Annotated in this window: 58 protein-coding genes (2 of these 58 cut by a window edge); 22 read left to right on the top strand and 36 right to left on the bottom strand. The window is 60.0% G+C overall.

The window, feature by feature from the left end; all coding sequences use genetic code 11:
• From AC6EI9_RS14595 to csoS1 (AC6EI9_RS14545), 11 genes are all read right to left on the bottom strand, one after another.
• On the bottom strand, nt 1-598 hold the 5' portion of the coding sequence (locus AC6EI9_RS14595) for a CO2 hydration protein (protein ID WP_498468425.1). Its footprint begins 542 nt before the window's first position; 598 of the gene's 1,140 nt are visible here — the first part of the coding sequence; the start codon lies at nt 596-598; its stop codon lies off the left edge, out of view.
• Entirely contained in the window at nt 595-2,115 is a 1,521-nt protein-coding gene (locus tag AC6EI9_RS14590; RefSeq protein WP_498468424.1) for an NADH-quinone oxidoreductase subunit M, read from the bottom strand. Before AC6EI9_RS14590 ends, AC6EI9_RS14595 begins: the two co-directional genes overlap by 4 nt.
• A 7-nt stretch (nt 2,116-2,122) precedes the next feature.
• Complete coding sequence (locus AC6EI9_RS14585) at nt 2,123-3,967, bottom strand: NAD(P)H-quinone oxidoreductase subunit F (protein WP_498468423.1); 1,845 nt, start codon at nt 3,965-3,967, stop codon at nt 2,123-2,125.
• An 81-nt stretch (nt 3,968-4,048) separates the two neighbouring features.
• The gene (gene csoS1 / locus AC6EI9_RS14580; protein ID WP_498468422.1) at nt 4,049-4,693 is read right to left on the bottom strand and encodes an alpha-carboxysome major shell protein CsoS1; all 645 of its coding nucleotides are present in this window, start codon (nt 4,691-4,693) and stop codon (nt 4,049-4,051) included.
• Between the two features lie 46 nt (nt 4,694-4,739).
• Nucleotides 4,740-4,991 (bottom strand): carboxysome peptide B, encoded by a 252-nt coding sequence (locus AC6EI9_RS14575; RefSeq protein WP_498468421.1) that lies wholly within the window; start codon nt 4,989-4,991, stop codon nt 4,740-4,742.
• The gene (gene csoS4, locus AC6EI9_RS14570) at nt 4,991-5,317 is read right to left on the bottom strand and encodes an alpha-carboxysome shell vertex protein CsoS4 (RefSeq protein WP_498468420.1); all 327 of its coding nucleotides are present in this window, start codon (nt 5,315-5,317) and stop codon (nt 4,991-4,993) included. Before csoS4 ends, AC6EI9_RS14575 begins: the two co-directional genes overlap by 1 nt.
• A 2-nt stretch (nt 5,318-5,319) precedes the next feature.
• Nucleotides 5,320-7,083: a carboxysome shell carbonic anhydrase gene (locus AC6EI9_RS14565; RefSeq protein ID WP_498468419.1), complete on the bottom strand. Its 1,764-nt coding sequence runs from the start codon at nt 7,081-7,083 to the stop codon at nt 5,320-5,322.
• Between the two features lie 7 nt (nt 7,084-7,090).
• Nucleotides 7,091-9,412: an alpha-carboxysome scaffolding protein CsoS2 gene (gene csoS2 / locus AC6EI9_RS14560; protein ID WP_498468418.1), complete on the bottom strand. Its 2,322-nt coding sequence runs from the start codon at nt 9,410-9,412 to the stop codon at nt 7,091-7,093.
• A 100-nt stretch (nt 9,413-9,512) separates the two neighbouring features.
• Complete coding sequence (locus AC6EI9_RS14555; protein ID WP_066905746.1) at nt 9,513-9,854, bottom strand: ribulose bisphosphate carboxylase small subunit; 342 nt, start codon at nt 9,852-9,854, stop codon at nt 9,513-9,515.
• Between the two features lie 59 nt (nt 9,855-9,913).
• Nucleotides 9,914-11,329, bottom strand: coding sequence for a form I ribulose bisphosphate carboxylase large subunit (locus AC6EI9_RS14550; RefSeq protein ID WP_114991749.1), 1,416 nt, complete (start codon nt 11,327-11,329; stop codon nt 9,914-9,916).
• A 72-nt stretch (nt 11,330-11,401) separates the two neighbouring features.
• Entirely contained in the window at nt 11,402-11,713 is a 312-nt protein-coding gene (gene csoS1, locus AC6EI9_RS14545; RefSeq protein ID WP_006169870.1) for an alpha-carboxysome major shell protein CsoS1, read from the bottom strand.
• 320 nt (nt 11,714-12,033) lie between these two features.
• On the opposite strand from csoS1 (AC6EI9_RS14545), the gene AC6EI9_RS14540 reads away from it, so the two are divergent.
• Entirely contained in the window at nt 12,034-12,639 is a 606-nt protein-coding gene (locus AC6EI9_RS14540) for a non-canonical purine NTP pyrophosphatase (RefSeq protein ID WP_498468417.1), read from the top strand.
• 4 nt (nt 12,640-12,643) lie between these two features.
• Here the strand turns inward: AC6EI9_RS14540 and AC6EI9_RS14535 are convergent, their stop codons facing one another.
• Nucleotides 12,644-13,429: a BMC domain-containing protein gene (locus AC6EI9_RS14535; RefSeq protein ID WP_498468415.1), complete on the bottom strand. Its 786-nt coding sequence runs from the start codon at nt 13,427-13,429 to the stop codon at nt 12,644-12,646.
• A gap of 96 nt (nt 13,430-13,525) precedes the next feature.
• Between AC6EI9_RS14535 and AC6EI9_RS14530 the strand changes: the two genes are divergently transcribed.
• Entirely contained in the window at nt 13,526-13,933 is a 408-nt protein-coding gene (locus AC6EI9_RS14530) for a DUF8679 domain-containing protein (RefSeq protein WP_498468414.1), read from the top strand.
• Between the two features lie 35 nt (nt 13,934-13,968).
• Here the strand turns inward: AC6EI9_RS14530 and AC6EI9_RS14525 are convergent, their stop codons facing one another.
• Nucleotides 13,969-14,460: a hypothetical protein gene (locus AC6EI9_RS14525; RefSeq protein WP_498468413.1), complete on the bottom strand. Its 492-nt coding sequence runs from the start codon at nt 14,458-14,460 to the stop codon at nt 13,969-13,971.
• Between the two features lie 137 nt (nt 14,461-14,597).
• Here AC6EI9_RS14525 and AC6EI9_RS14520 point away from each other — a divergent pair, with 137 nt between their 5' ends.
• The 3 genes from AC6EI9_RS14520 to bchL all read left to right on the top strand — a co-directional run bounded on the left by AC6EI9_RS14520 (nt 14,598) and on the right by bchL (nt 18,498).
• The gene (locus AC6EI9_RS14520; protein WP_498468412.1) at nt 14,598-15,872 is read left to right on the top strand and encodes a ferredoxin:protochlorophyllide reductase (ATP-dependent) subunit N; all 1,275 of its coding nucleotides are present in this window, start codon (nt 14,598-14,600) and stop codon (nt 15,870-15,872) included.
• Nucleotides 15,873-15,877: 5 nt separating this feature from the next.
• Nucleotides 15,878-17,458, top strand: a complete 1,581-nt coding sequence (locus AC6EI9_RS14515) for a ferredoxin:protochlorophyllide reductase (ATP-dependent) subunit B (RefSeq protein ID WP_498468411.1) — start codon at nt 15,878-15,880, stop codon at nt 17,456-17,458.
• Between the two features lie 149 nt (nt 17,459-17,607).
• Nucleotides 17,608-18,498, top strand: a complete 891-nt coding sequence (bchL, locus tag AC6EI9_RS14510) for a ferredoxin:protochlorophyllide reductase (ATP-dependent) iron-sulfur ATP-binding protein (RefSeq protein WP_067092925.1) — start codon at nt 17,608-17,610, stop codon at nt 18,496-18,498.
• 3 nt (nt 18,499-18,501) lie between these two features.
• On the opposite strand, the gene AC6EI9_RS14505 is transcribed toward bchL, so the two are convergent.
• The 3 genes from AC6EI9_RS14505 to psaM all read right to left on the bottom strand — a co-directional run bounded on the left by AC6EI9_RS14505 (nt 18,502) and on the right by psaM (nt 20,104).
• The gene (locus AC6EI9_RS14505) at nt 18,502-19,464 is read right to left on the bottom strand and encodes a protochlorophyllide reductase (RefSeq protein WP_498468410.1); all 963 of its coding nucleotides are present in this window, start codon (nt 19,462-19,464) and stop codon (nt 18,502-18,504) included.
• Nucleotides 19,465-19,609: 145 nt separating this feature from the next.
• Nucleotides 19,610-19,951 carry a hypothetical protein gene (locus tag AC6EI9_RS14500; RefSeq protein WP_498468408.1) on the bottom strand — a complete coding sequence of 114 codons (342 nt, stop codon included), beginning with the start codon at nt 19,949-19,951 and terminating at the stop codon, nt 19,610-19,612.
• 48 nt (nt 19,952-19,999) lie between these two features.
• Nucleotides 20,000-20,104, bottom strand: coding sequence for a photosystem I reaction center subunit XII (psaM, locus tag AC6EI9_RS14495; protein WP_067092922.1), 105 nt, complete (start codon nt 20,102-20,104; stop codon nt 20,000-20,002).
• A 79-nt stretch (nt 20,105-20,183) separates the two neighbouring features.
• On the opposite strand from psaM, the gene AC6EI9_RS14490 reads away from it, so the two are divergent.
• The gene (locus tag AC6EI9_RS14490; RefSeq protein WP_498468407.1) at nt 20,184-20,684 is read left to right on the top strand and encodes a CRR6 family NdhI maturation factor; all 501 of its coding nucleotides are present in this window, start codon (nt 20,184-20,186) and stop codon (nt 20,682-20,684) included.
• Entirely contained in the window at nt 20,681-21,268 is a 588-nt protein-coding gene (locus AC6EI9_RS14485; RefSeq protein WP_498468406.1) for a hypothetical protein, read from the top strand. The genes AC6EI9_RS14490 and AC6EI9_RS14485 overlap by 4 nt, the downstream gene beginning before the upstream one ends.
• Nucleotides 21,269-21,278: 10 nt before the next feature.
• Here the strand turns inward: AC6EI9_RS14485 and AC6EI9_RS14480 are convergent, their stop codons facing one another.
• Nucleotides 21,279-22,049, bottom strand: a complete 771-nt coding sequence (locus tag AC6EI9_RS14480; protein ID WP_498470101.1) for a TSUP family transporter — start codon at nt 22,047-22,049, stop codon at nt 21,279-21,281.
• 7 nt (nt 22,050-22,056) lie between these two features.
• On the opposite strand from AC6EI9_RS14480, the gene AC6EI9_RS14475 reads away from it, so the two are divergent.
• Nucleotides 22,057-22,830 (top strand): lipoate--protein ligase family protein, encoded by a 774-nt coding sequence (locus AC6EI9_RS14475; protein ID WP_498468405.1) that lies wholly within the window; start codon nt 22,057-22,059, stop codon nt 22,828-22,830.
• Here the strand turns inward: AC6EI9_RS14475 and AC6EI9_RS14470 are convergent.
• On the bottom strand, nt 22,803-24,071 hold the full coding sequence (locus tag AC6EI9_RS14470) for a site-2 protease family protein (protein ID WP_498468404.1): 1,269 nt from the start codon (nt 24,069-24,071) through the stop codon (nt 22,803-22,805). The two genes, AC6EI9_RS14475 and AC6EI9_RS14470, sit on opposite strands and share 28 nt — an antisense overlap.
• 69 nt (nt 24,072-24,140) lie before the next feature.
• Here AC6EI9_RS14470 and AC6EI9_RS14465 point away from each other — a divergent pair, with 69 nt between their 5' ends.
• The gene (locus tag AC6EI9_RS14465) at nt 24,141-24,824 is read left to right on the top strand and encodes a phosphoribosylanthranilate isomerase (RefSeq protein WP_498468403.1); all 684 of its coding nucleotides are present in this window, start codon (nt 24,141-24,143) and stop codon (nt 24,822-24,824) included.
• 25 nt (nt 24,825-24,849) lie between these two features.
• Nucleotides 24,850-25,341, top strand: a complete 492-nt coding sequence (locus AC6EI9_RS14460) for a hypothetical protein (protein WP_498468402.1) — start codon at nt 24,850-24,852, stop codon at nt 25,339-25,341.
• Nucleotides 25,342-25,394: 53 nt separating this feature from the next.
• Here the strand turns inward: AC6EI9_RS14460 and folE are convergent, their stop codons facing one another.
• The 6 genes from folE to AC6EI9_RS14430 form a co-directional block, all read right to left on the bottom strand.
• Entirely contained in the window at nt 25,395-26,174 is a 780-nt protein-coding gene (gene folE, locus AC6EI9_RS14455; protein ID WP_498468401.1) for a GTP cyclohydrolase I, read from the bottom strand.
• Between the two features lie 44 nt (nt 26,175-26,218).
• Complete coding sequence (locus tag AC6EI9_RS14450) at nt 26,219-26,926, bottom strand: SDR family oxidoreductase (protein WP_498468400.1); 708 nt, start codon at nt 26,924-26,926, stop codon at nt 26,219-26,221.
• Between the two features lie 24 nt (nt 26,927-26,950).
• The gene (locus tag AC6EI9_RS14445; protein ID WP_498468399.1) at nt 26,951-27,940 is read right to left on the bottom strand and encodes an acetyl-CoA carboxylase carboxyltransferase subunit alpha; all 990 of its coding nucleotides are present in this window, start codon (nt 27,938-27,940) and stop codon (nt 26,951-26,953) included.
• 20 nt (nt 27,941-27,960) lie between these two features.
• On the bottom strand, nt 27,961-29,001 hold the full coding sequence (locus AC6EI9_RS14440; protein ID WP_498470100.1) for a long-chain acyl-[acyl-carrier-protein] reductase: 1,041 nt from the start codon (nt 28,999-29,001) through the stop codon (nt 27,961-27,963).
• Between the two features lie 163 nt (nt 29,002-29,164).
• Nucleotides 29,165-29,890 (bottom strand): aldehyde oxygenase (deformylating), encoded by a 726-nt coding sequence (locus AC6EI9_RS14435; RefSeq protein ID WP_498468398.1) that lies wholly within the window; start codon nt 29,888-29,890, stop codon nt 29,165-29,167.
• A gap of 73 nt (nt 29,891-29,963) precedes the next feature.
• On the bottom strand, nt 29,964-30,797 hold the full coding sequence (locus AC6EI9_RS14430) for a creatininase family protein (RefSeq protein ID WP_498468397.1): 834 nt from the start codon (nt 30,795-30,797) through the stop codon (nt 29,964-29,966).
• Between the two features lie 52 nt (nt 30,798-30,849).
• Between AC6EI9_RS14430 and AC6EI9_RS14425 the strand changes: the two genes are divergently transcribed.
• From AC6EI9_RS14425 to pgeF, 3 genes are read left to right on the top strand one after another with little or no spacing between them, the layout of a single operon-like run.
• A complete protein-coding gene (locus AC6EI9_RS14425; RefSeq protein WP_498468396.1) occupies nt 30,850-32,145 on the top strand; it encodes a S1 RNA-binding domain-containing protein in 1,296 nt (431 codons plus the stop codon).
• Complete coding sequence (locus AC6EI9_RS14420; protein ID WP_498468395.1) at nt 32,142-33,056, top strand: Tab2 family RNA-binding protein; 915 nt, start codon at nt 32,142-32,144, stop codon at nt 33,054-33,056. Before AC6EI9_RS14425 ends, AC6EI9_RS14420 begins: the two co-directional genes overlap by 4 nt.
• On the top strand, nt 33,053-33,886 hold the full coding sequence (pgeF, locus tag AC6EI9_RS14415) for a peptidoglycan editing factor PgeF (RefSeq protein ID WP_498468393.1): 834 nt from the start codon (nt 33,053-33,055) through the stop codon (nt 33,884-33,886). The genes AC6EI9_RS14420 and pgeF overlap by 4 nt, the downstream gene beginning before the upstream one ends.
• 12 nt (nt 33,887-33,898) lie before the next feature.
• Here the strand turns inward: pgeF and AC6EI9_RS14410 are convergent, their stop codons facing one another.
• The 5 genes from AC6EI9_RS14410 to hemH all read right to left on the bottom strand — a co-directional run bounded on the left by AC6EI9_RS14410 (nt 33,899) and on the right by hemH (nt 39,265).
• Nucleotides 33,899-35,566, bottom strand: a complete 1,668-nt coding sequence (locus AC6EI9_RS14410) for an NAD(P)/FAD-dependent oxidoreductase (protein WP_498468392.1) — start codon at nt 35,564-35,566, stop codon at nt 33,899-33,901.
• Between the two features lie 69 nt (nt 35,567-35,635).
• On the bottom strand, nt 35,636-35,860 hold the full coding sequence (locus AC6EI9_RS14405) for a GIVxVP protein (protein ID WP_498468391.1): 225 nt from the start codon (nt 35,858-35,860) through the stop codon (nt 35,636-35,638).
• 1 nt (nt 35,861) lies between these two features.
• On the bottom strand, nt 35,862-36,182 hold the full coding sequence (locus AC6EI9_RS14400) for a nuclease (RefSeq protein WP_498468390.1): 321 nt from the start codon (nt 36,180-36,182) through the stop codon (nt 35,862-35,864).
• Between the two features lie 35 nt (nt 36,183-36,217).
• Complete coding sequence (gene ilvB, locus AC6EI9_RS14395; protein ID WP_498468389.1) at nt 36,218-38,029, bottom strand: biosynthetic-type acetolactate synthase large subunit; 1,812 nt, start codon at nt 38,027-38,029, stop codon at nt 36,218-36,220.
• 60 nt (nt 38,030-38,089) lie between these two features.
• Nucleotides 38,090-39,265 (bottom strand): ferrochelatase, encoded by a 1,176-nt coding sequence (hemH, locus tag AC6EI9_RS14390; RefSeq protein ID WP_498468388.1) that lies wholly within the window; start codon nt 39,263-39,265, stop codon nt 38,090-38,092.
• Nucleotides 39,266-39,336: 71 nt separating this feature from the next.
• Between hemH and AC6EI9_RS14385 the strand changes: the two genes are divergently transcribed.
• From AC6EI9_RS14385 to cobO, 4 genes are read left to right on the top strand one after another with little or no spacing between them, the layout of a single operon-like run.
• On the top strand, nt 39,337-40,527 hold the full coding sequence (locus tag AC6EI9_RS14385; protein ID WP_498468387.1) for a site-specific integrase: 1,191 nt from the start codon (nt 39,337-39,339) through the stop codon (nt 40,525-40,527).
• 20 nt (nt 40,528-40,547) lie between these two features.
• On the top strand, nt 40,548-41,759 hold the full coding sequence (locus AC6EI9_RS14380) for a serine hydrolase domain-containing protein (RefSeq protein WP_498468386.1): 1,212 nt from the start codon (nt 40,548-40,550) through the stop codon (nt 41,757-41,759).
• A 40-nt stretch (nt 41,760-41,799) separates the two neighbouring features.
• A complete protein-coding gene (locus tag AC6EI9_RS14375; protein WP_498468385.1) occupies nt 41,800-42,450 on the top strand; it encodes a class I SAM-dependent methyltransferase in 651 nt (216 codons plus the stop codon).
• A complete protein-coding gene (cobO, locus tag AC6EI9_RS14370) occupies nt 42,447-43,112 on the top strand; it encodes a cob(I)yrinic acid a,c-diamide adenosyltransferase (RefSeq protein WP_498468384.1) in 666 nt (221 codons plus the stop codon). The genes AC6EI9_RS14375 and cobO overlap by 4 nt, the downstream gene beginning before the upstream one ends.
• A gap of 3 nt (nt 43,113-43,115) precedes the next feature.
• Here the strand turns inward: cobO and AC6EI9_RS14365 are convergent, their stop codons facing one another.
• A complete protein-coding gene (locus tag AC6EI9_RS14365) occupies nt 43,116-43,301 on the bottom strand; it encodes a hypothetical protein (RefSeq protein WP_498468383.1) in 186 nt (61 codons plus the stop codon).
• 102 nt (nt 43,302-43,403) lie between these two features.
• Here AC6EI9_RS14365 and pyrH point away from each other — a divergent pair, with 102 nt between their 5' ends.
• From pyrH to AC6EI9_RS14350, 3 genes are read left to right on the top strand one after another with little or no spacing between them, the layout of a single operon-like run.
• Complete coding sequence (pyrH, locus tag AC6EI9_RS14360; RefSeq protein ID WP_067092901.1) at nt 43,404-44,111, top strand: UMP kinase; 708 nt, start codon at nt 43,404-43,406, stop codon at nt 44,109-44,111.
• A gap of 8 nt (nt 44,112-44,119) precedes the next feature.
• Nucleotides 44,120-44,668 carry a ribosome recycling factor gene (frr, locus tag AC6EI9_RS14355; RefSeq protein ID WP_498468382.1) on the top strand — a complete coding sequence of 183 codons (549 nt, stop codon included), beginning with the start codon at nt 44,120-44,122 and terminating at the stop codon, nt 44,666-44,668.
• Nucleotides 44,665-45,795: an NAD(P)/FAD-dependent oxidoreductase gene (locus tag AC6EI9_RS14350; protein ID WP_498468381.1), complete on the top strand. Its 1,131-nt coding sequence runs from the start codon at nt 44,665-44,667 to the stop codon at nt 45,793-45,795. The genes frr and AC6EI9_RS14350 overlap by 4 nt, the downstream gene beginning before the upstream one ends.
• Here AC6EI9_RS14350 and AC6EI9_RS14345 read toward each other — a convergent pair.
• The 6 genes from AC6EI9_RS14345 to AC6EI9_RS14320 all read right to left on the bottom strand — a co-directional run bounded on the left by AC6EI9_RS14345 (nt 45,792) and on the right by AC6EI9_RS14320 (nt 52,712).
• The gene (locus AC6EI9_RS14345; RefSeq protein WP_498468380.1) at nt 45,792-47,258 is read right to left on the bottom strand and encodes an FAD-binding domain-containing protein; all 1,467 of its coding nucleotides are present in this window, start codon (nt 47,256-47,258) and stop codon (nt 45,792-45,794) included. The two genes, AC6EI9_RS14350 and AC6EI9_RS14345, sit on opposite strands and share 4 nt — an antisense overlap.
• Before the next feature lie 50 nt (nt 47,259-47,308).
• A complete protein-coding gene (locus AC6EI9_RS14340; protein ID WP_498468379.1) occupies nt 47,309-47,695 on the bottom strand; it encodes a Crp/Fnr family transcriptional regulator in 387 nt (128 codons plus the stop codon).
• A 28-nt stretch (nt 47,696-47,723) separates the two neighbouring features.
• Nucleotides 47,724-48,896, bottom strand: coding sequence for a transaldolase (locus tag AC6EI9_RS14335; RefSeq protein ID WP_498468377.1), 1,173 nt, complete (start codon nt 48,894-48,896; stop codon nt 47,724-47,726).
• A gap of 91 nt (nt 48,897-48,987) precedes the next feature.
• Nucleotides 48,988-50,793 carry a peptidoglycan D,D-transpeptidase FtsI family protein gene (locus AC6EI9_RS14330; RefSeq protein ID WP_498468375.1) on the bottom strand — a complete coding sequence of 602 codons (1,806 nt, stop codon included), beginning with the start codon at nt 50,791-50,793 and terminating at the stop codon, nt 48,988-48,990.
• A 3-nt stretch (nt 50,794-50,796) separates the two neighbouring features.
• Nucleotides 50,797-51,252 (bottom strand): hypothetical protein, encoded by a 456-nt coding sequence (locus AC6EI9_RS14325; protein WP_498468374.1) that lies wholly within the window; start codon nt 51,250-51,252, stop codon nt 50,797-50,799.
• Between the two features lie 83 nt (nt 51,253-51,335).
• Entirely contained in the window at nt 51,336-52,712 is a 1,377-nt protein-coding gene (locus AC6EI9_RS14320) for a CPBP family intramembrane glutamic endopeptidase (RefSeq protein ID WP_498468373.1), read from the bottom strand.
• Between the two features lie 109 nt (nt 52,713-52,821).
• Between AC6EI9_RS14320 and AC6EI9_RS14315 the strand changes: the two genes are divergently transcribed.
• Complete coding sequence (locus tag AC6EI9_RS14315) at nt 52,822-54,150, top strand: histidine phosphatase family protein (RefSeq protein ID WP_498470099.1); 1,329 nt, start codon at nt 52,822-52,824, stop codon at nt 54,148-54,150.
• Nucleotides 54,151-54,161: 11 nt separating this feature from the next.
• Nucleotides 54,162-55,260, top strand: partial view of an amidohydrolase family protein gene (locus AC6EI9_RS14310; protein ID WP_498468372.1) — the 5' portion only. It continues 182 nt past the right edge of the window; 1,099 of the gene's 1,281 nt are visible here — the first part of the coding sequence; the start codon lies at nt 54,162-54,164; its stop codon lies beyond the right edge, outside the window.

Below are 55,260 nucleotides of genomic sequence, written 5' to 3'. Positions count from 1 at the left end.
GGATGTGGTGCACCACATCCAGCACACAGGCCACTTCGCCGATGCGATACCGGCGTGCCAGATCGATGAAGATGTCACTCATCACGCGCCAGAACAGACCGAGCGCATAGATCGTCGTCATCGACCGGATCGCCTCCGGCGCGAAGCCCGGATAGAGGGTGTTCACCAAACGCAGAAGCGGATCCCGCTTGGAGCGCAGGGCAATCACGCGTCGGCAGACATCCTGAAAAGGCTCTGAGTCGAAATAGGCATCCATGCCACCGGTGCCATGCCAGAACATCGCTTTCTGGCAGTACTCGGCGTACTCAAAATTGATGCGGTCACCCATCAGGTGCTCCCAGAGGCGCTTGGCGGTAAACCCTTCGTGAAAGAAACGGAACACCGGGAATGGGTTGAGAAGCTGTGTCTTCCCCTGATGAACAAGGTTGCAGCTGTAGGCATCCAGCACGAGGCCATAGCTCTCCAGCACGTTGACCACCTGCAGCAGATGATCAGGAGTGTCAGCAAGCAGCGGTGTATCCGAGAGCAAGCGCCTGATCAGCTCCTCCTGATCGGGGAGCGTGGGTTCGGTGGCTTGAGGTCGGGCAGTGGTGGTCATGAAAGCCCTCCAGGCTGGACCAGTGTGGCGAGTTCACTGAGCTGGGCGGTGGCTGGCTGGCTCAGGCCCACGAGCAGATTGGGAACGACACCAAGCAGAAGGATCAGCAAAGACATCGAAAGAGCAGGAATCTGCTGAGCGAAAGGAACCTGAATCAGAATCTTGGGATTCTGATTGGCGCCGGGAGCCACTGCAAGACGACCGAAGAAGGCACGGTTCACCAGCAGCAGGAAATACACAGCTGTGAGACCTGAACCAACCATGGACAGAAGGGTGGCCACAGGGAACATCTCGAAACTGCCCTTGAACACCAGGAACTCGGAAATGAAGCCCGCCATGCCGGGGATGCCTGCACTGGCCATCACGCCGATGATCATCAGAGTGCCGGTGAGTGGTAAACCACGCTGAGGATTCAGCAGCCCCCTCAACACATTCAGATCACGGGTACCGGTGCGCTCGTAGACGACACCCACCGCAAGAAAGAGAACCGCTGAGATCAGACCGTGACTGACCATCTGGAACAGAGCACCAATCAGCGCGAGGGGGGTTGCCGCAGCGGCGGCGAGCAGCACATAGCCCATATGGCCCACGGAGCTGTAGGCCACCATCCGCTTCATGTCAGTCTGGGCAATGGCTGCCAGCGATCCATACAGCACCGAAACGGCAGCCCAGCCCGCAAGCCATGGAGCAGCCACGGACCAGGCCTCAGGGAAAAGGCCGAGGCAGAAACGCAGAAGGCCATAGGTGCCCAGCTTGAGCAGGACCCCGGCCAACAGCACTGAAACAGGCGTGGACGCCTCGGTGTGCGCATCTGGAAGCCAGGTGTGAAAAGGGAAAAGGGGAATCTTGATGCCGAAGCCGATCAGCAGACAGGTCATCAGGACCAGCTGGCTGGTCAATCCCATCTGAGTCGTCTGGATCGGCCGAATGCCGAAATCAACGCTCCCCGTGACCAGGGCAATCCCCAGGAAGGCCGCCAAGATCAGCACGCCGGATACGGCCGTGACGATCAGGAACTTGGTGGAGGCATAGGCCCTCTTGGCACCACCCCAGATGGCGATGAGCAACCAGAGCGGAATCAGCTCCAGTTCATAGAACAGGAAGAAGAGAAGAAGGTTCTGAGCAAGAAAAGCACCATTCACGGCGCCGCTGATCACCAGCAGAAGAGCGAAGTAAACGCGGGGTCGATTCTCAACCGAGCGCGAAGCAGCTGCCGCCACGAGGCAGAGCACCCCGTTCATCAGCACAAGCGGAAGCGACAGACCATCAACCCCGAGGCTGAATTCAAGGCCCATCTGAGGCAGCCAGGGAAGGATCTCCACCAGCTGCTGGCCGGGTTCGACAGCCGAAAAGGGGATCAGCAGCGCAAAGCTGAGCAGGCACTGGACCGCGAGAATGACCAGGGTGAAGGTCCTGCTGCGACTTGCACTGTCAGAGCTGACTGAACTGTCTGCACCCGGCAGAACGCTGATCAACAGTGCGCCGAGGAAGGGGATCAGAAGAAGAATCGTCAGCATGGTGACCTCACTGCAGAACCCAGCTCAGAGACATGAGCAGCAGCACGATCGCACCGATCACGGTGAGCACATACGACTGGGTCTGACCGCTGATGCTCAGCTTCAGGCCTTCGGCACTCGACAGGGAGAAGCGTGCCAGACCATGCAGAACGCCATCAACGACGTTACGGTCAAACCAGCCTGCGAGCTGAGAGAAGGTGGCCACCACATTGACAATGGTGACTCGGTAAAAACGCTCGGTGTAGAAGTCGTAAGCGAGCAGATCCTGAAACCAGCGAAGAATCGGATTGAGTGATCGTGACCAGGCTTTGTTCAGGGGAACGAGAGCCCCGGCAATCAACCCGGCAGCACCACTGGACACCACCAGAGCCGCGGCCCAGAACGGGAAGGCCAGCAGACCATCGAGGGATTCAAGACGAATCAGCAGGAACGGCGTCAGCACCACGATCACGGTGAGAGCGACCATCGGCAGCGCCATCTGCCAGTTGATTTCAGCGGCTCGACGGGTCTTGGCGAGTGACGGACCCAGGAACACCTGGCGAAACACCCTGGTGAGATTCAGCGCTGTGAGGGCATTGGTGATCAGGAACACCGGCACGAACACCACCGCTCTGGCACCGACCAGCTCGACAGCCTGGGCCAGGCAGAGGAATCCTCCCAGTGGAAGCAATCCAACCAACCCGGCTCCACCGACCAGGAAAGAACCTGTGGTGGCGGGCATGCGACTGCCCAGACCACCGAGCTCAGTGATGTCCTGACAGTTGGTCGAGGCGATCACCCCGCCGACACTCATCGACAGGAGAGCCTTCGACACAGCGTGGGCATAGAGCAGCAGCAGTGCCAGCACGGGCACCTGCAGAGAAATGGCAATGAACACCAGGCCGAGATAGGCCGTCGTGGAGTACGACAGCGTGCGCTTGATATCAACCTGGGCAATCGAAACCAGGGAACCGCCAATGGCGCTGATCGTGCCAATCACCTGAAGCACCACCAGGGTGACCGGAGCGTGCTGCAGCAGGGGCATGACCTTCAGCAGCACGATCGCACCACAGGTCACCACCACGGAATTGCGCAGAATCGAGGCAGGATTCGGCCCCTCCATGGCCTCATCAAGCCAGAGGTGCATAGGGAACTGGGCACACTTACCGGTTGGTCCTGCCACCAGTCCAAGACCGAGGAGTGTTGCAGCCAGTGGCGTCAGGGTGTCCTGGGCCGACCAGCTGTAGAGATCATCGAAGCTCGTCACGCCTGACCAGGCCGTGAGGGCCACCACACTCATCAACAGCATCACGTCACCGACGCGCTTGGTCAGAAACGCGTCGCGGGCAGCCGTGACCACCAACGGCTGGGCGTACCAGAAGCCCACCAGCAGATAGGTGGACAGGGTGAGCATCTCCAGCAGGAAATAGCTCTGAAACAACGAGTCGCTCAGCACAACTCCCGACATGGCGCCCTCGAAGAAACCGAGCAGGGCGAAGAAGCGAGCCAGCGCCCATTCCTTGTCGAGGTACCCCAGCGAATAGATCTGGGAGAGAAGGCTCAGACCAGTGATCAGCTCAAGAGCGGAAACATTGGTGAGCGAAAGGCTGAAGCTGATCTCAAGATTGAGATCACCCACAGTCAGCCAGGGCATGCCGATCAAGGCAGGACCATTGGCCATGACCTCCCTGAGCACAAGACTGCCGTGAACCACGGCCAGCAGGGTCAGCAGGATGTTGAGATATGCCGGAGGTCGATGAGCATCTCTACGGAACCATCCGAAGGCCCAGGGAAGGGACACCAGCATTCCGGCGAATCCATAGAGAGGAATCAACCAGGCGGTCTGAAGAGGCAGCGAAAGAGCTGGAGTCAAAAGCAACGAGACCTGAAGGGCCGTTGTGATGCGGGTTGGCCGGGGAATCTAGTCCGAAATGATGCAGAGAGACGTTATTGATCAACTACGCCTTCGCACGTTGGTCGGCACAAGCGCAGGCTCCACTTCCTGATGGGGACGGGCAATGATGTGGGCCGCTACGAGGCCGTCGCCAACACGCTCACAGGCGTCAGCACCAGCACGCACCGCGGCGTTCACGGCACCGGTCTCACCGCGCACCATCACCGTGACGTAGCCGCCACCGACATATTCACGGCTGATCAGCTGCACTTCGGCAGCTTTCGTCATGGCGTCGGCTGCCTCGATGGCTGGCACCATGCCGCGGGTTTCAATCATGCCGAGAGCGACTCCCTGCAAAGACGGCTCTGGAGCTGCTGCGACGGACTTGGAGGAGCGACCTGAGCCTGATGATCCTGAAGACGATGAGGCGCGACGGCTGCTGCCACTGCGTGCCGCCACGGCACGGCTGGAGCCCGACCTTGCAGTGGTGCTGCGACGGGTGGTTGTGGATCGGCTGCTCGCGACCGGAGTCACATCCACAGTGGCTTTCGAAGCTGCAGGATCAGCCGTCGAGGACCCCGCTTTGGATGGAGAACTGGTTGCGGCCCCAGCGGAGGCCTGGCCTGAGGCCTTGGCCGTCGTTGATGAGGTCGAAGCTGCAGCGGCGGCTGCGGAGGAGCGACGACGGGGAGCTGGGGATGCCATGAAGAAGAGTTCAGATGGATGGGAGGGAGGGACGGGACGCGATCAGTTATCCATCCGGCATCCAGTGGTCGATGATTCCACCGATCGTCAGATCCGTAAGCACGGCGCTGTTGGGGCATGCAAAACGGGCTGCAGAACCACTGGAGGTGAAAACCCAGTTGCCCTCACGAGCTCCGACCGGGTCAACAGCAACCAGCTGCTTGCCCTTGTTGTTCCTGAGAACCCGCAGGTGCATGTGATCCAACCCCGCCAGGCGGTAAGAGCACACGAGTGTTCCCATCACCTGCATGATTTCCATCAGGTCTTCTCTCCTGGCTTGGTGGAGGAAGGTGACTTGGAGGCCGCAGGAGCTGAAGGGGCTGCCGACGACGGCTTGGGTGGATCAGGTTCCCAGTGGTCAATGATGCCCACGATGGTGAGATCACTGGGGTAGGACTTGCTGCCGGCAGCCTCGCGGGCGGCGGAACTGCTGACGCAGATCACCCAGTCGCCGGGCTTGGCCCCGACTGCATCGACGGCCACTTTCTTCGTGCTGCCGTCCAGAACCACCTGGAGATGCTTGTGCTCGAAATCCGGAATCCGGTTGGTTGAAACGAGCGGCTTCAGGACCTTGACAATCAGCATGGTCAGTGAGCCTCCTGCTGGGCGGGATCGAGTGTGGAACCTACCGCCACCGCCGGGAGCGGCTGGTCACGGTCGCGGATGGTGAGCAGCGTGTGGAGAAGTCCTTCGCTGACGAGCGCTGAATAACGCTCATCGATGGCCTTCTGAATTCGATTGCAATCGGCGACGGCACGCTCCCGTGCACCGGGCACCTTGCCCGAATAATCGAAACGCACCACGACCGGAATCGGCAGGTCGCGGGCGACATTGAGTCCCTTGAAGATTTTCACACCGACATCCAGATCAGGAGCGCCTTGTTCAACGGTGTCGAGGTGAGCGAAATAGGTGAGGTTGCGCAGATGCACCTCCTTGAAACCGATTCCGACACCGATGAAGCGCTCTGCATGGCCGGCGTCGGGATAAGCGCCGTGATGAAGCGAGCGAACGTAGTCCTGCTGGGAGATATTGCTGACAAGCATCCGCGTGATGAACCGCACCATGCCTTCATCGGGAGCAGATGACACGTGGGTCTGAACAGCGGCCCGGACAGCATCCCTGGCCTGCTGCACCGTCAGTGGAGCGGTGCTTTCGTAAAGCGATCTGGCGCAGAGCCACTGATCCAGTCGGATCTCACCGTCCTGATCAGGAACATGCACGCGAATGGCATCGGTGTCGGTGTCCAGACCGATCAGAAGCAGATCAACAGAAGCACCGCAGCAGAAACTGTTTTCAACAGCTTCACGGAAGTCATGCAGACGCTGAAGTCCTGAAGATGCGGCCAGAGCGTCGTCGCTGCCATGGGCTGCACAACCCTGATGCGTCGGATCGAGGGAGCTGAAGTGATAGGCCACCACCTTCAGATACCGGGTTGGCGCATGCGCCTCGTTCGGAACCTGCTCACGGAAACGGCGATGTTCGGTCTTGATCCAGCGATTGACCGTGTTCTCAACATCGAACATGGCACCGGCATGGGAGCGGCGGCGCACCGCACTGAAAGGGATCCTCAGCGCATAGGCGATCGTGTGAGCCAGGCGACCATCGGCGCAGGGTGTGACGTCCAGCAGATGAAAACCGCAGTCGAGAAGGAACGCATTGAATTCCTCCGAAGCTCGACTGCCTGAAGCGGCTTCGAGCGGGTCGTCCTGAAAAAACCGTTCACTGAACAGCTGGTGGCATTGGAAGACGCACCATGCGAACAACGCGCGCATGTCGAGAGGTCTCACCCACGACTTCTCAAGAATGTGATCCGGCAGATCAAAACCCAGTTCGGCGCGGGCCAGCCGCTGAGCCTGCACCAGAAAGTCTGGTTCGAGCTGCAGAGCAGAGACCTGCTTCAACAGAGGCACAATCCGATCAAAGCGACCCTTCACCTCCAGCTCGTACTCCTTGAGGCGTTCGTTGGCCGACTGGTCGGTCAGGGGATGGGACTCCACCGACCAGGGAAGGGTTGTTCTGCTGAGATTGACGGCAACCGAAGTTCGAGATTCTCCAGGCCTCACCAAGCGGGGCTTCTGGGGAGCTGGACGACGGCGGTCAGCCTGGGAACGGATGCGTCCGCCTGAAACGGAACCTCCATTCGGCAAAGCAGCCTTGCCGGATGTCGTCAGCGCCTGGCGGCGCAGAAGAGCCGACTGTCGTGCCGTGCTGCCGGAGGGCGAGCTGACCTCTCCTGGTGAAAAGGATTCAGCCTTGGCGGTGTCTTGAGCCAGTGAGGCCTGGAGCTGGCGCCGGGTTGGAGCTGTGGGCGCAAGAGGTCGCCCGCCACGGGAAGGCATGGAGCGAACCATTTGCGAATCAGCCCCTTGCGCCGCCAGAGACGGTGATCAGAGAGCCTTTGTCGGTGTTGCCATGGGATCCGGTCACACGGCAGACAGGCCATTCGGCTTGCTCATTGCGCTTGCGCTCGAAGGGAGCCATGGCACCCATGGGACCAGGACGACTGGGGTTGCGTCGACGAGCTGAAGCACCTTCGGTGCCGGTGACATGCTCGCCACGATCCCAGTCATCTCCGGTGACCTTGGTGGAGGAGCCCTCACCCGTCACCCGGGAGGTTGGCTCATCAGCAGGTTCACTGACAACGGCCACGGTGGGTTGGAAGTGCCGGCGCTGAAAGTCGCGATTATCGAAGCGGAACTGCTCGGTACCGGTGACCTTGCCACCGGCCATGTCAAAAGGGCCGGTGATGCGATTGCCTTGCTCGTAGGACGTTCCGGTGACGGAACCCTGAGCATCACGCTGCTGTTGAGCGGCGCGAGCCGGTGACGTCACGCTGAAACGGGTCCAGGCAGCACCTTCAGGCGATTGACCATGCGTGTCGGTGCCGGCCGGAGCCTCTGCACCACAGGCTGCAGCCAGTTGGTCTGCACCCACGTAGGGAGTACCGGTCACCGCTTCACAGGCACCACGCTGATCACCGGTCATCACTCCACCGACTCCGGGCTGGATGCCGGTCATGGCGGCTGAAGGTGTTCCGGGACGGACAGGTGTGCGTTCTCTGATCGCCTGAACTGCAGGAGTTCCGCAGTGCTGGCCTGCTTGCTCAAGACCGGCGTAAGGCGTTCCGGTCACGGCCTGACAGCTGCCGGGCTCATCACCGGTCACACGCTCGGAACGGCCCGTACGGGTCCCGCTCACAACTTGATTGCGGTTGGTGATGCTGAAACCGACCTTGGCGGCCTCGGGGTCAGGTTTTGATCCGCAGAAACTGTTCACCTGCTCAGAGCTGATGTACTGATCACCGGTCACGCGGTGACAGGATCCGAACTCATCTCCAGTCACCTGGGAGGAACGGCCAACCAAGGTGCCGGTCACTCCCGTTCCTGAGAGAGTGGCGGACAGACCGACCTTGGCGGCTGGGCGACCATCGGGAAGGGGATCTGACCCGAGGTACTGATCTCCGGTGAGGCTGCGATTGGCTCCGGCCTCATCGCCGGTGACGCTGGCGGAACGGCCCACCATCACACCACTCACAGGACGACCCTCCAGGGTGAGGCTGTGACCGACCTTTCGAGGGGATGGGTTGGAGCCACCGCAATAGGCAGCGGACTGATTGGCGGAAATGTATTCCGTGCCTGTCACGCTTTTGCAAGTGCCTGGCTCGTCGCCGGTGACCTTGCCCGATCGACCGACTTCGTTGCCGGTCACACGATTGCCGTGGCTGGTGGCCGTGACTCTCACCTTGGCAGGTGTTGTGGGCTCGGGAGCCTGCTGACAGAAGGTCTGGAAAACTTCGGCGCCCAAATACTCAGTGCCGGTGATGGAGCGGCAGGTGCTGGCCTCATTGCCGGTGGTCTTCACCGAGCGGTTGGCCTGGGTCCCGGTCACGGTCTGTCCGGATGGCGTCGTGCTTTCTCCCACTTTCCAGTGAGCATCAGCTGCGGCAGCCTGCTTGGAACCGTGGCGATTGGGACCGGTGGGACGGGTAACGCCAGCGTTCTGCTTGCTGATCGCACCGGCTTTGGCCCGCAGCTCGCGTACCTGTTGAGCGATCTCCCGGCTGGAGAGATCAGGATTGGCCTGACGAGCCACAGCTGCTGCGCTGGTGGGCTGCTTGCCAGCGGTTTTGCCATGCTTTGACATGGCGTCACGACGCGCCAGAACCAGGGCACGGCTGGGATTTTCGATGGAACGCCTCTTGGGGGTGACTGAGCGGCGCTCAAGACCGGAACGGCGATCACCGGAGCGCGGGGTCAACTCAACGGTGACGGCTGGACGATCAACTTTTTCAGCAGCAACAACCGGTGCAGCGGCCGCAGCTTCACGGGCCACATCTGCGCGGTTGCGGTCGCGGCTGGATGCTGCGGTCTTGCCGCGGCGAGACAGGGCTTCACGACGGGACAGCACCAGATCGCGGCTGGGACTGCGCAGCGCCTTGGCGTTGGAACTGTGGGAGCGCGCGGGCGTCCGAGTGAGAGAGGCCGCACGTTGTGGAGCTGCCGCCACAGGAGCAGTCACCACTGGTTCGTTCACTGCCGTGACTTCCGTACGGGTGGGACGTGCATCGCTCACAGTGCGCACACGGTTGTTGCCACCGGCGGCGGCAGACGCCTTCTTACCGGAGGTCGTCAGCGCTTTGCGGCGCTCAAGTGCGAGTTCTCGACTGGAAAGTCTTGCCATGTCCGCCCGGTGAAGTCGTCGAAGAGCTAGGAGCTGATGCTCCCAAAAAAATCTGGAGCCCTGAACTCAGATCAGGGCTCGGAGCCGAAGGTTCGAAGGATCAGCGTCCTTCGAAAACCACGAAGCAGGCACCCTGGCTCTGGGTGTAGGCGTCGTAACCGACGATGCGCACATGGTGGTCGGGGTAGGCGCGATGGCAGGCCTCGAGCTCACTCACAACAACATTGAGATCCTTCTCACCAAAGAAGGGCAGCTTCCAATAAGACCAATAGGTGGCCATGGAGTTGCTGGGATGGACGTGCTCGATGAGCGGGCTCCAACCCTGGGCAATGATGTAGGCGATCTGGTCGTAGATCTCGTCCTGGGTCATCGGCGGAAGAAAGCCGAAGGTCTCCAGGGTGGCGACTGTTTTGTAGTCACCCACGGTGCTCTGGAAAGGCATGGGGATCCTGGGTGTAAGTAAAAGAGGTGGCCGGTTCAATCAACCGGCCGTGGTTGCGATCAGTTCTGAACGTCGAGCTTGTCGACGGTGTCGAACTCAAACTTGATCTCCTTCCAGGTCTCGAGGGCGATCGCCAGCTCAGGGCTGTGCTTGCCGGCTTCCATAAGGATGTCGCGGCTTTCTTTCTCGATCTCGCGACCGGCATTGCGGGCCTTGACGCAGGCCTCGAGGGCCACACGGTTGGCAGCGGCGCCTGCAGCGGAGCCCCAGGGGTGACCGTGGGTACCACCACCGAACTGCAGAACGGAGTCGTCACCGAAGATCGCCACCAGCGCAGGCATGTGCCACACGTGGATACCGCCGGAAGCAACTGCAAAGACGCCAGGCATGGAACCCCAGTCCTGATCGAAGAAGTTGCCGCGGCTGCGGTCTTCAGGCACGAATGATTCGCGCAGCTGGTCGATGTAGCCGAGGGTGGTCTGACGATCACCTTCGAGCTTGCCGACCACGGTGCCGGTGTGAAGCTGGTCACCACCGGACAGACGCAGACACTTGGCGAGAACGCGGAAGTGGATGCCGTGCTTGGGATGACGGTCGATCACCGCGTGCATTGCACGGTGAATGTGCAGCAACATGCCGTTTTTGCGGCACCACTTCGACAGTCCGGTGTTGGCGGTGAAGCCACCGGTGATGAAGTCGTGCATGATGATCGGCATGCCGAGTTCCTTGGCGAACTCAGCGCGCTCGTACATCTCCTCGGGAGTGTTGGCGGTCACGTTGAGGTAGTGACCCTTGCGCTCGCCGGTCTCCTGCTCAGACAGCTTGATGGCATCGGCGACGAACTCGAAACGGTTCTGCCAACGCTGGAAGGGCTGAGAGTTGATGTTCTCGTCGTCTTTGGTGAAGTCCAGACCGCCACGCAGGCACTCATAGACCACACGGCCGTAGTTCTTACCGCTCAGGCCGAGTTTCGGCTTGATGGTGCAACCCAGAAGAGGACGGCCGTACTTGTTCATCCGGTCGCGCTCGACGCAGATGCCGTTCGGGGGGCCGTAGCAGGTCTTGATGAACGCAATCGGGAAGCGCAGATCTTCAAGACGCAGGTGCCGCAGAGCCTTGAAACCGAAAACGTTGCCGACCAGTGAGGTCAGAACGTTGGTGATGGAACCCTCTTCGAACAGATCGAGGGGGTAGGCGATGAAGGCATAGAAGGATTCCTTGTCTCCAGGAACATCCTCGATGCGGTAGCAGCGGCCCTTGTAGAAATCGAGATCGGTGAGGAGCTCGGACCACACAGTGGACCAGGTGCCGGTGGAGGATTCCGCAGCCACAGCAGCGGCAACCTCTTCCTTGGGCACACCTTCCTGGCCTGTGCACTTGAAGCAGGCCAGCAGGTCGGTGTCTAGGGGAACGTAATCAGGAGTCCAGTAAGTGTCTCTGTACTCCTTTACCCCGGCGTCGTACTTCTTGCTCATAAGAAAAGTCCGTTAAGTCGTTGAAGGCGGGTGAGTCGTTGAAACCTCAACATTTCAGAGGCTCAGACGATCTCAGTCCTTCTGACCGAGGAAGTTGCCGTTGCCCAGCGCAGGCTCCACTTCGCGATGAGGGCGAGCGATGATGTGCGCAGCCACAAGGCCGTCGCCAACGCGCTCACAGGCATCGGCGCCAGCACGCACAGCAGCGTTCACAGCACCGGTTTCGCCGCGCACCAGAACGGTGACATAGCCGCCACCGACGAACTCACGACCGATCAGGCGCACTTCGGCTGCCTTGGTCATGGCGTCAGCCGCTTCAATCGCAGGAACGAGGCCGCGTGTCTCGATCATGCCGAGAGCGATGCCCATGGTTTCGTTTGCCATTACCTACCGGGAATAGGGGGGGGGATGTTCGCCGGTGAGACTGCTCTGCCAATGGGCGCCCCGTCAAGAGCTAATGCGCTTTCTCGGGATCACTGTCCGTAGTGAACCTGATAAGCCCTGCTGATCACCCTGTCAGGGACTGATCTAAAGAACTGTGCCCTCCGAAGTCAGCACGCCAACACATGCGGCGGCGAGACCGAAAAAGGTCCATAACCTTTCACTGGAAATCTGAAAATCCGGGCTTTCCGGGTGGGATGTTCAACCTCTTCAGCTTTCCTGCGACGACTGAGGCTCATAAGATTTACACCTGATCACACACAATGGTGCTCCACTCCAGGAGCAGCGCTTTGCGCACGCTGATCATCGCCAGCGGTAATCCACACAAGGTTGCTGAGATCGAAACGATGCTTGGCCCGATCAATGTGTCAGTGCAGCGCCAACCCTCCGATCTGGATGTTGAAGAGACCGGCAGCACCTACCTGGAGAATGCCCGGCTGAAGGCCAGTGCCGCGGCGGCAAGAACGGGTTGCTGGGCTCTGGCAGATGATTCCGGACTTGAAGTGGATGCCCTCGATGGAGCTCCTGGGCTGTACACGGCACGGCTCGCCCCCAGCAATGAGGAAAAACTCTCGAAGCTCATGCAGGCAATGGCGGACGTGCCTTATCGCAGTGCACGCTTCCGAAGTGCCATGGTGCTCTGCTCACCCGACGGAGCCTGCGACGAGCAAGCGGAAGGGATCTGCTGGGGTGAGCTTCTGTCTGCACCGGCCTATCCAGGAGGCGGCATTGAATCATTGTTCTGGGTGCGTGAGGCCGGCTGCAGTTATGGAGAACTGAACAGCTCGCAGCTGTCCAAACTCGGGAGTCGAGGCAAGGCCGCCCGCGCTCTGGCACCTGGCCTGCGCAGAAGACTGGAACTGAACTGAACGTTCAGCTCCGCGCGGAACGTCGATTCACCAAATCAATCGCACGCATGGCGGCAGCCGCGGCCTCCTCCACATCACCTTCCCGCCCCGCGAGCGTTAGACGTCCGAACGCTCCCACAGCCTTCACATCGACAAGCGTGATGTTGGATGCCTTCTCCGCTTCATTGGCAGCAATCAGCACATAGCCCGCGGGCTCTGTCTCCAGAATGAACATGCTCATTCCGGCCTCGATCATGGAGCCACGGCGATTGATTCGGTTGATCAGCACGGCATGGTCAGGAGTGATCGCACGGATCACTTCGGTCCAACTCACCTCAGCGGGAGTTCGCTGATCAATCGAGCTGCCTATGGCCTCCAGCACAACATCACCGGAATGGAGCACAGTGCTCTGGTCTCGGTGATAAAGGGCCATCGATCCGAAGGCTCTTTCCACCACCATCTGCCCGAGGCGCACATTGCTGGCCTTTAGAGCAATGTCGGTCACCCTATGCACAGCCATGCCTGGCGAGACTTCCAGCCATAGGCAGGCATCCCCTGGAATCGGCAAAAAGCCCTGACTCACCGTTCCCATGTAGGCAGCCAACTGTGGCTGCAATGAATCGATGAACACATGGGTGCGCAGCTCGATTGACTGCACAAGACTGTTTTTCCGATTGAGCCGCGAAGACTCCGAGTCAGTCGTCACGACGCAGCTTGCTCCACCAACGGAGGGATTCACCTCCGTACCGGTGACGAGAGCGCTTCCGCCAACCCGCCGCTCTCTGGCGTCGAAGCCGGCGAGACGATTCATGGCGCGGATCTTACCGGATGCCGATCGGCAAACAGCGCGCAGGTGCTTGCACAGCCCCACACAGCCGATAACTTCGGGCCAATCGCCCTGTGAGCCATGGCTTCCGCCCGTCGAAAATCAGAGGAACCTGGCCAGCTTTCCACTGAACTCAACGCCGAACAGGCCCTGGGTCTGGTCAGCTACAGCCTGATGCAGCGTCTTGCTGGCGAAGGCCAGGCCGAGATGCCCTGGCTGGAAACGGATGACAGCAGCCATGCCGGCATGGTTCGGAAGCTTCGCCAGAGACTTGAGCTCACCGCCCTGGCGGTGAACAGCGGAGCTCCCTTAACGACAACTGAAGTCACTTATCTGCTGGGAGCTCGACCCGGAACCGAATCTGTTGAAAGGGGAGGGCTGACAGCACGGCGTGTCAGTCGCAATGTCTGGCGCCTGAGCCGAATGGAGGACTCGGATGGGCGTGGCAGCGGCAGCTTTGCTGATGATCGCTTCCGCCGCCGTCTTTGAGTTCATCGCTGGAGTTCATCGCTGAAGGACCCTGATCAGGACTTCGGCTTCTCATCCGTCTCGGCATCGGAGCTGTCATCGACGGCATCGATGCAGATCGTTGTGGATGCCAGTTGTTCACGCGCCGCAAGCAGCGGAGCAGCCTTGCCCTTCAGTTGCTCAGTCGCTTCTGCCAGGGTCAGGTTCTTGTTCTTGCTGACTTCATCAACGGCTTTGCGGAAGAGATCCACCTGATCTCGATACTCCTTCACTTCGGCCTTTTCAAGCTGATCCTCAGCGTTGTTGAGAGCCGAGAGAGCAGCTTTGAGCTTGTCTCCCGCCTGTTGAGCATCCGCCACGGTGGAGTCAGGAGTGAGACCGTTGACCTGCTCCATGGCGGCGTCAACATCGGCCTGAGCCGTGCAGACGGCTTCAACACCTTGGACGACCTTCACCTCATCGTTATCCGCCCTCTTCTCAGCCGACTGGCAGGCCACAAGCGTCAGGCTCAGCGCAAGAGCGGCAGGGAGAACACGCAAAGAGGGCATCACGGGATCTGAATCGCTCGCCGAAATGTACCCAGACTGACCATTTCCGACCGCAATGATCCCGAAGAGTTTCAGACACTTGCACCGTTGAGCCGATCCGGAGTCATGGTGAAGGGAAGGACAGCTCAGGAATCCCGATGGGCGCCAATCTTCGTAAGGAATCTGGACCCCGGGAGGTGTTCTGTGGGCTGACATCGATCGTCTGGCTGCATCGACGCATGCCCGATGCCTTTTTTCTGGTGGTGGGATCGCGCACCTGCGCCCATCTGATCCAGAGCGCAGCGGGCGTGATGATCTTTGCTGAGCCCAGATTCGGCACAGCCATCCTCAATGAACGAGACCTGGCAGGCCTGGCCGATGCCCACGATGAACTGGACCGTGTGGCCCGTGAGTTGCTGGCACGACGCCCCGAGATCCGCACACTTTTCCTCGTGGGGTCCTGCCCGAGCGAGGTGATCAAGCTCGATCTTGCTCGCGCCTCGGAACGCCTCAATGAGGAGTTGCAGGGAAGGGTTCGTGTGGTGAACTACTCCGGAAGCGGTATCGAGACCACATTCACAGAGGGAGAGGACGGCGCGCTGTCAGCTCTGGTGCCCTTTCTGCCGAGCACCGACAAGCGCCAGCTTCTGCTTGCGGGAACCCTGGCTGATGCGGTTGAAGACCGCCTGGTTCACCTCTTCGCCCGTCTCGGAATTGAGACTGTGTGCAGTCTTCCACCCAGGCAGTCCACGGAATTGCCGGGTGTGGGTCCAGGCACCACCGTGCTGCTCACCCAGCCCTTTCTGAGCAACACCGCACGCTTGCTGAAGGAACGGGGCGCCAAGGTGCTGAGTTCACCGTTTCCGCTCGGGGCGGAGGGCAGCCGCCGATGGATGGAGACAGCCTGCAGGGATTTCAACCTGCCTGGAGATCGAGTTGCTGCAGTGCTGGACCCTCTGGAAGAGAGAGCGCGCATGGCGCTTGAGCCCCACAGAGCGGAACTGGCTGGAAAACGCATCGTGCTGCTGCCGGAATCCCAGCTTGAGATCCCCCTTGCACGCTTTCTGCAGCGCGAGTGCGGCATGGAATTGGTAGAGGTCGGTACGCCTTATCTGAACCGCGAACAGATGGCGCCGGAACTGGAACTGCTGCCGGAGGGCACAGACGTGACGGAGGGTCAGCACGTGGAGCAGCAGCTGGACCGTGTTCGCGACCAGCATCCGGATCTTGTGGTGTGCGGGATGGGACTGGCCAACCCCTTGGAAGCGGAAGGCATCACCACCAAATGGTCGATCGAACTCGTGTTCAGCCCCATCCACGGCATTGATCAAGCCGGAGATCTGGCCGAATTGTTCTCACGACCATTGCGCAGGAGGCAGCTCATTCATCCAGCACTGCACCCACAGACCTCGCATCCTTCCATCCACGCCTGATTCCCATGCAACTGACGCTCTGGACGTACGAAGGACCACCGCATGTGGGGGCCATGCGCATCGCCGCCTCGATGCGAGGCGTGCACTACGTGCTGCATGCGCCTCAAGGTGACACCTACGCCGACCTTCTGTTCACGATGATTGAACGGCGCGGGCAGCGCCCTCCGGTGACTTACACCACCTTTCAGGCACGCGACCTGGGAGGGGACACCGCCGAACTGGTGAAGCGCACTGTGCGTGAAGCGGCGGAACGTTTCCGTCCGGATGCACTGCTGGTGGGTGAAAGCTGCACCGCTGAACTGATTCAGGATCAACCGGGCGCCCTGGCCCAGGGCATGGGACTGAGCATGCCCGTTGTGCCCCTGGAACTGCCCGCATACAGCAAAAAGGAGAACTGGGGAGCAGCGGAAACGCTCTACCAGCTTGTGCGCAATCTGCTGAAGCCCCAGGTGCCTGATCAGCCGCAACATGATCCCAAGGCCTGGATGGCCGTCGGTCGTCGACCTCGGGTCAATCTGATCGGTCCGTCCCTGCTGGGATTCCGATGCCGTGATGACGTGCTCGAAATCCAGAGACTGCTCACCGTGCATGGCATCGATGTCGGGGTGGTCGCTCCGCTTGGGGCGGAGGTCAGTGATGTCCAGCGAATCCCGCAGGCAGATCTGAATGTGTGCCTCTATCCGGAGATCGCCGAATCGAGCTGCAGCTGGCTTGAGCGGAGCTTCGGAATGCCCTTCACACGAACGGTGCCGATCGGCGTCGGTGCCACCCACGACTTCCTGGTGGAGTTGCACACGCTGCTGGGAATGGATCCACCCACAGAAGAGGAGGGGTATCGCTGTTCAAGGCTGCCCTGGTATTCGGAATCCGTGGATTCCACTTACCTCACAGGCAAGCGGGTGTTCATTTTTGGCGACGGCAGTCACGCCCTGGCGGCAGCTCGCATCTGCAGTGAGGAACTTGGATTCAAGGTGGTTGGTCTCGGCACCTACAGCCGCGAGATGGCGCGATCGGTCCGTGCGGCGGCCAAGGGGCTTGGCCTCGAAGCACTGATCAGCGATGACTATCTGGAGGTCGAGGCGGCCATGGCCGACGCCGCTCCCGAGCTGGTGCTTGGAACCCAGATGGAACGACACAGCGCCAAGCGCTTGGAAATCCCCTGTGCCGTGATCAGCACACCGATGCATGTGCAGGACGTTCCGGCTCGCAACAGCCCTCAGATGGGATGGGAAGGCGCAAATGTGATTTTCGACGCCTGGGTGCATCCGCTGATGATGGGACTTGAGGAACATCTGATCGGCATGTTCCGCCATGACTTTGAGTTCGTGGACGGACATCAGAGCCACCTGGGTCATCGCGGCGGGACCGATCCAGCCGCCGAAGACCACAGCCCTTCCACCGTGGTCATGAGCTCTGAGGAGCAAGGACCGGTGTGGACTGCCGACGGCGAGGCGGAACTGAAAAAAATCCCCTTCTTTGTGCGGGGCAAGGTGCGCCGAAACACCGAAACCTATGCACGCCAGGAGGGGCGCCTGGAGATCAGCAGCGAAACGCTCTATGACGCAAAAGCCCACTACAAGGCATGAGCAAATTCACTCATTTCTTTTAATCAATCCAAAGAAAATACATCGGTCAAGCATTTCTGAAACGAAGGATCTTTTATTTCTTGGTGAATATCAGCCGGGGTGCATGTGTTGCTGTTGAATGAGAATGATCCCTTTTGCAAAGGTCCTGCATGACCACGACCCTGACGCGACCAGCTGACGGAGAAGGCAGTGTGCAGGTCCTTCAGGACCCGTCGCTGAACATCCAGGAGGAGACCCTGGTGATTGCCGTTTACGGCAAGGGCGGGATCGGTAAATCCACCACCTCATCGAATCTTTCAGCCGCCTTCTCAAAGCTGGGTAAACGGGTGCTGCAGATCGGCTGCGACCCGAAACATGACAGCACCTTCACGCTCACCCACAAGATGGTGCCAACGGTGATTGACATCCTTGAGGAGGTGGACTTCCACAGCGAAGAGCTCCGACCCGAGGATTTCGTGTTCACTGGCTTCAACGGCGTGCAATGCGTTGAGAGTGGTGGTCCCCCCGCAGGCACTGGCTGCGGCGGCTACGTCACGGGGCAGACCGTGAAGCTCCTCAAGGAGCATCATCTGCTGGAAGACACCGATGTGGTGATTTTCGATGTGCTCGGGGATGTGGTTTGCGGGGGATTTGCTGCGCCCCTGCAGCATGCGAACTACTGCCTGATCGTGACCGCCAATGATTTCGATTCGATCTTTGCGATGAATCGGATCGTCCAGGCGATCCAGGCCAAAGCCAAGAACTACAAGGTGCGGCTCGGAGGTGTTGTCGCCAACCGATCGGCGGACACCGATCAGATCGACAAGTTCAATGAGCGCACAGGCCTGCGAACCATGGCCCACTTCAAGGATGTGGATGCCATTCGCCGCTCCCGCCTGAAGAAGTGCACCATCTTTGAGATGGACGACGACGACGAGGCAGTCCAGGCCTGTCGTCAGGAATATCTCAACCTTGCACAGAACATGCTCGACAAGGTCGAACCCCTCGAAGCCGTCTCATTGAAGGATCGTGAAATCTTCGACCTGCTTGGATTTGACTGAGCTTTAGGGTCTGCCGCCCAGCCCGACCAACCCCATCGACAGCTCCCAGACCCTGCTGGCGGTCTGGGAGTCGGTGACCTTGTCAGACAAGTCCTGGCTGAACTGCTCTCCGTTTTTCTTCTGACGGTTGCCCCAGCTCCAATGCACCCCGGATTCCGCAAAATCCGGATCAGCAACCACCTGGGCGACACGCTCACCCGCCAGCGGCTGGGAGACATAGCCACCGGTGATGTTCTTCTGAAACCAAGGAAAGATTTTTCTGAAAAGCCTCGGGGCGTTTCGGAAGAGTGAAGTGTCGGCAACACACCCTGGGTAGAGCGAGGTGAAGCTGATGCCGGTTTCACTGTGAAAGCGCCGGTGGAGTTCCTGCGTGGTGATCATGTTGCAGAGCTTGCTGTCCTTGTAGGCCTTCCCGGGCTTGAAGGACTTGCCGCTGGCCATCGATACAGGATCCTTGAAACCGGCCTCGAAACCGGAGAGATCACCGAGATTGGCAGGAGCAGGAATCGGAATTTTGCCTCCGAGCTCCTTGGAATTGGCAGTGACAGTGCCAAGAATCACCACACGGCGAGAGGGGTGTGTCGAGGCCCTGAGACGCTGCATCAGCAGCTGAATCAGCAAGAAATGACCGAAGTGATTGGTGGCCATCGAGATCTCATAACCCTGGGGTGAACGTTCTGGCTGTTTCAGCTTCGGCTTGTAGACGGCGGCGTTGCAGACCAGTGCATCGATCTGGTCAGGCAGTCCCTCCACCGCCTGGCGGACACTCTCCAGATCGCCAAGATCCATCAGCACGTGCTTCAACCGCTCAGTGGGCAGGTCCAACGCATCGGCAGCGGCGGCGGCACGCTGAGGAGAACGGTTGGCAGTGATCACAGTCCAGCCCTGTTGCACCAGAGCACGTGTGGCATTCAGGCCGACCCCGGATGTGGTTCCGGTGATCACAACAGTGCCTGGAACGGGCATCGGGGGAGCTGTGCAGATCGCTCAGTCTGCCGTTCAGACCGTGCCTAAAACGGTCTCCGGTCACGAATCTCAGCGGGCAGCTGTCAGCCCAGACCACAGACAGTCAGCGCAAAACAGTCAGCACATAACAGTCATCTCAAAACAGTCAGCGCCAAATCACGCGTAAGCGATTGGGAGCAATCCATTGCTCCTGCTCATCCATCAGACGTTCGTCCCCACCGAGTGTGAACAGGGTGTCAAAGCGGTGTTGCAGCCCTTGCAGTTTGTTGGCTTCCACATCCACCACAGCCGCCAGCTCTCCATGGCGGTCAAGCCGCTCCTGATAGGCCATCGACAAGCGCACAACACTCACCACGCCCAGAAAGATCAGACCACCCTTCACGGCAAGCGCCAGGGCACTGCACAACAGCTCTCTCCGATCATTCTGCTGCTGAAGCAAGGCCGCCAGAGAAGCGGCATCAGGTGCTGAAGAAACGGCTTTCTGCATGTCCGCTTGTAACGCGGCGTGCCGTTTGTGCCAAGAGGCCCTTGAAGCTCAGGCGCGATAGAGGCTCACGCAAAGACGGATCGCGAGGATACCGGCGTGAGCAGCCACCACAAGAGCGATGAAGATTTCGGCCTGGGTAAGGGTGCTGACCATGACGGAAGCTTGAAACCTCTGCATTCTTTCCTGAGCAGGCCTCGGGGCGCCATCATTCGCAAAGGCCTGTCACACCCGCATGGAAGCCTTGAGTCCTGATTCCCCGGTGACGATCGACGCAAAAGCGATCAGGACACTGGACCTGCAGGCTCTTTCAGCCTGGATGGATCGTCCTCTTCAGGAGCTGCTCGATGCCGGTGCTGTCCTGGAATTGAGCTACGACTGGCCCCGTGAGGTCGATGACCCAAGAGAACTGAGCGAATGTCCTGAACCTCGGCTGTGGGCCCTGCGTGCAGACGCTCGCTACCCCTGGCTGCCTTTAGTGCTGGATCGGACCGGCGGAAGCCTCGCTCAGCATGTGGCGATGTTGGTTCCCCACGATTTCAGCCCCAGTGAAGGCATCCGTTTCGACCCTCAGGCCCTGGAACTGTGGATCACCCATCGCCTGATGCTGCTGAACCAGCTGGGCAGCTCTTCGGACGTGTCCGGAGGTCAGCGCGGCAACCTCAGCCTGATGGCCGCCAGCCTTGGTTTCGAGCTGGATGGTGGTTTCTGGGAACTGCTGGATCAGTCACCATGAACCCAACCGTGCGGAACTGGGCTGGATTGCCCCTGCTGATCTTGAGCCTGTGCTCGGGGAGCTGCGGATCCGAAGCGGAACTTGTTTCGCCTGTCCATCACCCCGAGACTGCACCTCAGCAAGCCGCTCCGAAGCCTTCACCACCGGGCCAGGGTGGGCCGAGCCAGGCGTTGCTGGCCCGCCTGCAGGGCAAGGCTCTGCAACTCAGTGCCCAACGCACGGACGTTCAACGAACAGACGGACAACGCCAGTGGCTGCTGGAACTGCACCAGGGCAAAACGGTGCTGGCCAGCTGGCCTGCGGTGAGCGGAACCCCCAACAGCCAGGACCTTGACCGACGCTGGTCTCCTGGCAACGGAGCTCCTCTCCCGGCGGGTGACTACAGCTTGGGGCCCCCGGAACCCTGGGGCGATGACATCTGGATGACGCTCTCTCCCCGTTTTGACACCAGCCGCAGCGGACTGGGGATTCACCACTGCAATCCCGGCAGCGGCTGCCTCTGCCTTCCCGATCGTTCCTCACTGCTGGCTCTCACGGCCTGGATGCAAGAGGTCGACCTCAAGCGACTCAGGGTTTTGAACTGATCCCACACGGTCAATCCAACTGCAACGCCAGCTGCACAGCCCTTCTGCCGCTGTCGAACGCCAGCAACAGCGACAGCGATCTGAGCAGCCAGGCCAGGATTCCTGTATTGACCCGGTCCAAGCGGGCAGCCGTCCACTGAGCTGCGAATGCGGCAACGGCACCGAGCACCAGACCCAGCATCCACTGACCACGCCCTTCATGCAGAAACTGCAGTGAGGCGGCGCTGGCTGAGCAGGCCACCGCCAGGGTGCTGAGCCGAATCGCCTGACGAATGGGCACCGACAGGCCGCTCACCATCAATGGAACCATCAAGAGACCACCGCCAAGACCGAGCATCCCTCCCGCCAACCCAGCAACACTTCCAACGGCCGTGAGACCTTTCAACGGCAGAGGCTCATCAGCTGCAGGCCCCTGATCACTGCGATCACCTCGGATCGTGAGCGCCAGCAACAGATAGAGCAATGCCTGAAGGCTGAGAAGCTGCCAGCCTGCGGCGAGTCGACCCAGACGGCTGAACACCAGAGCTGTGGCGAAAGCCGACAGACCGATTGCCAGACCGGGCTTGAGCTGAAGCGCACGCGCGCGCCAATGGGTGTAACTGCCGCCGATCGCCGTCGGCACGATGGCAAAGGTGCTCGTTGCCAGCGCTTGGTGGGGGCTGAGCCCCATCCAGAGCAGAAGAGGCGCGAAGATCAGACCACCACCGATTCCCAGCAGACCGGCCAGAGCTCCTGCCAGGAGCCCCAATGGCACGGCCAGCAGCACATCCGCCAATGTCATCGCCGCCATGACGCTGCCAGCATCCTGCCGGTCCGAGCACTCACGCCACGGTCGCCTGCTGCCCAATCTCACGCTCAACGGCGCCGAACAGATGGCCCTGGATGCCCTGCTGCTTCAGCAGTGCTGGACAAGGGGGCACAAGCAACCGGTCCTGCGCTTCTACGTTTGGAGCAGGCCATCCCTCTCCCTGGGCAGGCATCAACGGGAGATTCCAGAGGCTTGGCGAAGCCTCGCCAGGAGAGGTGAGCTGGATCTTGTGCGCCGCCCCAGTGGTGGCGGTGCCGTGCTCCATGCCGGTGGTCTGACCTACGCACTGGTGTGGCCTGAAGCACCTCGACAGAAGCGGGAGGCTTATCTGAAGGTGAACCAGTGGCTGACCGCAGGCTTCGCAAAGCTCGGCGTCAGTCTCAATCCCGGCGTCGCTCCTGCACGGACCGGCACCGTGAACTGCTTCGCCCGTTCCACTGCGGCCGACCTTGTCGATAGGCAAGGAACCAAACGCATTGGCAGTGCCCAGTTCTGGCAGCACGGCCATCTTCTCCAGCATGGTGAAATTCCTCTCAACGCTCCGGCGGATCTCTGGCAGGCCGTGTTCGGAACCGACCCTCCGCAATGGAGGCCGGCAGCGCCCGATGCCTCGTCAGTCGAAAGAGCGCTGATTTCCAGTTTCAGCGAGGGGCTGTCGAACCACGACTGGACTGATCAGCCCCTCAGCAGCGAAGAATCCACCTTGATGCAGCAAGGGGCTGAGCGTTATCGGCTGGACGCTTCAGCGCTTTGATCATCAAGAAGCCCAGAAGCGCGCATACTGTTCACCACCTGGGCCAGAGGCATTCCGAACGGGTAGGTGTTGGAGCGGCGAGCCGCCGTGAGCATGGCCTCCGGCAGTTTCACGGATAAACCCTTGAGAACGGCTTCGCCCAGATCACTGCGATCCAGGGTTCCGTCGGGCAAACCAGCAGGGCCGAGCACCAGAAGACGCCCCTGCTCCGTGTCTTCCAGAGCAAGGACTGCCTCCCAGAGCGGTGCGGCCTGCTTGATCGAAGGCAGTCGCTCAAGCGGCTGAAGATGATCGGCGATGGTCTGACGATCCCATTGCTGAACGGGGAGGTCCTTGAGCGGCTGATCCGTGATGAAGCCGATCCATCGACCGCCTCGACAGACAAGCACCCAGTCCGGGATGCAGGGGTCGTCGCTGTCCACCGCTCCAAGGCGCAGTTTGCTGAGACTGCGCAGACTCTGATCCGCCTCCACCACGCGGAAGCGACGCGAGGTCGCCGGTCCAACGGTTTCCCGCTTCAGCACCTGTTGCAGCGCCAAGGTCTGGGTCTGACTCCGGGACGCGCTCATTCCAAACCAGCCCAGAAGCACGAGCCAGAGACCGGCGAATCCACCGCCCCTGAGCACAATCCAGAATCCGATCATCAAAGCGAGGAGAGACAGAAAGCGACCACTGGCGGTCGCCACCTGAATTCCCCGACGTTGACTGCCCGTCCACTGCCAAACAATGGATTTGAGAATCAAGCCGCCATCCAGCGGCAATCCCGGCAGCAGGTTGAACAGCGCCAGAACCAGATTGAGCCCTCCAAGCTGAGCCACAAGATTTCCCAGCAGGGGGCTGACATGTTCAGCGGAGTGAACACTGAACAGCAGCACAGCTCCAAGAATCAGACTCACCGCAGGCCCGGCTGCAGCCACCCTGAGCGAGCCCATCGCCGTGGAGCATTCTCGTTCCACCCGAGCGACTCCGCCCATCAAAAACAGCGTGATGCTGCTCACCTTCACTCCCTCGCGCAAGGCCACTAGGGAATGGCCAAGCTCATGCAGCAGCACAGACACGAACAACAGCAGCGCAGTGAGAAGCCCCATCGACCAGCTGATCCAGTCAGCACCCGCTGCGGCAGGCAGTTTGGCGACCTGCTGCTGAAAGGCCATGGTGAACAACACCAGAACAATGAACCAACTGGGATGAACTCTCAGAGGGATCCCGCCGATTCGCATCAGTTGCCAGCCATCACCCAAATGATTTTCCGGCTGGCTGGCCGGCAGTGTTAGCTCAATCCTAGAAAGGACATCTAATGCTGCTCCCCGATGGTCGATCAGGGCCTGTCTCTCAAGATTTGCGGCCTGACCGATTGCGACCAGGCCTGTGAAATCGCCGCCATGGGAGTGGATGCGATCGGCGTGATCGGAGTGCCGGATACGCCGCGTTTCGTGGAGCCGAATCAACGCAGGGCCATCTTTCAGAAACTGGCCCGGGATCATCCGGACCTGAAGCGGGTCTGGGTCGTGGCAGACCCCAGCGATGAACAGCTGGCAGCGGCACTCTCGGGAGAGGGGCAGCCCTCTGTGGTGCAGTTGCACGGAGAGGAATCGCCACAGCGATGCGCGGAGCTGCGTCGGCTGTATCCCGGCATCAAGTGGTGGAAAGCCCTACGCCTGCGTGGCGAGGAGGATCTCGACGGCATCGACGCCTATGCCGCAAGCGTGGATGCCCTGCTTCTGGATGCCTGGAGCCCGAAACAGCTGGGGGGAACGGGGCATCGCCTGGATCCCGCCTGGCTTGAGCGGATGGAGACGCGGATTGGCCGCACTCTTCCCTGGTGGCTTGCTGGAGGGATCAGCGATGAGTGGGTCCCAACACTGCTGCATCAAGTGAGCCCCTTTGGCCTGGATGCTTCAAGCCGCTTGGAGCACAGTCCGGGGGTGAAGGATCTGCGTCGTGTCAAAGCACTTGTTGAGGCGGTCAGAGGCAATTCGGACAACCGGGGATAGGTTGAAACTCCTCTCATCAACACCCATGTTCCGGGCGACGTCTCTTTGCCTCACCCTGATGGCGGCAGTCCCTTTCGAGGCCTCGGCCCAGGGCATGCTGCCTGGATGCCGGCTGGAGAACGGCAGTCTTCAGTGTGTGCCAGGGCTGACGGCCAGTCCTGAGAAGCAGATTCAGGTGCTTGATGGGCAGATCGACCAGGGGCTTCAGGAGGAAGGACACCTGCAGCAGGCGATCCAAGGACTGCAACGCTTCGTCCTGGTTGGGGAAGCCAGGGAAGGTGCGCTACTGAAAGCGGAACTGCAACTCCAGGGAGCTGACGTGGACGAACTGGATGTCCACTGGTACCGCCGCAGTGGACAAGGCAACTGGACGCTGGTGGAGTCCGGCTCCGGCCACAGCTACGAGGTCGGCCCTCAGGACCGGCAAGACAGGCTGATGGCTGTGCTGGTGGTTCGCAGGCGTGACGGCAAGATTCAACGAATCAGCAGCAATGTGATCGGCCCAATCAGAAACTGACTGGGATCGATCCTTCTCAGTGGAAAATTCGGCTCACCAACGACGTCTGACGACTAACTCATGAAGGCTTGCTGCTGACGAACAAGTTCGAAAAACTCTTGCTTAAGGCTTGGGTCGTGGCGGAAATCACCCCTGACCACCGAATTCACCATGCTGCATTGCGGTTCTTTGACGCCTCTGAGCTTCATGCAGTAATGCTCAGCCTTGATGATAATTCCCAGGCCCTGAGGCTCACAGAGTTTTTCAATTTCATCTGCGAGGATCATCACAGCCTCTTCCTGAATGTGAGGCCTTGAAAACACCCAGTCAGCTACACGACTGAATTTAGAGAGTCCAATAACACGAGAGCCAGGCTTGATTCCGATCCAGACATTTCCGATAATGGGCACGAAATGATGAGAGCAGGCCGACCGAACAGTCATTGGTCCGACGGTATAGATCTCATCTAGTTTTTTCGCATTGGGAAAACTCGTGACCTTGGGCTGCTCGTGATACCGACCCTTGAACACTTCGTTGATGTACATCCGCGATACACGCTCAGCCGTTTCGCGGGTGTTGTGATCGTTCTCAACGTCGATCACCAGCGTCTCAAGCAGATCACGCACCCTGTCGGCGACTTCGACGCCAAGTTCTATCAGCTCCCCAGGCTTGATGTACTCAGAGATGTTGTCATTCGCCAGAAAGGATCCCCCATCGCTCTTGATCCTGTCGCGAATACGGGCGGATACAGAGTTAAGGATATTGATATCTGTCTTGGATTTTTTAGACATTTTGGATTTGTTTCTGCCGGAATCCGAAAGCTCGCCGGCCTGAACGGGGATCATTGAAGTCATGTCAAACGTAGAAAGATGCTGCTGAGTAGCAATTAGTCAGTAATTCAGAAGGCGCCAGTGGAAGGCATGAGTGTCATGTCCTCAATCACCTGGGTCGACGGTTGTTTCGCAAGATGAAGAAGTGCTCCAGCTGCTTGATCTAGAGGTATCATCGCACGCCGATCGAACGAGCTGCTCACAGTCGGAGAATCCCACAACGACGAGTCCACAGAGCCAAGGGTGAGAGTGCAGGCTCTGATTCCGTTTTGGCGCTCTTCTTCGGCCAGACAACTGGTGAAGCTTGCCAGAGCGGCTTTGGAAATGCAGTATGCGCCCCAACCAGGAAAAGCGTTTCTGGCCGCATGGCTACTCACGTTGATCACCAGTCCCCCCGCTGGCCGCATCGATGGGACAACAGCTGAACAGACCTGGAAAACGCTGGTGAGGTTGAGTTGAATCAGCCAGTTCCACCGATCCAGGGGCATTTCAAGCAACTCTCCGGTCCAGGCGGCCCCCGCGTTATTGATGAGAACTGAAGGTCGGAGTCCCTGACTCAGTAGAGATTCAATGCCAGGACCAATGGCGGCGGAGTCGACCAGATCAATCGCTTGATAAACAACTCGAACTCCAGAGGCACTCAATTCCGACTGAAGAGACTGGAGCGCAGCCTCACTGCGGGAAACGAGAAGCAAATCCCAACCTGCCTCTGCAAAAGCCCGAGCAGCAGCATGACCGATTCCACGTGATGCGCCGGTGATCAGAACGGAAGGCAAGAAACACGTGCAATCAGCTTCACTTTAAGCAACGTGATCAGCCCCCGTGGAGGCTGCATCCAGAAAACGCCCCATGGCCCGGAACTTCATGTAGCGCTGATCTCTCAGGTCATCGACGGACAAAGCCAGCAGATCGTCGAGATGGCGATTCAGTGCTGCCCTCAGCGTCTCACCCGCTTCAAGGGGCGCCCAGTTGTTGCCACCAGCAGGTTCAGGCAAAACTTCGTCCACCACACCAAGGCTGAGCAGATCCTTACCGGTGATCCGCAACGCAGCCGCAGCCTCGGAAGCCTTCGCTGCATCACGCCAAAGAATCGAGGCGCAGGCTTCAGGGCTGGCCACGGTGTAAACGCTGTGCTCAAACATGATCAGCCTGTCGGCCACTCCGATCCCGAGTGCACCGCCTGAGCCACCCTCACCGATCACCGTGGCGACAATCGGAACTCGCAGGCTGAACATCTCGCGCAGGTTCACGGCAATGGCCTCACCCTGCCCCTGCTCCTCCGCCAACAGACCGGCATAAGCCCCGGGCGTATCGATGAAAGCCAGGATCGGCAGACCGAAGCGGTCGGCATGCTCCATCAGGCGCAGAGCCTTGCGATAACCACCCGGGGTGGCCATGCCGAAATTCCGCGCCACGTTTTCCTTGGTGTCACGTCCCTTCTGATGCCCGATCAGAAGAACCGATCGTTCGCCCAGCCGTCCGATCCCACCAATCAGTGCTTGGTCATCACTGCCACGGCGATCACCATGCAGTTCAACCCAGTCATCACAGAACATCTGGATGAAATCAAGGGTGCTAGGCCGATGAGGATGCCGGGCGACCTGAATTTTCTGAGCCGGGCTCAGGGAACGGAAAATCTCATCTCGACGCCGGGCTGCGAGCGTTTCTAACTGCAGCAGTTGCTGGCTGACATCGACCTCCGAATCTCTTGCCAGCTGACGGATCTGCTCGATCTGCTGCTCCAGCTCCACCAGCGGTTTCTCGAAATCAAGCAGGGGGCGGCGTGCCATTGAGGAGGGGGAAAACGACTTCAGACAACAACAGCCTGAGGCTGTCCTTGAAGATTGAGAGTGGAGAAACCGTGGCGGACCGATGCGGCTCCGATGAAATCCATCTTCTCCAGCGTGATGTTGTTACGCCCCCAGCTGAAATTGGTGTGACACTCCTCGAATTCGAGCAGCATCGCTTCAGCGAAACAGGCGAACATCTGGCGCTGAGGTTTTTCCATCTCTGCGATTTCCATCATTGTCCAGCCGATGTCACTGCCGAATTCAACAATGCCTCCCTTCAGCACATGAACGCCTTCACAGGCGACCTTGGCATCGAGATTCTTCGGATAGCCCCCGTCGATCATCAGACAGGGTTTGCGCAGCGTGGCTGAATCAATTTCAAGGGTGCGCGGCATGCTTGCGACCCAGACCACGACATCAGCCTCAGGGAGCGCCTCTTCAAGAGTGAGAATCCTTCCGCCACCCAGTTCCGACTGGAGATCCTTGAGGGGCTGCTGCTGACGCGCGACCAGCAGCAGCTCAGCAACACCCGTGCGGTTGGACAGCCAACGGCAGACAGCACTACCGATGTCTCCGGTGGCACCGACCACGGCAACCTTGGCTTTGGAGAGATTGATGCCCAGAAGAGGGGCATTGTTCTCAACCTGGCGACTGATCACCCAGGCCGTGTGGGTGTTGCCCGTGGTGAACCGCTCCCACTCCAGGGTTGTGCTGCGCACATGCTGGTGCTGGAGAAGGTTGAAGTTCTCAAAGATGATCGACGTGAAGCCGCCGAGAGCTGTGATGTTGATGCCCTTTTTCTGAGCAAGCTCCATGGCGTTGAGCACTTTGCGCCGAGCCGTTTTGAAGCGGCTCAGCATCTCAGGCACAAAGCAGGAATCAATGTAGGCACCGGAAATGGTCTTGCCGGTGGCACTCGTGACCTCAACGTTTTCCACCAGCTGTGGGGGCGCACTGCACCAGACGTCGAGATCGCCTCCGGCGATGTGATCGAATCCGAGATCAGAGGCCTTGCGCCTCGCCGCCTCAAAGCTGGTGGAGTGCCCGATCAGACCAAACATGTACTGCCGACGGTCGTACGTGTACGCATTGAACTCAAACTCACCCTGATTAGGGCTGTTCAATCATGTTCCCATGAAGGCAGTCTTAAAGGGAAACGTGCCTGTGCTTGAACCGGACCTGAACCTTCCAAACGGAGCTTAGAAGGCTCGTGTGCTCCGGGGTTCAGAGAGCTGCGGCGGCCATGCGAGCAATTTCACGCATGTTGAAGCCGATCTCGCTGAGGGCTTCCTGATAGCCGATCAGAAAATCCTCGATCAGATCTTCCTTCTCCATATGGAGAGTGGCAGCATCAGAGGCAACCTGATCGAGCATGGAACGAATCAGTGGAAGATTCTGCTTGTTGGCAGCAAACAGCTCTTCCTTACTTGCCTCAAAATTATTCTTCAACCAGATCTCTCCGTAGTTGAGGTGGAGATATTCGTCCTTGACGACACCCTCAGTAATCTTGCGAGCAAAGGGGTCAGCAACTGGGATGTAAATGTGATACGCGGAAATAGCGAAAGCTTCAATCAGAAGTGCCTGGATCAATAGACAGGTGACGACTTTGTCTTCTTTGAGAGCTTTCTGAAAGTTCTGATGAAGAGGCCCAAAGAACTCTTTTGCGAACGGCATGTCTGCCGTCACACCAAGATTGCGACCGCAAGAGGTGAAGCCCTTCATATGCTTCATTTCCATCTTCGCCAGCTTGGCGAGCTCGTCTTTGTTTTCTGGGATCAACGTTCCCAGGGCCATGTAGTTGTCGTAAGCCTCCTGCTCCCCTTCGATCACGATCGCATTGATGCGGCTATAGGCGTCCTTGTAGGCCTCAGTGGTGAAGTCAGGCAATTGCTCTGCCGATGCATCCCGCTCGTCAAGGACGGCGACCTCGGGGCTGACGGGAGTCGGCATAAATCTTTCCGTGACGTTCAACGCGGTTGAGTGTAACCAGTGTTGCCGAAATTGGATGTTCGGTTGATGGAGTTCAGATACGTCGCTGATCTCCGCAAGGAGGCCAACTGGATGCCATCAGGCTTGTGAAGAGTCGATCCCAATGCGCCACAAGCGCAGTCTCCAACTGGCTTCCAAGCCTCGCGTCCGCACCTCGGCTATCCCCGACAACACCGGAGCGGCTGAGGTCGGCGGTGAACCAGGCGAGGGGTGCTGGACCTTCAAGGCTCCAACCTTCGGGAGGAGTGGCTGCCGCCTTCTCGCTGACGTGGTCACCGTCGAGGGGCCTCTGTTCGCCGACCAGACAGGGCTCAAGCGCCAGCATCAGACTGGTCTCAGCCAGCCCCGCATGCAATCCATTCGCCAGCTCATCAGCGGGCACGAGGGACTTGAGTTCTGAAACTCCACTCCAGAGAAAACAGGGAAGAACAGCCATTGAAAGGGTTTCAGCTGCCAGCTCTCGGGCAGCTGTTTGCAATAGACCGATCTGACCGCCATGGGCGTTGAACAACACCAAGCGCTTCACACCCTGGGCCGCAAGCTGCTGACCAACTTCCTTGATGAGTCGAATCAGCAGCTCAGAACTAAGACTGAGTGTTCCCGGAAAGCCGCGATGTTCAGGTGAAAGACCGATCGCCTGAGTCGGCAGAGCCCAGATCGGCATCTCTTCGGGAAGCCCTTCCAGCACGCGATCCAGGATGCGTTGAGCGAACAGCGCATCCGTGAGCAGCGGGAGCTGCGGACCATGCTGCTCGAAAGCGCCGAATGGCCAGACAAGGGTTGAACCGCTCCGCTGCAGCGCCAGAGAGGCCTCCGGCCAAGGCATGCAGCCCAGCCGCCTGGAGTTTTGTCCACCGTCGACGCTCATCCTGAATTAAGCCTCCTGCTGTCAGACTGTCCAGCCAAGGACAATGGGTCCCATGGCCGGAACAGAACGTCAGAATTCCAGACTGGATGGTGGCAAAGGTGCTGCAGCTTCGCCGCAGCCGCCACGAAAACCGCTTCAGGTGATGCATATCAGCAAGCGGGAAGAGCAGGATCGCCTGCGCAAAGAAGCGGACGAGGCCCGTGCCGCCGCGGATGCGGCGGCGATGCGTGCCGCACAGCTCGAGCAGGTCGCACTTGCCGCGGAAGGTGGGCAGTCGCTTGCTCCCAGCCCCCCTGCGCCTCCCAGAGGTCCACAACAATCTGCCCCTCCATCGCGCGATGCCGACGACGATGACCTGGCTGGCATGACCATGGCCGATCTCCTCGGCCCTGCTGATTCAGGACGCAAACAGACCGATGCGTCCACTGAATCAGCAAGCGCAGCAAGCCGCAGTGTCGACGACTTTGATTTCGATGAGGATGCCTTCCTTGCAGCACTCGATGCCAATGAGCCTGTAGGCACAACCGGTGAGGTGGTCACCGGCACCGTGATCGCCATGGAAAGTGATGGCGTCTATGTCGACATCGGCGGCAAGGCTCCCGGCTTCATGCCCAAAAGCGAATGTGGGCTTGGGGTCATCACCAACCTGAAGGAACGCTTTCCCAAGGGGCTCGAGATTGAGGTGCTGGTCACCCGTGAACAGAACGCCGATGGCATGGTCACCATCAGCTGCCGGGCCTTAGCCCTGCGCAAAAGCTGGGACAAGGTCAAGCAGCTCGCCAAGGACGGCAAGGTGACTCAGGTCAAGATCACCGGTTTCAATCGAGGGGGTGTCACCTGCGACCTCGAAGGGCTGAGGGGTTTCATTCCCAGATCTCAGCTTCAGGAAGGCGAAAACCACGAAGCACTCGTTGGCAAGACACTTGGCGTCGCTTTCCTGGAGGTCAACTCCGAGACCCGCAAGCTTGTCCTGTCTGAAAAGCGTGCTGCAACGGCTGCCCGTTTCCAAGAGCTTGAGGTGGGGCAGTTGGTGGAAGGTCAGGTGGCCTCCATCAAGCCCTATGGACTGTTCATCGATCTGGGAGGTGTCAGTGGACTGCTGCATCAGTCAGTGATCACAGGAGGCAGTCTGCGCTCACTGCGCGAAGTCTTCGGACAGGGCGACACAGTGAAGGCTCTGATCACCGAACTCGATCCTGGTCGCGGCCGGATCGGACTCAACACTGCCCTCCTGGAGGGGCAGCCCGGGGAACTCCTCGTCGACAAGGACACCGTCATGGCCGAGGCTGCCGATCGAGCCAACAGAGCCCGTAACGTCCTCAGGCAGCAGGAACAGTCAGCTGGATGATCACAGCTTCCATGTCTGCCGGTGACGCCGGCCCCCAGTCCCGGACCGAGCGTCAGGCTGACTGGGAGCTGGATTTCTATTCAAGGCCCATCCTGGAAAAAGATGGGAAGAAGCGCTGGGAGCTGCTGATCATCAGCACCCCGGAGATCAACGGCAACGATTGCTTCCGCTTTGAGAAGCTCTGTCCGGCAAGCGAGGTGAATTCCACCTGGCTGGCCGCTGCCCTGCGCGAAGCCTTGGCTGAAGCTGAAGACAAGGGTTGGAAGCCACCGCAGAGACTGCGCGCCTGGCGCAGTGCCATGAGAACAATGGTGCAGCGTGCGGCAGCAGAGCTGCTGCTGGAAGTGGTGTCGAGCAGGCGCACCTATGCCCTGCTCGACTGGCTTGATGAACGAGAGCGGACGCTGTACCCACTGGAAGAGGGCTTCATGGCAGGCCCCCTTGCCCTGCCGCCTTCCCCTGTTGAGACCCCGCCTTTGCCCTTGCCCGAAGCCGTGCGGGGCGACGCCTGGACCTGGGCTGGGCTGCCGGTGGGCAGCTTGAAGGATGCGAACGATTGGCCGCTTGGCTTCAACGGTCTGCTGCCTGTCCCCCCCTCGCTCGAGGCCAATCTCGAAGTTCCCGGCCTGCGTCTGTTCAGTCGCACCAGAGCCCTGGCCCTCGCCGGCTGGCTCGGAGGACTAGAACCCGTGCGACTGCGGGTGAGCTCCCGCCAGCTGATCCTTGACGCTGGTCAGGATGACTCCTGGCTGGTCAGTGATCTGAGCCAACAGGAAGCCAAACAGATCGCGGCCGCGCTGGAGGCGTCCTGCCTCAACCTGCATGGTTTTCAGTTCATCGCTGTGCAGAGCGCTCCTGACAGTGAGCGGTTCGAAGGCTTCTGGATGCTGAGGGATCAGCCGCAACCATGAGCTCCGCTCAGGGAGCAAACCCAGGCGCTGAGATGGGGGATCCTCTCGCTCAGCCCGACAGCCACTTCAACACCCTGCCGGGCTGGACCTGGGTGGGCTGTTATGGCGGTTACTACCTCACAGCGGATCAACTGGATGAAGCTGGCTTTGAGCATGGGTTCTTCACCCGCCGCTGGCAGGGTCGTGGTCCCGACGAGCTGGCTGCCTACCTGTCCTGCGGTGTCTCCGTACATCGCCCCCAGCAGGTCCATGGGAACGTCGTGCTTGAGGCCTCCGCTGCGGCAGCAGCACCATGGCCCGATGCCGACGGCCTGGTGAGCGATCGCGGAGGGCAGAGCCTCTGGGTCTGTGGAGCCGACTGCACCCCGGTTCTGCTTGCGGACCCCGAAAGCGGGCATGTTGCCGCCTGCCATACCGGCTGGCGAGGCGTGGCCAGCCGTATCCTGCCCGCAGCCATCTCCAGGCTTGAGCAACGAGGCGCCTGCAGAGAACGGCTGATCGTCGCTCTCGGACCAGCGGTCAGTGGTGAGCGCTATCAAGTGGAGCATTCCGTGGCCCTTCAGGTGGGTGAGGCATTGGCAGCCGAACCCAGATCACTGGAGGAGCTGCAGAGGCAAGCCGTGATTCTTCCCGATCCCGAGCAAGGCCACTGCCGTTTGGATATCCGACAAGCCGCCGTGGAGCAACTGAATGCCGAAGGCATTGACCGCACCAGGATCAGCACATGTCCGCTCTGCACGGTTGCTGAGTCCAGCCTGTTTCACTCCTGGCGGCGGGATCAGGTGAAGGCGGTTCAGTGGAGTGGCATCGTCGGGCAAGCTGCGATCTGAACTCCGCCGGCATCAGTTCGATGTCGGGGCAAGCAGACGCAATGCAACCGCTTCAGCGGCACGGATGCCATCGATCGCAGCCGAAAGGATCCCGCCCGCATAACCGGCACCCTCGCCGGCAGGCGTGAGACCGAGCACATTGAGTGACTCCAGCCGATCATCACGAGAGATGCGCAGCGGCGAAGAGGTGCGGGTCTCGACCCCCGTCAGCACAGCATCGGGGTGGTCGTAACCGGAGATTTTCCGGCTGAAGGCCGGCAGAGCCTCCCTCAGGGCCAGCACCATCGGTTGCGGCAGAAGCTCGGCAAGGTCTGAGGGTTGGACCCCAGGTTGATAGGAAGGCCGAACCGATCCGAGAGACGTGGATGGCCTTCCGGCCACAAAGTCCTCCTGTCGCTGCACCGGGGCGCTGTAGTCCTGACCGCCGAGCTGGAAAGCGAGGGATTCGAGTTCACGCTGGAACACCAAGCCCGCGAGTGGATCCCCGGGCCAGCGCTCATGGGCTTCCAGATCTGCATCCGACACAGGGATCACCAGCCCGCTGTTGGCGTTGCGTTCATTGCGGGAATGCTGGCTCATGCCGTTGGTCACAACACGACCTGGTTCGGAGGTCGCACCCACCACAAACCCACCGGGGCACATGCAGAAGCTGTAAACGCAGCGACCATTGGCAGCGTGATGCACCAGCTTGTATTCAGCGGATCCGAGCAAGGGATGGCCGGCGGCATCTCCCCAGCGGGCGTTGTCGATCAGCGACTGCGGATGCTCGATCCGAAGACCAATCGCGAAGGGCTTCCGCTCCATGGCAACACCGATCCGATCCAACATCGCGAAGGTGTCCCTCGCGGAATGTCCAGGAGCCAGAACCACATGACTGCAGTCAAGACGGCTGCCATCGGCCAGTTGCAGACCGGTGATCCGCATCGGCTTGCCGTCACTGGCATGGGTGGGTTCCAGCAAAAGATGTTCCACGCGGGAAGCGAAGCGGACCTCACCTCCCAGAGCCTCAATCTGAGCGCGCAACCCTCTCACCACTGTCGCCAGCTTGAAGGTGCCGATATGAGGTCGGTGACGGGTGAGAATGTCGCGATTGGCGCCACATTTCACCAGTTCCTCCAGCACTTTGCGGCCGTAGTGAACGGGATCGCTGACCTGGCTGTAGAGCTTGCCATCGGAAAAGGTTCCAGCACCCCCTTCGCCGAACTGCACGTTGGATTCGGGCTTGAACGTCGATTGACGACGCCAGAATCCGAACGTGTCGCGGCTTCTCTGCTTCACCGCCTGTCCGCGCTCCAGCAACAGCGGGCGAAATCCCATCTGCGCGAGCAGCAGTGCTGCGAAGTAACCACAGGGTCCTGCCCCTATCACCACAGGCCGCGCCCCTGACCCATCAACTGCACTGGAAGGAGCATGGGCAACAAAGCGATAGGACTCATCAGGACTGCGACGAATGCGCCGGTCAGCCGAACGTCGACGCAGCAATGCTTTCTCGCCCCGCACCTGAACATCCACGCTGTAGATGATCCGGATTCGATCCCGTCGACGGGCATCAATGCTCTGCTTCACCAACTGATGGGAGATCAGTTGGTCGCGAGACACCCGCAGGCAACGCAGAACAGCCTGCTCAAGGTCATCCTCCGTATGGTCCAGCTCCAGTCGAAGCTCGCTCAGGCGCAGCACGAGCTTTCTCCTCTCCCGACCCCTGGTACAAACCCTACCGAGCGGGGATCAGAACGATTGTTCGCACCCCTAGGGGGACGGCTCTGTTGAATCGTCCTTGGGCTCAGCTTCGGGGCTGCCACCCTGGATCGCGAGCGACAGCAGCCCGGCAAACAGCAGCAGACCACCGATGCCGATGGCAAGAGAGCGGTTGCCAGACGCGGCGTCACCCCAGATGGCCGTGCTCAAGAAAGCTGAGCCAAGCAACACACAGGGCACCATGACAATTCCTGAGGCAATGCGGTTGCGTGCCATCTCAGGCTCCGGGACAGGTGACCTGGGCCAGACCTTCACTCACCAGCGCAGCTCCCAGATCAAGGTCATCTCCGATCGGAGTGACCCTGGCCAGCAGAACACCGTCTGCACTGCCCTCCGGCCGCAGATTCACCCGCCGGCGACGGGGAAGGGCACGACGCATCCAATCCTGCGCCTGCTGCTCATCCTCGGGATCCACCTGTACACAAGCCAGCTGCACGCTGTAATTGCGATTGCGGTCACCAACCTGAAGAAGCGTTGCCGAGCGCACCTGCAGAACCTCGGCGGCAGACGCCTGGGAAGGCAGCACGAGCAACAGCATCAGGCTGAAGACGGCTGCAATAAGAATGCCGACTCTCACTGGCCTCCTGGATCAGAGGACGAACGTCCGGAATCCTGGAGAGCCAACTCAGGATGGGTCGGCAGACCCACCATCTGGGCATTGCTGCAACCGGGTGGAACCATCGGATAGCAATTCTCTCCCCGACGAACATGCACATCCACCAGGGTTGGATGCGGGGAGGCGAACGCTTCAGCGAGTCGGGTGTGAAGATCATTGCGCTCAACGATCTTCATCCCCTCCACGCCAAACGCTTTGGCCAGAGCTTCAAAGTCCGGCATCCCGCCCAGCATGTCCGAAGCGGAATACCGCTCTTCGTAGAAACTCTCCTGCCACTGACGAACCATTCCCTGCCAGTGATTGTTCACAATCACCACCTTCACCGGAAGCCTGTATTGCGCGAGGGTTCCCAGCTCCTGGATGTTCATCAGCACACTGGCATCTCCAGCAATGCACACCACCTGGCGATCAGGGCAGGCGACCTGGGCACCCAGAGCGGCAGGCATCCCGTACCCCATCGTCCCCAGTCCGGCGCTGCTGATCCAGCCACGAGGACCATTGCGCAGGTACTGAGCAGCCCACATCTGATGCTGTCCCACATCGGTCGTGACGATGGCGCCGGGGGCCAGGTCACGAACAGCCATCAAGACTTCCTGGGGGTAGATGGGCCCTTCCTGAGGCGGAATCGAGAGGGGGTACAGCTGTTTCCATTCACGGATTCTCTCCAACCAGACGCTGGTCTGCGGTTCGGGTGAACGGCGCAGACTCAGGTCCACCAGTGCGGCAAGGCTGATTCCGACATCGCCGAGAACGGCGACATCAGGGCGCCTGTTCTTGCCGATCTCAGCCGGATCGATCTCGAAATGAATCACCCGGGCATGCGGGGCAAAGGTGTCGAGCTTGCCGGTCACCCGATCATCAAAGCGAGCACCGACAGCAATCAGAAGATCGCAATCGGTGACAGCAAAGTTGGCGTAAGCCGTGCCATGCATGCCCAGCATGCCCAGCGCCAGTGGGTGGTTCTCGTCGAAGGCGCCCTTGCCCATCAGTGTTGTGGTGACGGGGATCTGGTAGCGCTCTGAGATCACGGCAATGCTGTCGTGAGCGGATGAGGCGATGGCGCCGCCCCCGACGTAAAGGAGGGGGCGCTGGGCTTCGGCGATCAGATCAAGCGCTGCCTCGATCGACTGGGAATCAGGCGCTGGAGTGGAGCCGAACCCGGCAGGGACAACGGATCCCGGCTGAACAGGGATGTAATCAAACTCCTCCTGACCGACATCCTTGGGGATGTCAATCAGAACGGGACCGGGTCGACCCGAAGCCGCGATGTGGAAGGCCTGCGCAACCACCGAGCCGAGATCTGCGGGGTCTCGCACAACCCATGAATGTTTCACGATCGGCAAGGTGATGCCGAAGATGTCGGTTTCCTGGAAGGCATCGGTTCCAATCGCCGTTCTCGGAACCTGACCGGTGATCACCACCATCGGCACAGAATCCATCTGGGCGGTGGCGATCCCCGTGACCAGGTTGGTGGCCCCAGGCCCGGACGTGCCGAAGCACACACCGACTCGGCCGGTCGCACGCGCATAAGCATCAGCAGCATGGGTTCCGCCTTGCTCGTGACGCACAAGGAAGTGACGCAACCACCCTTCGCTCTCCGCAATATGCAGAGCGTCGTAAATCGGAAGAATGGCTCCGCCCGGGTAGCCAAAAATCGTATCCACACCGTGCAGGCGCAGTGCATCCATCAAGGCCTGGGCTCCGCTCATCCGGCGGCTGCCATCACTGCTGGACGCTGTGTCGGCCGTGGGAGCGGAGATCAGCGTCACTGTGTCGTCACGGGGAACTGACCCTCAAGATTAAGGGCCGGCCTGTCGGTTCGCTGGCGTTCAGAGCAGACCGAGAGCATGCAGCGGACCCTGGCCACTGATGATCTCGAGCAGAAAGGCGGAGAAGCCGAGCATGGCCAGTCGCCCGTTCCAGACTTCGGAACTGTTGTTCCAGCCCCACTCCCATTTCTCCTGGGGATAGAGCTTGACCTTGGTTGGCAGTTCCGCTGCCGCATCAAGGCTGACTTCAGGGCCTTCAAGGCTGGTGACCACAAGATCAGCCAATCCTTCGATGAAGGGGGGGTAGGTGTCGAGAGCACGCACGCGCCGGAAATTCACCACACCGGACTCGGTGGCGAGTTCGCGGTACTCGATGTCAATCTCCTCCAGCGTTTCGATGTGCTCGCTGACAAAGCTGATCGGCACCACGACAAGGTCGTTGGTCTTGGCTTTGCCGAGCTCTTCCAGCGCTTCTTCGGTGTAGGGCTTCAGCCACTCGACCGGACCCACACGGCTTTGATAAGCGAGGGTGTGTGGGTTGTCGTGTCCCAGAAGCTCCTCGAGCTTCTTCATGATCAGGGCAGTGCAGGCTTCGATTTCCTGTTGATAGGGATCACCGGCTTCTTCGACATAACTCTTCGGCACGCCATGGGCACTGAAGAACACATGAGCCTGGTGGGGGTCATCGCTGTTGCGGACTTCCTCAGCGATCAGCTCAGCCATCGCGGTGACGTAGCCAGGGTGATCAAACCAGCTGCGGATGCACCGGATTGGCAGCTTCTCAAAGACACCATCACCCTGTCGCAGCCGCTGGAGCTCCCTGAAACTCGAACCACTGGTGCTGATGGAGAAGTGCGGGTAGAGCGGCAGCACAACCACCTGATCCATTCCGTCGGCCTTGATATCCGCGACGGCAGACTCTGTGAAGGGATGCCAGTAGCGCATGGCCACGTAGCTGGTGGCCTCGATCCCCCGTTGCCGCAGCAGGCTCTGCAGCTCTCGAGCCTGCTGCTCGGTGATCCGACGCAGTGGAGAGCCGCCGCCGATGGAGCGGTAGGCGCTCTGTGACTTGCCGCTGCGCAGGGTGCTGATCAACCAGGCCAGAGGCTTCTGCAGAGCTGGAATCGGCAGCCGGATGATCTCCGGATCCGCGAAGAGATTGAAAAGGAAGGGACCTACGTCCTGAATCCGCTCAGGGCCACCCAGATTGAGCAGTACGACACCGACCCGAGCCATGACTGGAAACGAATGCAGGGGTTGAGAGTAACCCGCGTTAACGGCATCTTGACGATGTCCTGAAGGAAAGGATGACTCCCAGCGAGCCTCTTGAAGAGATCAGGCGAAATTCGAATGCAGCGCTGGCCTCGATCGGCATCGGCTTACGTATCGAATGTCGCGGTCGCCGGTTAAACCTGCGTGGATTGTTCCCTGGGCGTGAAAAGCCCGGCCAGCGATCGGTGCAACGTCTCAGCCTCGGCATTGAGAACGACAGGGATGGATTGCGCGAAGCCGAGCAGATCGCTCGGGTGATCGATGCCCAGCTCAAGCGCGACCAGTTTCGATGGGAGCAGTGGCTCAAGGCGCCAGCGCAAACGGCGACCACATCTGCCACCGCAGCTGGAACTCGTCACCTGCTTGACCAGCAACTCCAGGCCTTCGAGCAAGCCTTTTTTGCTGATCCACGACGGAGACGCTCCCCTGCCGGCAGTCGAACCACTTGGACAGGTGCCTACAACCCCTATCTGCGACGACTGCGCACACTTGCCGGCAGGGATACAGGTCGAATCGGCGCCGAGCTGCTGCTTGAGACCCTGCACAGCTACCCCGATGGAAGCCGCAGTCGCCAGCAATGCAGCACAGCCCTGGGCAGCCTGGCCAGGCATCTGGAACTGGAACTGCCGGAGAACTGGCGAGCAGAGGCGGCCGGCTATGGCCTGCATCGAGCCCGCTTCCGCCAGCTCCCCAGCGACCAGCAAATTCTCGAAAGCATCCTGAGGATTCCCAATCCACGCTGGCGACTGGCCTACGGCCTGATGGCCACCTATGGCCTTCGCAACCATGAAGTGTTCTTCAGCGACCTCTCCGCCCTGCGCGATGAGGGTGATCGCGTGATCCGGGTCTTGCCCACCACCAAAACGGGTGAGCATCAGGTTTGGCCTTTCAACCCGGACTGGGTCGAGCGGTTTGACCTTCTCAAACTTGGACGGGAGCCGCAGGCCTTGCCGGTGATCAGCACTGATCTGAGAACAACGACCCTGCAGCAAGTGGGCCGAAGGGTCACCGAGCAATTTCGGCGCTACGACCTTCCACTCACCCCTTATGACCTTCGCCATGCCTGGGCCGTGAGAACCATCCATATCGGCCTGCCTGACACGGTTTCCGCGAGAATGATGGGCCACTCAGTGGCCATTCACACTCGCACCTACCACCACTGGATCACCCGACGCGATCAGCAGCAGGCTGTGGACGCGGCCCTGGCACGACAACAGGCTTCATGAGAAATCGGTGGCACAAGCTCATGGCGCTATGCGTCACGACACTGCCGCTGCTCCCATCCTCCGGAGAGTCAGCAACCACCAGGCGAGACGAGGTCGCTTCCGTGCTTCCCATCACGGAATTACAGACCTGGATGAACGAAGCCGGTGTTCCGGGAGTGAGCATAACGGTGATCAGGGATTTCGAGATCCATTGGACGCTTGCCTTTGGCAAAGCGGATGCAAGCTCACAGCGCCCGGTCACGACGACCACGTTGTTTCAAGCGGCATCGATTAGCAAGCCGGTGATGGCAGTCGCAACGGCGGTCCTGGCAGATCAAGGACAACTCGATCTCGACGGAGATGTGGCCATATTTCTGCGCTCATGGGACATGCCTTCACGGCCTGAAGGCGTCTCGCCTGCAATCACACCGAGGATGTTGCTCAGTCACACATCGGGACTGGCCGATGGCCTTGGTTTCCCTGGTTATCGACCGTCGGAAGCTCTGCCGGACACGCTGAGCATCCTGAACGGGGTTCCACCGGCAAAGACGGTGGCAATCCGTCCAGGCTTTGCGCCGATGAGCCAATCCCGTTATTCAGGCGGAGGCAGCGTTGTGATGCAACAGCTGCTGATGGATGTGACTGGTCGAACCTTTCCCGATCTGATGCGAACCAAGTTGCTTCAGCCACTTGGCATGTTGCAGAGCACCTATCAACAACCTCTCGATGCATCACGTCGGCATGCAGCTGCCTTAGCCCACGACATCAGGGGGCAGCGCATTGACGTTCCCTGGATGGTCTACCCAGAGCTGGCCGCCGCAGGGCTTTGGAGCACATCCGAGGAGCTGGCAGCTCTGATTCGTTCTCTGCAGCGAACAGCGGCCGGAGATGCAGTGAAGCCATTGTCCAGAACGCTGGTTAGAGATCTCTGGCGGCCCGTCGGGGTCGGGTCCTTCAGCTCTGGATTTCAAGTGTTCCAGCAGGGGGAAGGTTGGTACTTCGCTCACATGGGTGCCAATCGAGGTTTTCGCAGCTTTCTGATGGCGCATCAGTCGAAGGGATATGGCCTGGTGGTCATGACCAATGGAGACGGAGGAGAACTGCTGATTGAAAGGATCTGCCGTCGCATCCAAGAGTTCTATGACTGGGATGTGCAAGAGAAGGAAGGCCAATTTCGTTTCTCACCACAGAGAGGTCTGGGCTGCCTGCCTGAGGTTGGATCCACTGAGACCGGGCCTTCAACGTCAGGATGAACGCTCTGGATGACGTCCCTCTCATCCATTGCTGATTCTGATGACCTCGTTTCTGCGGCCCCTGGCCTATCGCTACCGCTGGATCTACGACACGGTCACGGCGATCTCATCCCTGAGCGTGGGTGGAGTCGAGCAACTCCGCAGTCTGGGGCTGGAGGCTCTGCAGTCCAGGCTTGAGCCCGGTGCAGCTGTGCTGGATCTCTGCTGCGGCAGCGGCGAGGCCGCAGCGCCCTGGTTGGCGACGGGCTTCCGTGTGACAGGGCTTGATCTCTCTCCACTCGCCCTGGCTCTGGCCGCCCGACGACACCCAGGCCTTGAGCGAGTGGAGGGATTGGCCGAGGAACCACCGTTCCAAGACGCAAGCTTTCATGCCGTTCAGCTGAGCGTGGCGCTGCATGAATTTCCTCGCCGCGAGCGAGAACTGGTGCTGCGCCAGTGCCTGCGCCTGTTGAAACCAGGTGGCTGGCTGGTGATTGTGGATCTGCACTCCGCAGGACCATGGCTGCGACTGCCGCAACAACTGTTCTGCGCCTTGTTTGAAACCGATACGGCCACGTCCATGCTGGAGGACGACTTGCCATCTCAGCTGCAGCAGCTCGGTTTCACTGCGGTGAATCAGGAGTTACTGGCAGGGCAGGCCCTGCAGCGGATCACCGCGGCACGCCCAAGCATCGACGCACCTTCTCCATGAGCAACAGCAACCTCGACCAGACGGCAGCCGAACTGGGCATGGGAGGAAAGCTTGCACCCGAAAAGGATGATGCCGGCTACCGAAAGCGCATGGAACGTCGTCAGCAGGTGCAACGCCAGCGCGTCGAGGAGCGCAACAAGGAGAAGGGGCTGATCTTGGTGTTCACCGGTCACGGCAAGGGCAAAACCACGGCAGGCCTGGGGCTCGTGCTTCGCACCCTCGGTCACGGCGAACAGGTGGCGGTTGTGCAATTCATCAAGGGTGGTTGGGAGCCTGGCGAAGCCAGGGCGCTACAAGCCTTCGGCGAGCAGATCAGCTGGCATGCACTGGGGGAGGGATTCACCTGGGAAACCCAGGACCGCCAGCGTGATCAGCAACTGGTCGCGGAGGCCTGGCAAACCGCCCTGGGCCATCTTCGTGACGACCGCATCAAGCTGGTTCTGCTGGATGAACTCAACGTGGCCATCAAGCTGGGCTACATCGAACCGGACACCGTGATCGCTGGCCTGAGGGAGCGACCTGAGCTGTGCCATGTGGCCGTGACCGGTCGCGGAGCACCGGCATCGCTGATCGAAGCAGCCGATCTCGTCACGGAAATGACCTTGAGCAAACACCCATTCAGAGAGCAGGGTGTCAAAGCTCAGGCTGGCATCGAGTACTGAAGTTCAGTCCTGATCCAGATCGTGTCTGATCAAGCCCGATGCAGCAGTCAGCACTGAGAGCCCACTCACCAGCAGAGCACGATGAACAATGGGATCACGCCAACAGGACGGGTCCTGACTGGCGCGATCCAGAGCGGAGAGGGTGAGGCGTGCCATCACCGAGCTGCGTCCACCGTTCTCGTCAGACATGGGGGCTTCAACGTTTCCCTATCCAAGCGGCTCCGCCGCAGACGCGCCAGTGGCAGGACCGTCCGATCCTGGTTGCTACTGTCAGCTGGATCAGGTGGATGAATGGCCTACGCGCGTGCACTCCTGAAACTCAGCGGAGAGGCGCTGATGGGAGATCAGGGCTACGGAATCGATCCCGCCATCGTGCAGTCCATCGCTGAAGACGTTGCCAAGGTGATCGCTGGCGGCACTCAGCTGGCGATTGTGGTGGGCGGAGGAAACATCTTCCGGGGCCTGAAAGGGTCGGCCGCCGGAATGGATCGAGCCACGGCGGATTACGTGGGCATGCTGGCCACAGTGATGAATGCGATCACGCTCCAGGACGGACTGGAACGCGCAGGTGTACCAACCCGGGTGCAGACCGCCATCGGCATGCAGGAAGTCGCCGAGCCCTACATCCGCCGTAAAGCCATCCGCCATCTCGAGAAGGGACGCGTGGTGGTCTTCGGCGCCGGTTGCGGCAATCCCTTCTTCACCACCGACACCACGGCAGCTCTGCGGGCAGCCGAGATCAATGCGGATGTGGTGTTCAAGGCAACCAAGGTGGATGGTGTTTATGACAAGGATCCCGCCATCCACGCCGACGCCGTGAAACAGGAGCACCTCACCTATCAGCAGGTTCTGAGCGGTGAACTCGCCGTGATGGACAGCACTGCCATCGCTCTTTGCAAAGACAACAACATCCCGATTGTTGTTTTCAATCTGTTTGAACCTGGCAACATCGGCAAAGCCGTGGCTGGAGAGCCGATCGGTTCCCGGATCAACAACTGACAAGCGTTATGTCGAAGCAAGACCTCGAAGCGAGCATGCAGAAGTCGGTGGAATCCACCCAGCGCATGTTCAACACCATCCGAACAGGACGGGCCAACTCGTCTCTGCTCGATCGCATCTCGGTGGAGTACTACGGCGCTGACACGCCACTGAAATCGTTGGCCACGCTGACAACACCTGACTCACAGACCATCCAGATCCAGCCCTTCGACATCAGCTCGCTGGCGGGGATTGAGAAGGCGATCGCGATGAGTGAACTGGGCTTCACCCCTAACAACGACGGCAAGATCATCCGCATCAACGTGCCACCACTCACCGAGGAGCGGCGCAAGGAGTTCTGCAAGCTCGCCTCCAAATACGCCGAGGAAGGAAAGGTTGCCCTGCGCAACATCCGCCGCGACGCCATCGACAAAATCAAGAAACAGGAAAAGGAGGGTGAGTTTTCCGAGGATCAGAGCCGTGACGAACAGGACACGATCCAGAAAACTCTCGAGAAATTCATCGCACAGCTGGAGAAGCACTTGGCCGACAAGGAGGCCGACATCCTCAAGGTGTGATTACAACTGACGTTGCCGTGATCGGTGCCGGAGCTGCCGGCACTTCAGCTGCTTTTCACCTTGCTCACGCTGGGCATTCCGTCACCATTCTCGAAGCGGAGACCGGGGCCCAGATCAAGCCCTGCGGTGGAGGCATGGCTTCCTCTGTGCAGAACTGGTTCCCATTCGACCTCAGCCCTGCGGTTGATGATGTGATCCGCCAGGTCGACTTCAGCTGGTGTCTGGAGGATCCGGTTGTCGCCGAACTTCCCGGTGAAGCACCGTTCTGGATTGTGAGGCGTGAGCATCTGGATTCCTTACTGCTTGAACAGGCGGTGAGCGCTGGTGCCACCATTCAGCGACCGTGTCGTGTGAAGGCGCTCGAACGCACCGGCGAGTGCTGGACGCTCACAGGGGAACAGGGAACACCTGTGCAGGCCCGAGCCGTGGTGATCGCCGATGGTTCAGGGTCCCCCTGGCCGCAACAAGTCGGCATCGGCCCGAACTCCCTGCACATGGCGAGCACACTCTCGGTTCGCCTCGAAGGGCTTGGAACGCTCGCTCCTGGAACGGCACGATTCGAATTCGGGCTTGTGCGCCACGGGTTCGCCTGGGCTTTTCCGCTGGCCGATGGGATCAATGTGGGAGTGGGCACCTTCATCGGTCGTGATGTCACCGATTCGGAGACGATCCTGAGTGAGCTACTGCCAGACCTTGGCTTTGCTGCCGACGCAGGTCTTCGGCAGCAAGCCAATCTGAGGGTATGGAACGGTCACAGCCCTCTCCATGCCGACGGAGTGGTGGCGGTTGGCGATGCGGCATCCCTCTGCGATCCCTTCCTTGCCGAGGGGTTGCGACCAGCTCTGATGAGCGGCTGCGAAGCCGCAAAGCAATTGGACCGCTGGCTGAAGGGCGACGAGCAATCGTTAAGGGGCTACTCCAAGGCGATGCGACAGCGCTGGGGCGACTCCATGGCCTGGGGGCGTCGGATTGCCCAGGTGTTTTACCGCTTCCCCGGTGTGGGCTATCAGCTGGGGGTCAAACGGCCGACGGCTCCTCGACGTATCGCCCAGATCCTCTCTGGAGAGATGGGCTATGGCGATATCGCTCAGCGCGTTATCCGCCGGCTGCTGCTGCAGCGCAGCTAGAGATCAAAGGTCAGCTGCTGCACCGATGGATCACTGACGCGCCGAGGTGGTCGTCGTCGGGATGATGCCGGCAAACCAGCCCGCCTCGAGCCATGCCGCCGCTGAATGGCATCAGCATGACGATCGAATCCAGCTGAACGTCTGATCGCGAAAATCCGCTCCTTGGCCTGTCTTGCCGAATCGGCACAATCCACAATCGGCATGACGCCGTTGAATGCCCAGGGTTCATGAAGATGCACCGCGGGAATATCCGCCAGTTCAGGGCACCAGCGGCGGATGAACACACCGTCCCGATCATGGTCACGACCCTGCTTGATCGGGTTGTAGATCCGGATCGTGTTGATGGAGGTGCTGCCCGACTGCATCTGGCATTGACTCCAGTGAATTCCCGGTTCGTAATCGACAAACTGACGCGCGAGGTGCAGGCCGCTGTCCCTCCATGGCAACCAGAGGTTGTAGCTCGCAAACGACATCAACATTGCCCGCATGCGGAAGTTGATCCAGCCATTGGCCCTCAGGGCCCGCATGCAGGCATCCACAAAAGGCACTCCGGTACGGCCTTCAGCCCAGGCCGCCAGACGCTCGGCATCAAGCTCTCGGAGATCACGCATGAACGGGTGAAAGTCCTGCCACTCGATGGAGGGTTGATCCTCCAGCTTCTGGATGAAATGACAGTGCCAGTGAAGCCTCGAGCCAAAACTGCGCGCCCCGCGTCCATGACTCGCACGACTGCGCTGAAGGACCTCACGCATGGACAGGCAACCCCAGGTGAGATAAGTGGAGAGCCTGGAACATCCTGTGAAGGCTCTGTTCGGGCTGGAGATGGATTGGCAGTACTGCCCCACCCGTTGGTCCAGGAAATGCTCGAGTTCGTTCAGACCGGCATCACGACCACCATGCTGGCGATGAGGACAGGGATCAGGCTCGAGTCCCAGGTCAGCGGCCGAGGGTAGTTCACCGGGTGAGACCCCCTGCAGTGGCTCGAGATGGGTGGGAGCAGGCGTGATCGGTTCCGCCATACGCTCTTCCCAGCGCCGGGCCCATCCACCACGCGTCCGCAACGGACGGATCACACCGAACTGCGGAATCTCACGCCAGGGAATGCTGCGCTCTCTTGCCCACGCAGCGACCCGCCTGTCTCTGGAATAGGTCCAGTCGTTACCAGTCTCTTCATGACTCCAGAGGCCCGACACACCGAGCTGACGCCGTGCACGCTCAAGCACTGCCACTGCATCCCCACAGCGAATGACCAGCGGCTGACCAAGAGCAGCCATCGCCTGCTGGAGATCGAGCAGGGCTTCCCTGCAGAATTCCCACTGACGGCCTGAGACATCCTGCTGGCGCCAAAGATCAGGCTCAACGATGTAAAGAGGCAACACGTCTCCAAGAGCCAGGGCCTGGATCAGTGGCCTGTGATCCTCGAGCCGCAAGTCGCGCTTGAACCAGACCAGCTGCAACGCCATCGACTGGGGAACAGCTCCAAAAAACTTTCAAGAAGCTAGTCAGATTGAGCTCAGGCTTGGGTTGCGATCTTCAGATCACGCAGACGGGCATCCACAGAGGCCAACAGTTCAATGGCAAACATGGGGGACTCCTGAACAGCAAAAAGAAATTTCTCGCGATTCATCTCAATCAGGCGGCAATCGGTTTCAGCCTGTGCAGTGCCCAGTCTGCGATGGCCTTCCATCACCAATGCACCGGCACCGAAAACATTGCCGGCTTCGATCAGTTCATACCCCTGCTGGCCGTTTTCATTGGTCCAGTTCAGTCGGACTCTGCCCTCGAGCACACCGAACATCGACGCACCAGGATCGTCAGCCTTGAAGATCACGTCACCGGCATGGACGCCGTGCACCTCACTCTTCTGAGCAAGGGCACGCATGGTGTCGAGGGCATTCACAGAGAAACAACCAGAGACGACCGGACGATCAGGCTCTTGTCAGTGACAGGGCAGATCCAAAGCCACAGCGCACCTCCTCCTGTGTGAGTCTGCCGTCATGATCTGCATCCAGAGCATCAAACACCGCATCACTGCCCAGCCATTCATCACGCGTGATGCAGCCGTCACCGTTCATGTCATTCAGCATGAAAATCTCCTGCACGGCATGACCGAAGGCCTGACCTCCCTCAAGTTCCGCCAGTCGATGAGCCAGCATGCTTTCCAGCGTTTCAATGGCTTTGCTGAAGCCCTTGATGCCTTCGCCAAGTTTGTCTGTAGCCATCCGATCAGAGGCCATCAGGGTGTCGAACTGCTCCTTCTCAACATGGATCTGAGGTTCGCTGTTGGCGGGGTTCGCCGCATCGAGTTTGCGGTTGAGGGTGGCCTCACTGGAACGCAGCTGATCGAGCAACTTGGGTGAAATGGTGAGCAGATCGCAGCCGGCAAGCTCGGTGATTTCATCGAGGTTGCGGAAACTGGCACCCATCACCTCGGTCTTGTAGCCGTAGGCCTTGAAGTAGTTGAAGATTCTGGTAACAGACAGAACACCGGGGTCCTCCGGACCGGGATAGGAATCCCTACCCGTATCAGCTTTGTACCAGTCGAGGATGCGGCCAACGAAGGGCGAAACGAGAGTCACACCGGCTTCAGCGCAGGCCGCGGCCTGAGCAAAGCCAAACAGGAGCGTGAGATTGCAGTGAATGCCTTCCCTCTCAAGCACTTCAGCGGCTTTGATCCCCTCCCAGGTGGAGGCGATCTTGATCAACACGCGATCATTACTGATGCCGGCGTCGTTGTAGAGGCGAATCAGCTTGCGACCCTTTTCAATCGTGGCGGCAGTGTCGTAACTGAGCCGTGCATCAACCTCGGTGGACACACGGCGGGGAACGATCTTGAGGATTTCCTTGCCGAAAATCACGCTGATCTCATCAAGCGCCTCACGCACCACCGTCTCAACGGGTGCACTGTCGCCGATCAGACGGCGGGAGGATCGCAGGGCCTCATCAATCAGACTTTGATAAGCAGGGATCTGAGCAGCGGCGAGGATCAGGGATGGATTGGTGGTGGCATCCCGAGGCGTGAATTTGCGGATCGCTTCAAGATCACCCGTATCCGCCACCACGACGGTCATCGCAGAGAGCTGGTCAAGAAGAGTTGCCATGTCTCTAAAGGCTTGTTGCCCGTAACGTAGCCGCGTTTTCAGAGCTGGCATCCCACTGAAAGCTCAGCGGGACGCAGGCACTTGCACCACTTCAACCTGGTTGCGTCGAAGCCGGAGTGCGCGCCGTGCTTGGCGGAATCTTTTCAATCACCAACAGACCGTCAATGATTGATTTCGCAACCGGAAGAGCCACCGTGGATCCGTAGGCATTGTCTCCCTGAGGCTCATCCACCACAACCAACACGACGTAACGCGGATCGTCCACGGGAAGAGTCGCCACAAAACTACAGATCAGAGCGCCGGGAACATAAACCCCATTCAGAGCCTTCTGAGCCGTTCCCGTCTTGCCACCGATGCGGTACCCCGGTGTTCTGACACCCTTGCCGCTTCCTTTCTCAACCACCGATTCCATCCAGGCCATCACTGTCCGAGTGACCTCAGGTTTGAGCAGTGGCTTGCCTTGACGTGATCCAGGCGGAGCCAGCGCATCGCCGGCTCTCAGTCCTCGGGTGATGTGGGGGCTGACAAGACGGCCGCCATTGGCGAGCAAGGCATGCAGCTGCACCAACTTCAACGGTGTCAGTGAAAATCCCTGTCCAAAAGACGCCGTGGCAGGCTCGATCGGCTGAGTGGTGAACTGCTCCTTGGACTTGAGCTGACCGGCAACGGCTCCGGGGAGGTCGGTGTCGGGCCGTGCATCCAGGCCAAGTCGACTCAACCAGTCCCAGTACGTCGAGGGGGGCAGATTGCGCATGGCCTGGACCATGCCGACGTTGCTGGACACCTGCAGCACCGTGGCAAAGTCGATCAAACCGTTGGCTCGACGGTCGTGATTGTTGATCGGCCACCCACCGATCGTGACAGAACCGCCGTCCTGAACACGTCCTGTGGTCTGAATCGCATTTTCCTGAAGAGCCAGGGCCAGGTTGATGGGCTTGAAGGTGGATCCCGGTTCATAGAGATCCTGTACGGACCATTCCCGGAAACGACCTGCTGGGAAACTCCAGTAGCTGTTCGGGTCATACGTGGGCACCGATGCCAGCGCCAGCAACTCACCGTTGGTGACGTCCATGACAATGGCAACTCCTTTCTGGGCTTTCCAGGTTTTGATCTGAGCAGCCAGGGCCTTCGCAGCGACAGCCTGAAGACGCGCATCAAGCGTGAGCTGCAGTCGCAGATCATCTCCGAAGAACACACCGGCATCGAGATTGTCGGGCAACGGAGTGCCATCGGCTCCTCGCCGAAGACTTCGAGCCTGTTCATGGCGCTGAAGTTCGTCATGTCGGCTTTGCTCAAGACCTGCCTGAGGTTCACGATCCTGATTGAGAAAGCCGACCACATTGGCGAACAAATCACCCTGGGGATACACGCGGTAGGGATAGGACTCCAGGTCAACGCCAGAGATGCCGGCGGAGCGGATTATTGATGCAGTTTCTGGATCCAGACCCTCGATCAGCTTGATTCCGGAGGGACGGTCACCGATTCGCTGAAGGATTTCCGTCTCGGTGAGTGTCAGTAACGGAGCCAGACGTGCCGCAACATCGGCAGGGGGGCGAATCAGAGTCGGGGCATCCCCAGGAAGATTGAAGTAACGCGGATGCAGCCAGAGCCGGTAGCGCTCTTCATCAAGAGCGACAAGTCGCCCGGTGCGGTCAACAATGGGTCGGCGGGTCCCCAGCGGCTTCGTGCGCTGAGTCTGCACGGAACGCGCACGAGCCTCGAGCTCGCTGGCCTGAAAAGCCTGCAACCAGGCCATGCGTCCCATCAAGCCGACTAGGCCCAGACAAAGCAGTGCGAAGACGGATCGCATGCGTCCTGCAGGAACTGGCTCCAGAGGCACAACCCTCCTGCGCTGACGGCCGGCTCCTGGCCGTGGGGACTTGGCGGAACGGCCCATGAATCAGTAGCCGTGATGAATGGTGCGCTCCATGAGCGAACCGAGCATGGCCAGGTGGTCGATCCCTGGCTTGGTGGAAACCGATGAGGGACGGTTGAGATACACCAGATTGGCCACCGTGGTGGGCACCATCTGCTTGGGGGTCTGGGAACGCTCCAACAAATGTCGTTCGAGCATGGCCGTGGATTCGGTCAGACGATGAGCCAGCTCCCGGGTCATCTCAAGCTGACGGAAGGCGAGGGTCCACCGATGCTGCCAGTGCAGCGTGAGCCCACTGAGCACAAGGACTGCCGCGAAGACTCCGATCAGGCTGCCGTCTGCCGTGCGGTGGAGACCCGCCAGCAATGGGGATTTGCGTGCAACACGACGTGCAGAGAGCGAACCCTGAATGACCTCGAACGGACTACTGGAGGCCGGACGTTGCGCGGAAGACGGTTGTGACTGCGGAACCGCGACCACGGACAAGGTTGATCAATGCGCTAGTGAACCACCTGAGAGAGGACACCGCAAGCCTGAAACCTTGACCAGGACTGAAGATTGGATCAGCTTCCCAGCAACAAGAGATTCAGGAAGGTCACGCCGTTCCAGAGTGCGTGCATCACCACGCAGGGAAGCAGTCGGCCGGTGCTGAGACGGAGCAGGCCAAGGCCGAGTCCGAGCACCAAAAGAGGAGCCAGTTCGCCGATGCTGAGATGAGCGACTGCAAAGACAAGAGCACTCACCAGCACGCCTCCTGATCGACCGAGAGACTGGCCAAGCACGGGCAGCAGCACACCACGGAAGATGGTTTCTTCAAACAGCGGAGCCAGAACCACAGCCGTCGCAGACAACAGCAACAGGGCGAGGGGGTCCTGACTGTTGAGGACGATCTCAAGCAATGGGTTGCTGCCTCCCTGATCCCCGATCACACGAGTGATCAACCAACCGGTCAGAACAACGGGAGGCAGAACCATCAGCCAGCCTCGGGCTCCCTGAAACAGAGCACCGGCAACAGGCTGAATCCGCCACTGCAGCCACCCTTGCGGAGGCATCTGCGTTCGGTCCAGCTGCCCCAGCTGCTGATGCAGGATCAGCAGGGGAGGTCCCGCCAGAGCGACATAACCCAGAAACACATTGACGCCCTGACTCAGAGGCGCAGAAAGGCCGCTCGTGAACGCCGAGGAGATCGGAATGACCAACAGAGGCATCAAGACCTCACCGAGCACCACAAAACCGCCCGCCACCAGCAGCACCATGTCCAGAACCCCGAGAGGAGGGGCAAGCAGAGTCGGCCAGGAGGGCAATCGGCGTCGCAGCAGTTGCCATAGATGGCGCAACAGCAAAAGTCCACCGAGCAGCAGGGCCAGCAAGGGAAGGAGCTCACTGATCACCAGCCGGCGGGCAGCCCTTGTCGCGATGGCCTGATCGAGGCAGCTCGCCTGATCACCACCCAGTGCTTCACAGGCGAGTCGACGGGTTAACGGGTCGGCAGTCAGCAGCAGCAGCCTGGAACGCTCATCCGCTGAGACATTGTTCTGATCGTCTTCCGCGAGCGCTCTCTGAAGCTGGAGCAGATCACTGGATTCGAGATCCAACTGCTGGAGACTGCGTCGATGCTCGGGATCCGTCTCCAGAGCAGTGAACAAAATTTTCTGGCGGTCATCCAACCGCTCCAGCGGAATTTGCCGCAGGCTGTTCAACAGGGAATCTGAGGCATCTGCTCCGAGCAGAAGGGGCCGCAGAGGCGCTGGAATCCGAGGCTCTGCCAGCAACGTCAGCTCCTGTTGCTCCAGCGACAATGCAGGAGCAACAGAGGGTTTCGAGAAACTGTCCACCAGCCCTAGGGCCCAGATCGTGGTGGCCAGTACCAGCGAGAGAATGGCAAGCAGCACCTTCCAGGACGGGGCCGCCGTTGATCGTCCGGAGGGTGGGCTGGTCACACAGAGCGGGCAATTGCGTTGGATTCTCGTCGGTAGCGCGGGCCACAGCCGATGAAGAGTTCACTCTGGGCACGCTCATACGATGGCGGCGCTCTATCAGCATGTAGCGGTGCCCCTGCGTCTTCTCCTCGTTCGCCACGGTCTCAGCAGCTTCAATGTGGAGCGGAGGATCCAGGGGCGGGATGATCTCTCCACACTCACTGCTTCAGGACAGGAGCAGGCTCGCCGGCTCGGGCAGGCGCTTGCCGATGTGCCCATTCAGGCGGTTTACAGCTCTCCGCTGAAACGGGCAGCATCCACAACGGCGGGAATCCTTGAGAACCGGGAAGACGGACTTGAACCAAGCTTCGATGACGGCCTGCTGGAGATTGATCTCGAGCCGTGGAGTGGGCTGACTGCGGCCGAACGATCGGAACGCTTCCCAGAGGAATTCGCCACCTGGAAACAGAAGCCCGAAGCTTTGGAGTTGATCCGAAAGGACGGGAACCGTTATCGCCCTTACGAGGAGTTGATGAAGCAGGCCCGACGCTTCCTGGACGAACTGGTCAGGCGGCATCCCGTGAACAGCGATGACACGGTGCTGCTGGTGGGGCACAACGCCATCCTGCGCTGCCTGATGGTGAGCCTGCTGGGAGATCCGCAACAGGGCTTCCGTCGACTCCGCCTCGACAATGCCTCACTCTCGATTTTCAATCTCAGCCCATGCGACAACGGCCATCAGGTGCAGATCGAGTGTCTGAACAGCACCGCGCACCTCGACCCTCCACTTCCTGCGAAAGGCGCAGGGTCACGGCTCATCCTTGTTCGACATGGCGAAACGAACTGGAATCGAGAAGGTCGCTTCCAAGGACAGATCGACATCCCTCTGAACAGCAATGGGCATGCTCAGGCGGAGGCTGCGAGGGGCTTTCTGCAGGACGTGTCGTTGCAAAAGGCCTACAGCAGTTCAATGTCACGCCCTCGCGAGACAGCTGAGGGCATCCTGAAATCTCACCCCGGCATCTCCATCACGCTCACGGACGGGCTGATGGAAATCGGTCATGGCCTCTGGGAAGGCAAGCTTGAATCGGAAATCAGCGCCGATTGGGGAGACCTGCTGGAGGAGTGGAAACGCTCACCAGAGACAGTGCAGATGCCTGAAGGGGAAACAATCCAAGACGTCTGGAATCGCTCCGTTGACAGCTGGAATGCCATTGCGTCCAGTCTCGACGCCACGGAAACCGCACTGGTGGTGGCCCATGACGCTGTCAACAAAACAATCCTCTGCCACCTGCTGGGCCTCAGACCTGCTGATATCTGGGCCGTCAAACAAGGCAACGGAGGCGTCACGGTGGTCGACATGCCATCCGAACCGGGCCAGCCTGCAGTGGTTGCCTGCCTGAACCTCACCTCCCACCTCGGCGGTGTGCTCGATCGCACGGCGGCCGGAGCGCTCTAACACTGAGATCGATGACCGAGATGATCCTGCTTGACCCCGTGCGGGTGCTGGTCGGGCCCGACCAGCCGCTGCAGGAGCAGGGTGCAGCCCTGCTGCGCGAGGGACGTCTCGAGGCACTCGGCGACCAGGCCCGCGAAGCGGCTCGAACAGCAGGAATCAGCTCGACGGATGCAGGACATCAGCTGCTTGCTCCATGCCTGGTCGATGTTCATTCGCTGCTGCCGGAGCCGTTCCAGGGCCAGGGAGAAACCCTGGAAAGTCTCGTGCGCTCTGCCGCTGCAGGCGGTTACGGACAGCTTGCTCTGCTACCCGAGGCATCAGGCAACCGTCGGGAACTGCCAGATCGACTTCGCGGGTTTCAGCGATCCGACTCTGACGTGACAGTCCACCTCTGGGGCGGCTTCAGTCAAGGCGGGCAGGGCGAACAACTGACTCCCCATGCCGACCTGATCGAGGCAGGTGCCGTTGGCCTCTCGGATGGCAACAGCATGCCGCCGGTCCCGTTGCTTGACCGCGCTTTGACCCTTGGCGAATCGGGGGCATCACCTGTGCTGATAGCGCCCCTCGATGCCGTTCTGCGCGGCGAGGGGCTGTTGCGGGAAGGCCCCGAAGCGCTGAGAGCCGGCTGGCCCACTGATCCTCTAAGCAGCGAAACACTGCCCCTCAGCCAGCTCGCTCAGCTTCAGCAGGAGCACCCGGAGCGCAAGCTGACACTGATGGGTTTGTCCACCGCAGCAGGGGTTGATCTGCTGAAGCAGTTGAGCTTGCGTCCTGCCGCGACCGTGAGCTGGTGGCATGTGCTGACGAGCAACAGTTGCAGTGCAGCAACGGCAGCCTCGTGGTTTGTCTCACCGTCCCTGGGCAACAGAACAGATCGTGATGCACTCATCAAAGGCCTCAGCGAGGGCCTGATCCAGGCGATTGCTGTGCATGCATCACCGCTTGATGACGAAGAGTGCCTGCTGCCTCCTGATCAACGCCAGCGCGGGATCGCCGGTCATCAACACGTGCTCCCCTCGCTCTGGCAAACGCTTGTGGTGTCGAGCGGCTGGACAGCAGAACGCCTCTGGGACGTGCTCAGCTTCGGGCCCGCCCGACTCCTGGGGGTTG

The organism is Synechococcus sp. MIT2312 (assembly GCF_059772315.1).
The sequence above is the reverse complement of the archived record's forward strand: the minus strand, read 5'-3'. Positions and strand labels throughout refer to the sequence as shown.

What these genes read in the sequence shown, in the direction of transcription:
- AC6EI9_RS14525 (WP_498468413.1), bottom strand. Translation starts at nt 14,460, where the DNA reads ATGCCCTCTTTGCGTGTTCTCCCTGCCGCTCTTGCGCTGAGCCTGACG.
- AC6EI9_RS14460 (WP_498468402.1), top strand. Translation starts at nt 24,850, where the DNA reads ATGTTCCGGGCGACGTCTCTTTGCCTCACCCTGATGGCGGCAGTCCCT.
- AC6EI9_RS14375 (WP_498468385.1), top strand. Translation starts at nt 41,800, where the DNA reads ATGACCTCGTTTCTGCGGCCCCTGGCCTATCGCTACCGCTGGATCTAC.
- AC6EI9_RS14330 (WP_498468375.1), bottom strand. Translation starts at nt 50,793, where the DNA reads ATGGGCCGTTCCGCCAAGTCCCCACGGCCAGGAGCCGGCCGTCAGCGC.
- AC6EI9_RS14515 (WP_498468411.1), top strand. Translation starts at nt 15,878, where the DNA reads ATGCAACTGACGCTCTGGACGTACGAAGGACCACCGCATGTGGGGGCC.
- AC6EI9_RS14435 (WP_498468398.1), bottom strand. Translation starts at nt 29,890, where the DNA reads ATGCCGACTCCCGTCAGCCCCGAGGTCGCCGTCCTTGACGAGCGGGAT.
- AC6EI9_RS14440 (WP_498470100.1), bottom strand. Translation starts at nt 29,001, where the DNA reads ATGTTTGGTCTGATCGGGCACTCCACCAGCTTTGAGGCGGCGAGGCGC.
- AC6EI9_RS14430 (WP_498468397.1), bottom strand. Translation starts at nt 30,797, where the DNA reads ATGAGCGTCGACGGTGGACAAAACTCCAGGCGGCTGGGCTGCATGCCT.
- AC6EI9_RS14555 (WP_066905746.1), bottom strand. Translation starts at nt 9,854, where the DNA reads ATGCCTTTCCAGAGCACCGTGGGTGACTACAAAACAGTCGCCACCCTG.
- AC6EI9_RS14565 (WP_498468419.1), bottom strand. Translation starts at nt 7,083, where the DNA reads ATGGTTCGCTCCATGCCTTCCCGTGGCGGGCGACCTCTTGCGCCCACA.
- pgeF (WP_498468393.1), top strand. Translation starts at nt 33,053, where the DNA reads ATGAGCTCCGCTCAGGGAGCAAACCCAGGCGCTGAGATGGGGGATCCT.
- csoS1 (WP_498468422.1), bottom strand. Translation starts at nt 4,693, where the DNA reads ATGGCATCCCCAGCTCCCCGTCGTCGCTCCTCCGCAGCCGCCGCTGCA.
- AC6EI9_RS14345 (WP_498468380.1), bottom strand. Translation starts at nt 47,258, where the DNA reads ATGGCGTTGCAGCTGGTCTGGTTCAAGCGCGACTTGCGGCTCGAGGAT.
- AC6EI9_RS14335 (WP_498468377.1), bottom strand. Translation starts at nt 48,896, where the DNA reads ATGGCAACTCTTCTTGACCAGCTCTCTGCGATGACCGTCGTGGTGGCG.
- AC6EI9_RS14500 (WP_498468408.1), bottom strand. Translation starts at nt 19,951, where the DNA reads ATGCAGAAAGCCGTTTCTTCAGCACCTGATGCCGCTTCTCTGGCGGCC.
- AC6EI9_RS14465 (WP_498468403.1), top strand. Translation starts at nt 24,141, where the DNA reads ATGGTCGATCAGGGCCTGTCTCTCAAGATTTGCGGCCTGACCGATTGC.
- frr (WP_498468382.1), top strand. Translation starts at nt 44,120, where the DNA reads ATGTCGAAGCAAGACCTCGAAGCGAGCATGCAGAAGTCGGTGGAATCC.
- AC6EI9_RS14575 (WP_498468421.1), bottom strand. Translation starts at nt 4,991, where the DNA reads ATGGAAATCATGCAGGTGATGGGAACACTCGTGTGCTCTTACCGCCTG.
- cobO (WP_498468384.1), top strand. Translation starts at nt 42,447, where the DNA reads ATGAGCAACAGCAACCTCGACCAGACGGCAGCCGAACTGGGCATGGGA.
- AC6EI9_RS14405 (WP_498468391.1), bottom strand. Translation starts at nt 35,860, where the DNA reads ATGGCACGCAACCGCATTGCCTCAGGAATTGTCATGGTGCCCTGTGTG.
- csoS2 (WP_498468418.1), bottom strand. Translation starts at nt 9,412, where the DNA reads ATGGCAAGACTTTCCAGTCGAGAACTCGCACTTGAGCGCCGCAAAGCG.
- AC6EI9_RS14365 (WP_498468383.1), bottom strand. Translation starts at nt 43,301, where the DNA reads ATGTCTGACGAGAACGGTGGACGCAGCTCGGTGATGGCACGCCTCACC.
- AC6EI9_RS14535 (WP_498468415.1), bottom strand. Translation starts at nt 13,429, where the DNA reads ATGAATCGTCTCGCCGGCTTCGACGCCAGAGAGCGGCGGGTTGGCGGA.
- AC6EI9_RS14485 (WP_498468406.1), top strand. Translation starts at nt 20,681, where the DNA reads ATGAACCCAACCGTGCGGAACTGGGCTGGATTGCCCCTGCTGATCTTG.
- AC6EI9_RS14520 (WP_498468412.1), top strand. Translation starts at nt 14,598, where the DNA reads ATGGGCGCCAATCTTCGTAAGGAATCTGGACCCCGGGAGGTGTTCTGT.
- folE (WP_498468401.1), bottom strand. Translation starts at nt 26,174, where the DNA reads ATGACTTCAATGATCCCCGTTCAGGCCGGCGAGCTTTCGGATTCCGGC.
- csoS1 (WP_006169870.1), bottom strand. Translation starts at nt 11,713, where the DNA reads ATGGCAAACGAAACCATGGGCATCGCTCTCGGCATGATCGAGACACGC.
- AC6EI9_RS14530 (WP_498468414.1), top strand. Translation starts at nt 13,526, where the DNA reads ATGGCTTCCGCCCGTCGAAAATCAGAGGAACCTGGCCAGCTTTCCACT.
- AC6EI9_RS14385 (WP_498468387.1), top strand. Translation starts at nt 39,337, where the DNA reads ATGACTCCCAGCGAGCCTCTTGAAGAGATCAGGCGAAATTCGAATGCA.
- AC6EI9_RS14445 (WP_498468399.1), bottom strand. Translation starts at nt 27,940, where the DNA reads ATGGCACGCCGCCCCCTGCTTGATTTCGAGAAACCGCTGGTGGAGCTG.
- AC6EI9_RS14420 (WP_498468395.1), top strand. Translation starts at nt 32,142, where the DNA reads ATGATCACAGCTTCCATGTCTGCCGGTGACGCCGGCCCCCAGTCCCGG.
- hemH (WP_498468388.1), bottom strand. Translation starts at nt 39,265, where the DNA reads ATGGCTCGGGTCGGTGTCGTACTGCTCAATCTGGGTGGCCCTGAGCGG.
- bchL (WP_067092925.1), top strand. Translation starts at nt 17,608, where the DNA reads ATGACCACGACCCTGACGCGACCAGCTGACGGAGAAGGCAGTGTGCAG.
- AC6EI9_RS14550 (WP_114991749.1), bottom strand. Translation starts at nt 11,329, where the DNA reads ATGAGCAAGAAGTACGACGCCGGGGTAAAGGAGTACAGAGACACTTAC.
- AC6EI9_RS14425 (WP_498468396.1), top strand. Translation starts at nt 30,850, where the DNA reads ATGGCCGGAACAGAACGTCAGAATTCCAGACTGGATGGTGGCAAAGGT.
- AC6EI9_RS14505 (WP_498468410.1), bottom strand. Translation starts at nt 19,464, where the DNA reads ATGCCCGTTCCAGGCACTGTTGTGATCACCGGAACCACATCCGGGGTC.
- csoS4 (WP_498468420.1), bottom strand. Translation starts at nt 5,317, where the DNA reads ATGCTGATTGTCAAGGTCCTGAAGCCGCTCGTTTCAACCAACCGGATT.
- AC6EI9_RS14380 (WP_498468386.1), top strand. Translation starts at nt 40,548, where the DNA reads ATGGCGCTATGCGTCACGACACTGCCGCTGCTCCCATCCTCCGGAGAG.
- pyrH (WP_067092901.1), top strand. Translation starts at nt 43,404, where the DNA reads ATGGCCTACGCGCGTGCACTCCTGAAACTCAGCGGAGAGGCGCTGATG.
- AC6EI9_RS14590 (WP_498468424.1), bottom strand. Translation starts at nt 2,115, where the DNA reads ATGCTGACGATTCTTCTTCTGATCCCCTTCCTCGGCGCACTGTTGATC.
- psaM (WP_067092922.1), bottom strand. Translation starts at nt 20,104, where the DNA reads ATGGTCAGCACCCTTACCCAGGCCGAAATCTTCATCGCTCTTGTGGTG.
- AC6EI9_RS14475 (WP_498468405.1), top strand. Translation starts at nt 22,057, where the DNA reads ATGACGCTGCCAGCATCCTGCCGGTCCGAGCACTCACGCCACGGTCGC.
- AC6EI9_RS14400 (WP_498468390.1), bottom strand. Translation starts at nt 36,182, where the DNA reads ATGCTGTTGCTCGTGCTGCCTTCCCAGGCGTCTGCCGCCGAGGTTCTG.
- AC6EI9_RS14480 (WP_498470101.1), bottom strand. Translation starts at nt 22,049, where the DNA reads ATGACATTGGCGGATGTGCTGCTGGCCGTGCCATTGGGGCTCCTGGCA.
- AC6EI9_RS14540 (WP_498468417.1), top strand. Translation starts at nt 12,034, where the DNA reads ATGGTGCTCCACTCCAGGAGCAGCGCTTTGCGCACGCTGATCATCGCC.
- AC6EI9_RS14490 (WP_498468407.1), top strand. Translation starts at nt 20,184, where the DNA reads ATGGAAGCCTTGAGTCCTGATTCCCCGGTGACGATCGACGCAAAAGCG.